Here is a 57,671-nt window from a genome sequence, read left to right as displayed (position 1 = left end):
AGGGTCGCGGCTGCCTGCTGCGGCTCCGTCGACAATGCGCTGTTGTCAGCTTCGAGATGGTAGCGGGTCCACTGTGTCCGGGGAAGCGGCCAGTTTTCCTCGGTGCGTTCGACGAATGTCTCCCCTGGGTGCCGAACCTGTAAGCGCACCTTCGGCTCCCGATCCCAGCCGTTGTTTTCACCCTTCAGGAAGTAATCAAAGAACCGCTTCTGGATGGCGATGCCGTAATCGGTGTAGTAATGCGTCCAGTGCTCGATACCGTGAACCTCGAGCCATTTCTGCTTCGAGGCGGCAAGCATGTACCCTTCGAAATTACCGCGCGGATGAAGCCCCTGCCCGCCCCAGTTAGCGGCCGACAGCACGGGCACTTCAATATCGTTCCAGTCGGGCGTGCGGCACGTGTGAAATTCGTCGATCAATGGATGCTTGATGATTTCATCCCACATGTCGATCCGGTTGCTACCGAGTTGCTCCTCGGACAGCGTCACCGGGCCCGACACCCATTCGCCATTCAGCCGGCTACGATAACCACGCTTGCCGACACCGTGTTGCACGGTCTTCACCTGCATGTCGTACCAGTTCTGCGCGAACGTGCAATAGATTCCACCATGGAAAAACATCTCCCGGTAGTAATCCTGGAAGCCTTCCCAAACACAGATTGCAGCCAGATGCTTCGGCTTTTCCGCCGCGACCTGCCACTGATTGTTTGCGTAGTACGAGATGCCGCTCAAGCCAACCTTTCCGTTACACCACGGTTGTACCCCCGCCCAATCGATGCAGCGCGCAAAGTCCTTGATCTCCTGAGCGGACCAGGTCTCGAGGTAACCTGGCGAGCGCCCCGCGCCGCGACTGTCGACGCGGATGCAGATGTAATCGTGAGGCACCCATTTCTCAGGGTCCGCGACTTCCCAACTTTGATACCTGTTGGAGGAGCCTGCTTCTACGTCAGGATGCTCGTGCACCATGCGGTCCCACGCCGTCTTGTAGCCGTCTTCGAAATGCAACAGCTTCCCATACGGTCCATGCGACATCAAAACCGGGAAACGCCCTTCTTTGGCCGGCCGGAATATGTCCGCCCTCAAGACAATGCCGTCGCTCATGCGGATCGGCACATCCCATTCGATGACCATATCCAGCCTGATCTCGGTCCTCAGCGCCCGTGATTCATCGTCGGACGTGTGGTCGGGCTCAAATCTCTGCGAAGTCATTTTTCCTCTTCCTCTTTCAGGTGATTCCCATGGCCGCAGTCGCAGCCATTGCTCTATCTCGACCCTGTTCAATGGGCAATGCGGTTGATTGCGGGTCCTCGCGGGTCCGATAACGTGTCGATACCGGTTTCGCCCTGTTCGGAAGCGTCAGCGGGCGCCAGCACGGCGAACAGAATCCCGATCAGAAGGCCGCAACCGGCAAGGAACAGAAATGCGGGAAGGACCGCATCTGTTGTTGCACGTGGGGTGATGACGTTGCCCGTTCCTGCAATGACAGCAAGGCATAACGGACCGAGAATCTTGCCGACGCCGTTCGCAGCCTGCCCCACCCCGATCGCGCGGGCTGCGAGCCGTGTCGGAAAAATTTCCACGGAATAGGGCCCCACCACGCACCAGCCACCGTCAAAAAATAGAGCGCCCACCGCAACCATGACCACAAAAACAGGGAATCCTGCGACGCTATGCTGGGCACCCAACCCCGCGGCACCCAGCGAGACCGCGATACCAAAACCGAAGATCGCGCAAACCTTCCTGCGCGTCATCCACCTGGGTAGCAAGGAAAAAAGCAGACGACCTGCAATGCCGGCGAGGGCTATGGCGATGAAATGTTTTGCGGCTTCGGCAGGCGATATCTTCAGCAGCAATGCAACGATCGTCGGCCCCCAGAGATAGACTCCATAGCCGGCCGTACTGAGTGCAGCCCACGTCACCACCACCAGCAGTGTCCGGCCGGGAAACAGCAATAGCTCGCCGATCCGCCCATTGGGCGCAGGCGCGGCTGTAACGCTCGTCGCTGTAGTCAATGCGGGTAGGTCGGATGCATCCATTCCGAGTAGGCGCGCGAATACGTTGCGCGCCTCGCCCAAGCGCCCTTTGCTGATTAGCCACTGTCCTGATTCGGGAACAAACAGCGCAGCAGACACTGTGACGAGTAGCGGTGCAAAACCCAGCGCCGCGACACCGCGCCAACCGAACGCATGCAAGAGGGTCGCGGCGGAAATAGAGGCAATCAGCGATCCGACCGAAGCGGCGACGATGGGAAAACCAGTCAGCCGTGTGCGATAACTCGCAGGTGTGTGCTCGACGAGCAGAACCGTCTGCGTCGTCGCCGCGCCGGCAAGCCCACAGCCGACCAGAAAGCGCAACGCGGCGAAACCCAGCCACGCTCCTTCTGGCAAAAAGGCAGCTGCGCCTGCGCTGAACCCACAGATCGTGGTGCTGATCAGCAACACGCGCTTACGACCAAACGCATCCGCCAGCGAGCCGCTGAATAGCGAGCCCACGATCGCACCGGCCCCAGCGCTAAGCAGAATCAGCGATGATTCTCCGTATGTCAGGTGCCATCCCGGACCGAGAACTGCGAGCAGGAATCCGACAAGATAGAAGTCGAAGAAATCGAGTGTAAAGCCGAGGCAAAACACGGAGAACGCGCCGAAGTAGCGCTTCTTGGGCCGTGAGCTCGCGTATAGATTCAGCAAGTCCCGCCGCTGCGTACCAGGTTGCATGAGCTGTCTCCGTCCATAATCTTGTCTGTGTAGCGATAGCGGCACTGCTAGCGATTCCGATGCATCTCAAGCGGTGCTCGAGATGCATTACTGAGCGGTCCATCCTCCGTCTATCCGCAGACTCGTTCCTGTCACCATGGCAGCGGCTGGCGACGCCAGGTAGCAAACGGCGGCCGCAACATCCTCCGCCGGCAACAGCCGCCCCATCGGCAATCGGTCCATGACCCAGCCATGAAATTTTTCGTCCGCGAAGAACGATTTCGTCATAGGGGTCTCGACGAAGGTTGGCGCGACCGTATTCACGCAGATACGATTCGCAGCGAGCTCCAGTGCCATAGCCTTGGTCAATCCTTCGATCGCATGCTTTGTCATGCAGTACACCGATCGACGGATAGCACCTACATGCCCCATCTGAGACGACATGTTGATAATCGAGCCTCTGGCTATACCGCTTTCGATCATTTTTCGCGCACATGCTTGCGCTACCGTGAACATCGATCGAACGTTGAGCAGCAGCATGGCATCGAGCTGCTCCAACGTAACGTCGACAAATTCGATCGGGAAATTCGTTCCTGCGTTGTTCACCAGGATATCCAGACGGTCCATTCGATCGATCGCCGCAGAAAACGCATCGACATCCGTCACATCGCACACGATGGCCGAGGCTTGACCGCCTTCGTTGTGTATCCGGGTTACGACGTCGTCGAGTTCGCTTGCGCTGCGACTTAGCGCGTAGACCGTGGCGCCGCGTTGTGCAAGCGCGCTAGCGATCTCCGCACCAAGCCCTCTTCCGGCTCCCGTCACGAGCGCCGCCGCACCATCAAGACCCGAAGACAATTTCTGCGACCCCATCACGATTCCCCTGGGATGATCGGCGGCATCACGTTGTTCCGACGTACCGGTCAAGCCGCTACTTGATGGCAAGCGGATTGAGAGGCGAGCCCACCGCCTTAGTAATTGGTAACGGCGGGGCGGTGAACATGAACTCGTACACGCCATCCTTCGCGCAGTCTTCGGCGAGTTCCTTCACGTAGAAGATCTCTCCCATGCTGATTCCGATCATCGGGATCACGACCCAGTGCCATGGTTGTGTGCAATCGTCGGTTTCGTTCGGGCGTACTTCACATCCCCACGTGTCGGTGCAAATGGCGGCAATCTGTTTGTCGTGTACCCAGTTTGCCGTCTCGAACGCGAGACCAGGGGCCGACCCACCGGCATATCCGCCCCAGTCTCCCTCATGGAGACAACGTTCCATGTGGCCCGTTCGAACGATCACAAAATCGCCACGGCGGACACTCACGCCCTGAGCGCGTTGTGTCGCCTCAAGATCGGCGATCGAAATCGCATCGCCGTCTCGCAGCGAATCGACACCCAGGTAGCGCGCAACGTCCAGCAATACGCCGCGCCCCACCATCTTCGCCTTCGTCTTCTCAATGCCGTTCTTCTGGGCGCCGTCGCTGTCCACCAGTCGAGCGTCGTAGCCGTTCCACATCTTGTCGTCGAAGAAGATATGACTCAGGGCGTCCCACTGGGTGCCACACTGCAACGGAAACGATACGGCGTCGTCCGCGTACCTGAGACCACCAGCGTCCTGATTTCCCGCAACCGCATCGGTCCCGGTGGCGAGCATCGTGTGGATCGGATTGAAGCGATTACCCCAATGCCCCTTCTGCGGACCGTCGCGGTCGAAGTTCAGGCCGAGGGAGAACACCTTGCCTTTGCGAACGAGCTGCGCTGCGTTCTGGATGTCCTCCTCCGATACGTAGTTGAGTGTCCCGATTTCGTCATCGGGACCCCACTTGCCCCAGTTCTTGCAACGTTCTGCGGTACCACGCACGTGGTCCAGGGTGAATTTGTTTGCGTCGTAACGATGTACCATTTTCGTCTCCTTGTTTATTGATTGATAACTTATAATTCGTCGAAGCGAATGTCAAGAGCCTCACGTGTCGCGAGCCAATCTCTTCGCTAAATTCAGGTTGATTCCTGGTACGCCGTTTCAGGTTTTGACGAGCTTGTCCGGTGTGATCGGTAGATCGCGCACACGCACTCCGATAGCATCGAATACGGCATTCGCTATCGCCGCTGCGACGCCTGTCGCGCCCAGTTCACCGATCCCCTTGGCACCGAGCGGACCGGAGTTCGCGTCAAATTCGTCGACAAACGCTACGTCTATGTCAGGCGGAATGTCGGCGTTTACCGGAATAGGTACCCCTGCAAGATCTTTTGCGAGCCATCGCCCAAGTGTCGGCTCGTAATGACTGCCCTCCATGGCGGCCATGCCCCATCCCCAGACAATGCCCCCTATCATTTGAGAGCGTGACGTCATGGAGTTGATGATTCGACCCACGCTATACACACCTGTTGCCCTGCGAAGTCGTAGCAACCCCAGCTCGGGATCGACACCGACCTCCACGAAGACGACACCGAAAGAGCGTGTGGGGAATCCTGGAGAGCCCATATCTACCGGCGCGTTACCGGGTAAATCAAACGCACCGTCCGACGCGAGTTCGGCCACACCAGCCTCACCCAGAACGTCCTGGATGGTACGGGAGGTCCCGGCGTAAGCGATACGTCCGCCCTTTAGCGAAACCTGATCCGCAGGCCAGCCGGCTAGCCTCGCCAGTTTGGATCGAACATCCTGTGCCGCCCTTTGCACCGCGGCACCCGTGCTTATCGTGGTGGCTGAGCCGTAGGTAGGCCCGGCATACGGCAGGTTCGTGTCGCCCGATAGCGCGGTCACCTGGGACGGATCCAGGCCGAGTACCTCGGCAGCGATCTGGGGGAACGCGGTGGCAGGCCCCGTCCCGATGTCGCAGAAGCTCGATTCAAGTTGAGCCGTACCGTCAGCCCGTAGCCTCACCTTCGCGGTCGAGTGAAACCGTGCCTGTCCCTGGCCGCAGTCCGCCACCCCGCAACCGATCCTCCAGTGACCATCGAGCGTTCCACCTTTCGGACGCTCGCGCCACCGGAAGCGTCGCGCACCTTCGTCGTATGCCTCTCGAAGTTTTTTCGACGACCACGGTTTGCCGCTCTCCGGGTCACTTTCCGTGTAGTTGGTCAATCGTAGATCGAGAGGATCGATGTTGAGCGACCTGGCCAGTTCATCCATGGCCGAGCCAAGTGCCCAGGATCCTGGACCATCCCAGGGGGAACGCATGAAAGTTGGCAGTACAACGTGACCACGGCGAATTCGATGGGTAGCAGAAATGTTCTCGCACGCGTAGAAAGATCTCGCGGGGACTGTGCCGAATTCCACATAGTCGTCGGTCATACCGGTCACGTTCACGACCTGGTGGCTGATACCGAGAAGCTTGCCCTGTGAATCCGAACCAAGCTGCACGTCCTGGGTCATCTGGGGCTGATAGCCGACCATGCCGTATTGCTGCTGGCGTGTCAGCGCCATCTTGACAGGTCGACCCACGACACGGGCGGCCATGCTGACCAGGATTTCATGAGGCCATACGAAAGCCTTGGTGCCGAATCCCCCACCCGTGTGTGGTGCAATCACCCTGACGTGTGCGTTATCGATTCCGAATGCGGCCGCCAGTGTGTTCTGCACTGCCGGAAGATGCTGTACGGCGTCGTACACGGTCAGCTTCTGCCCTTCCCAAACTGCGAGGATGGCGCACGGCTCCATCGGGTTGCCATGACGAGAGGGTTGCGTATATTCCCCGCCCACACGGAAAGCCGCAGCCGCAATCGCCCCGGCAGCGTCGCCCTTGTGGAACTCAAGTGCGTTCGCTTTCGAATAATGCCCCTTCTCTGGAGCAACGTCCGCGGCGGGCGCGTTGTCCGGTACGATGAACGGGCGTCTCTCATAGCGTACGCGGACGACAGCAGCGCCCGCCTCGGCCGCCTGCAGACTCTCGGCCAGCACCATCGCAACCGGCTGTCCTTCATAGGCAATCTCGTCCGATTGCATGGGAATGAATCGCGTTGCAAGCGGCGGCACACTGATTTCGTCGAGCTTCCGATGCACACGCGGCATATCGGAGGCCTTCAGCACCCTGACTACTCCGACTCGCGCGAGAGCCGCGGTCGCATCTATCGAAACAACACGGCCGGCCGGAATGGTCGCGCTGACGAACACCGCATAGAGTTGAGTCGGCAGGTTCCGGTCTCCCGCATAGAGTGCGGCACCGGTTACCTTGATAGGCCCGTCATGTCGGGGGATGGCTTCACCCAGATTGTTCATCATGCCCTCGCTGCCGTATCGATAGTGCGCAGTACCGCGTTGCGCGCAATAACGATCTTGTAGCCGTTACGCGAAAGTGGACGCGCGTCGACAAAACCTGCATCGACGGCTGCATTGACACCAGCAGAACCTAGACGCTGGCCGACCAGCCTGCGCTCTGTTTCGTCCAGCCTCCACGGTCGCATCGCCACCGATCCCAACGCGATCCGTGCGTTCGCGATGACATCCCCGTCGAGCTCTAACGCCACCGCTGCCGACACAGTCGCGTACTCGTAGCTTTCACGCTCGCGAATCTTCAGATAGGCGGACTTTGGCCAGGCCTTCGGTATTTCGACCGCCGTAATCAACTCCCCTCCTCCGAGCCTGTTATGCGCCGCCGGGTTTTCGCCCGGCAGCACATGAAAGTCACGGGCTGGAATTCGCCGGCCGCCGCCGGGACGTTCGGTGATAAACACGGCGTCGAGCGCCGCAAGCGAGACCGCTGGGTCGGATGGCTGCACCGCCACGCAGTCCTCAGTCCAGCCGAAAATGGCGTGCTTTTCATTCAGGCCGTGCAGCGCGGCACAGCCCGAACCCGCAACGCGTTTATTGCAGGGAGTTGGCTCATCCGCGCGAAAGTATGGGCAGCGCACACGTTGTAGCGGATTTCCGCCTATCGTCGCGAGATTGCGGATTTGCGCCGATGCAGCCTTCAGTATTGCCTGCGAGAGGACGGGGTAGTCACGCATGATCTGTGGATGCTGCGCGATATCGTTCAGCTTGCTCAAGGCACCAATGGTCACCGCACCAGACGGCGCCTGGTGGATTTCCGACAAGCCATCGATCCGGCCAATATCGACGATCTTCGTCGGTTTTTCGATCCCGATACGCATCCAGTTCAATAGCTCTGTGCCGCCCGCGAGGAATGCCGAGCCACTGGAACTGCCACGTGCGAGTGCTTCGCCTGTCGACGACACCCGCTCGTATTCAAACGGCTCCATGTGCGCCTCCGAGCATTTCGAGCGAGGCCGTCTCGACCGCCGCGGCGATCTGCGGATAGGCCGAACATCGGCAGAGATTTCCGCTCATCCACTCGCGGATCTCCACGTTGGACCCTGTGTGCCCTTCTTCAATGCAGCCGACCGCAGACATGATCTGCCCCGACGTGCAGAACCCGCACTGGAACGCGTCGCAGCTTATGAACGCACGCTGCACCGGATGCAGCGAATCGCCTGCAGCGAGTCCTTCGACCGTCGTCACACGGCGTCCCTCCAGGGTCGCAGCAAACACAAAACAGGAGTTGACCCGTCGCCCATCCAGCATAACGGTGCAGGCACCACACTCGCCGCGGTTGCAGCCTTTCTTCGCGCCGGTGAGATGCAGTTGCTCTCGCAGCAAGTCAAGCAACGTGACGTCCGAGCGCACCTCGAGACGATGTCCAACGCCGTTGATCGTCACCGATATCCGCACCAGATTGTTGGTGCGTGGCGTGTGCGACCGGTTCTCCGTCAACGCAGCAACGGGTGTTGCCTGTACGCCGTTCAGCGCAACTGACGTGGCAGCCGCCAGAGTCGAGCGGAACAGACCGCGACGAGTCATGACCACGCCGGTCGCCTGTTGAGGTTCATCGGCATCGGTTGAGTCCGGTTTCGATTCCGGGTCGTTTCCCATGTGTTTCCCCAAATAGTTGAATCACGCTATGCGCAAAAAATCGCTTCGTTCACGAGAGCGAAGACAACTCAAGAGCTCGTCAGTCAGGACACATCCGAGGCGGGCATACGGATTGATTATGCCCACGCAAGGCTCACGACTCGATATCGCGGATGTCATCTAACAAATGACAATTAGTCATGGTTACAGTCACGAATAGCCCGCTTGCTTCGTAGGGAGATCGCCTTCACCTCACCCCTTCACACCGGGAATGGATTCGGCGGTGCTGCGATTTCCATTTAAATTATTGAACGATAAATATGGGATTGCAAGCGAGGCAGACCCCAGGACTTCCACGAACCAGCCGTTCAATCCGGAAAGAACCAGCGACAGTCCCTACCAGGGCAGGATTTCCTTGCGATAGTTCGTGAACACCAGCCCGGACGTTCCCCGGTAGTGCTCCAATGCATCTACGACGCCGGGAATACTCGTTTCGATGTCAAGGAGCGCTTCCGGGCCACCCATGTCCGTACGGACCCATCCCGGCGCGACTACATAGAAAGTGCGCGTATCCGCTATACGACGTGCAACCAGGCTCTTCATCAGCGTATTGAGTGCGGCCTTGCTGCCGCGATAGACCTCCCAGCCTCCACTAGTGTTGCCAGCGATACTGCCCAGCTCGGATGACATCACGGCAATCATTCCCTTCGGGCAAACGCACTCGACCAGGCGCTCAACAACGCGCATGGGACTCAAGGAATTCGTCACCATGACTCGCACGAATTCCTCTGTCGAAACCTGGTCGACCGTCTCTTGCGGATCATTGGTCACGCCTGCGTTAACGAAAAGAAGTTCGAAACTTCTGTCCCGGCAACGTGCGAATAGCGCGTCCACTTCGTCAGGCTTCGTGATGTCGACGGTTTCAATTTCTAGTGCGTGGTAGGACTTCTGCAATTCGTGCAAGGCTGTTTGACCGCTCTCGCTGCGCACCGTGGCAACCACACTCCACCCGCGACGCAGATACTCACGTGCAAGACCCAGACCAAGCCCGCGGGACGCGCCGATGATTAAAGCAGTTGATTTTTCGGACATGGCATAACTCCCTTGAAGCAATTTGACTAGCTGCGCTCACACTGCGCACTGGATACCGGAAAAACGCACCGCATGTGAACGGAGGAAAAGCAGCGCCACCGGATGTCTGAGCCTCACACCGTTTCGAAAGTGTGATGAATCAGCCCGCGCACAACGACTTCTAGCGGAACACTACCCTTGACGGTATTTTTCGGGAATTCAAAGTCGATCCATCCTGCGTTGAGACCATCCAGCATCTGGATATGTAGCAACGAGTTCTTCATTCCCTGCGAGGCGAACACTTCCTCCCATGTGTCGCGAGCCACAGGTTGCATCCGAATATCACGGCCCAGCAGTCGGGAAAATACTTCTGCGACATCGTTAGGGGAGGTTCGATGTGGACCCTCGATCTCTACGATCTTCTTACCGATCCAATCCTGGCGAAGAAGACGCGCTGCCATTCGACCCACGTCGGCGATCGCCACCATAGGAACCGGCTTCCCGAGCGGAAAAAGGAAGCTTGGAATTGCGCCGGATACGAGTGCGGATGCAATGTCCGAAGCTGCGCTCTCCATGAACCATGCAGCGCGCAAAAAAGCGACTGGCATAGGCAGCGAACCGAATTCGCGCTCTATCGAGCTGTGTTGTAGCAGGGTACCTGGCTGCGTTGCGTGGGCACCAATCGTGGAGAGACAAACTACCCGCTTCGGCATTGCTGAAGTTAGCGCGTGCCTCAATGCGGCGATCGAGACGGTCGACTCTGGAGATCCAGGCACCGGATCAAAATTCGCTGACAACAGAACGAAGACCCCTTCGACACCGCGAAAAGCACGTAACAAAGCGTCTGCATCGTTCATCTCCGCTACAGCCACTTCGCAACACTGGTCGACCCATTCCACTCCTTTAGCTGCTTCGTCAACGATCGCGCGCACGTCCAACCCAGCCGCAAGCAGAACGCGTGCAACCACTCCTCCCACCGGATCGACGATTCCGGTAATCGCAAACATTGCGCCCTCCATGATTCGCAGTATTTGATGGATTTTGTGCGTAGGCACGTCGTTTAGCGATAACATCAGTGTCATTTGATACATGACAGGAGAGCATCGATGGCCGGCTTCGATGAACGCATCTTGAACGGTATGGGCGTGCTGTCCGCGATTGTCGATACCGGCAGTTTTGCGGCAGCGGGAGACATACTTGACATGTCGCAATCGGGAGTCAGCCGTTGCATAGCGCGGCTTGAGGGACGACTCGGCGTTCGCCTTCTTGACCGCACAACGCGCTCGGTCACGCTAACCGATGAAGGCCGCCGTCTCTACGAACAGGTCATGCCACTGCTTGCCGCACTCGAGGAAGCGGCGACGTCGGCGACTCAGGGCGTGACCGCCGTGCGTGGCCGGCTAAGGGTGAACGTCGATCCGTTTTTCTCCCGACTACTGCTCGCTCCGAGGCTGGGATCATTTATCGATCAATATCCGGAACTCCGGGTTGAACTGATCACGAAGGACCAGCTCGGGGACATGATCGCCGACGGGTTTGACGTTGCGGTCAGATTTGGCGAGCCTCGACCTTCCAGTCTTGTCGCACGAAAGCTCCTGGATACGCGCAACCTGACTGTTGCAGCACCCGCCTACCTCAAGCGCAAGGGTCGCCCCGAACAGCCCTCCGAACTTGAAAGCGACGCCCATCAATGTATAAGGTTCCGGGATCCCGAAACAGGGCGGCCTTTCGACTGGGAATTCCATCGCGGGCGCAAGAAAATTACCGTCGAGGTCGCGGGACGACTCACAGTCAACGACGTGGTCACAATGCATAGCGTCTGCCTGGCCGGCCACGCGATTGCTCAGGTCATGGAACTTGGTGTGGAACAAATGCTTGCGGATGGCAGACTTGTCGAACTGTTTTCCGACTGGCCCGACGACCGGTTTCCCCTTTACGCACTCTACCCGTCCCGGCATCATGTTCCGGCCAAGGTACGCGTGTTCCTCGATTTTATTAGTTCACTCAGCGCGCCCCCTAGCAGGCCGATTGAGAAACGCACCAAGCCTGGCCGCGCGTAGCCGCTAGCGTACCTCCGCCCGAACTCTGCATAAATATAGCCACCTGCGCGCGGCGCCTTCCCTAGCCGCGCCATAAACACCTCCCCAGTCGATCGCCAGAACCATCGTGGCAGACAAAGAGCCGCGGGCAATCGACATCCTCCGGGAAAGGCACATGCACCGCGACCTCGACGAAATCTCTACTGCGGAAGTTTCCCGCGATACGTCCCGGTAGCAGCGATCGGCACATCCTGCAGATTTTCTCGCTTGTCCATTAAATGACATTTACGCATCGATTTTATTACTTTGATGCTATTTCAGTTTGATCTCCTTTTGCCCAGAATTCATTTCAAGCGAAACGTTCGCTTACCAACCAACCGAAGGAGATTTGCCATGAACATCCGTCAACTGACCCTCGTAGCCGCTACCGTCCTTGCGTTCCCGATCGCCAGCCATGCCCAGGAAACCGGCTCAGGCCTCACCCGCGCACAGGTACGCGCCGATCTCGTTCAGATCGAGAAAGCTGGCTATCGCCCAGGCCAGAACGACCGCTACTACCCCACCGACATTCAGGCAGCCGAGGCGAAACTCGCTGCTACCAACGGTACCTCGGTCAACACCGACTCTGGTGTGGGTGGCGTCGCTTCCGGGACATCCGATTCCAGTGCCCGGGTTGCTTTCACTGACAACTCGCGCTCACTGTTCGCCCACCACTGAGACGACAGACAACCCTTCCAGCACGATCCGTGCTGGAAGGTCTCACTGACCGACACAGGACTCACGAAATGAAAACCGTCACGATCAACCTGATCGCAGCCGTCGTTATAGCGCTGCCAATCGCTAGCCACGCCCAGGGGCCGGAGACCGTTACTCGCGCCCAGGTGCGTGCCGAGCTGGTGCAACTCGAGAACGCCGGCTACCGTCCGCGCGCGAACGATCCGCACTATCCCGACGACATCCAGGCAGCCGAAGCGAAGATCGCTGCGAGCAATGCAAATGCTTCGGTCTCGACAAACAGCGTCAGTGGCTCGCCGGCCGGCTCGTCAGCGTCGGGCAATCGCGCCAATGCGGTGGAGATGTTCGGTTCTGTTTATGCACGTCATTGAAGGGCACGCACAGCGGTCTTCCCATACAGGATGAGCGCACCATCTTGATGATGTGCTGGGAATCGAACTAATGATTTTTCGTCATTATATTTCTGACTAACGGGCTCTTTAAGTCACGTGCCCTTCCGGCTTACCCTGAAAGCAGCTTCAATCGTTGACTACACGGCCGCCACGAATGCAAAACCAGGACACGCATCGGTCCGCGAGCAAGGCACGGAACGGCGACGGCCGCTTGATCTTCAATTCAAAGGAATATTTCAATGTTTGCGATTACAGGTATTACAGGCAAAGTCGGCGGTATCGTTGCGCGTTCGCTGCTAGCGAAAGGGTTGCCGGTTAGGGCAATCGTTCGAGATGCCGAGAAGGGTAAGCCGTGGGCAGATCTCGGCTGCGAAGTCGCGATAGCGGAAATCGAAGATTCCGACGCGCTAGCTAGCGCGTTCAAAGGTACCGACGGTGTATTTTTCATGACGCCGCCCAACTACAATCCGGAACCCGGTTTCCCGCAGACTCAACGAAATTGCGTGTCCGTCAAGCGCGCAATCGAGATCGCCCGACCCGGCAAGATCGTGTTCCTTTCCACGGTCGGTGCACACGTCTCCGAACCGAACCTGCTGAATAATTCCAGCATGACGGAAGAAATGCTGCGTTCGGTCGATATCCCGGTCTGCATGCTACGGGCAGCGTGGTTCATGGAGAACGCTGCGTGGGACGTCGAAGACGCACGTTCGGGTGTCCTTTCCTCGTTCCTTCAGCCGCTCGATCACCCGATTCCCATGGTGGCCGCAAAAGACATTGGACATACCGCAGCCGGGTTGCTCACCGAGTCCTGGAGCGGACATCGGATCGTCGAACTCGAAGGCCCAGGTCGCTATTCGGCAAACGACATTGCGGCAGGTTTCTCTGCAGCGCTCGGTTCTGCCGTGCGTGTACGAGCTGTTCCGCGCGACACGTGGGAAGCACTCTTCAAATCGCAAGGCATGAGTTATCCGATGCCGCGCATCCGCATGATCGATGGCTTCAACGAAGGGTGGATCGACTTCGAAGGCGGGAATGCTATCGAGCGTCGGTTCGGCACGATCGCTCTCGACACTGTCCTGCGAGAACTGATCTCGTAAGCCAGCGAGGCGTTCCTGCTTGCGGGAACGCCTCGTTTTACCGCTATGTATTTGCTATTCGAATACCCGTGAGACGCTCGCATGCATCGAGCAGCCGCTCCTGCACACCGTGATCGCGAGCTTGAGCTTTGGGCGTCTTCCGTCTCATGTGATAGAAGTATTCGCCGCTCACGCACGCGGCCGGGTCGTCACTGGTCGCAAGCCAGACTTGCGTCTTGGGCGCTGCCTCGAGATCGTCAGGCGCCCCTGCGCCACCCATTTTCGTCGCAACCCACCCCGGCTCCAGCGCGTTCGAGAATACGTTGTGCCAACGACGTGCCACCGCAAACGCGATCAATGCGTCATGAAGTTTCGAATCCGAATAGGCCGCGACACCAACCCACGGGCACGCTTTCCATTCAAGATCCATGAGACTTGTATCGCCCTGCTGGTGTAGACCAGAACTCAAATAGACCAGCCTCTGCGGCCTCTCGATCAACGCAGTCAGCACATACGGTGCAAGCGTATTGATAGCAAAGACATGAGGTAATCCGTCGACCGTCTCAATCCGTTTCGGTTCGCGATAACCGACCGCCGCATTGTGAATGACCGTGTCGAAATGCCCGAGCCGATTGACCTGGTCGGCCACGCTAGCTGTCTGCTCGATGCTGGACAAGTCGCCGAAGACCGCTGTTTCCGCGCCCGATACCATGCTCAACGCTTCTTCTGCACGCGCCTCGCTGCGAGCGTGCAGAACGACACGGTGACCGTCGGCGACCAGGAGGCGCGCTGCCATTCGGCCCAGCCCATCAGCCGAGCCCGTGATGAATATTCGCATTGTGTAATCCTTCTGTTTGCAGTGCGTTTGCAATTACGGTGTGCCCGTATCCGACGAACTACGATAGACGCCATTCTGCATGGTGGTCCATGCTTTCTCCATGGCATCAATGTCATTTGATCTATGTTGCTGGCGCATCTATCGAGAACACCATGAACGCGCGTCGACTTGCGCTTCCAGTGTCAAGCCGCCGCAAGCCACCTCTTTTTCAGTTCGCTAGCAGTCAGACCGGTATACCATTGCGACGCGCATCGTGCGCAACGGTGCCCCGCTTACAAGGATCTATCAGTGCAACCCACGCACATCATCAGAAAATCACACCCGACAGATCTTCCTTTTATCTACAGCGGAGAACTCGATTACATCCGCAACATCGAACCCGAGCAGGAAGCTGGATGGAAAAATGCCATCCCTTCACACCTGCGACAGTGGACATCGAATCTCGATCGAATGTTCGTCGTCGAGCATGAAGGGAAAGTGGTCGGATATTGTTTTTGGCAGACGGACGACCAGAAAGCAGTTCTCGCGTCGATCTACGTTGCGACCGAACAGCGTCGACACGGCCTGGGCAGGCGTCTCTTCGACAAGTTCGTAGAGGATGCGTCGGCGCATGGTCACACGCACCTCATCGTGAACGTACACATCAATAATCCTGCCCGTGCCCTGTACGAGGCTGCAGGTTTTCAGCGGGTCCGGGAACGAGCCGACTATCTGGATTACGAATATATCCGTGCTCAAGACCAGGCAGTCTGATTCGATGAGCAGCTAACGTACCCGTTCAGAACTGGTGGCGCATGCCCACCATCACACCGGTTTGATCGACGCCGGGCAATGGCGTCGAAGCGGGCGGGACCACGCCGCCGTCAATCGAGAACGCCGCGTTGCGCTCATTGAACACATGCCCCGCCGTGACGTACACGGCGGTACGTTTGGAGAGGAAATACATCGCGCGAGCGGCGATCACAGAGCCTCCCGAAGCGTTGCTGTCTACGCTGATATGACCGAACTGGGCGTCGAGCGCAACTTCCGGAACAGGCAACCAGCTTCCGCCAATCCACCAGTAGTTGCTCACCACGTCGAAAAGATTCGGTGTCTGCGCTCCGTGATCGATTCGATGGACAAGTCCCGCGCCGATAGTTGCGCTGGAAAATTTCACATAGCCGTCGATGACGGCGCGCGTATCGGTTTGCGAGCCAAGCGGCAAGGGCGAGCCGGTGCCATCCCCACCGTAGTTGCGATCGAATGCTGCTCCCACACCCCATTGTGCTGCGTCGTATTTCACCATCGCAGACATCGCTTTGCAGGCTCGCCAGTTACCTGGCGATTGACCGGCGCACCCTCCGGCTGCCGCACTATCCACCGCATCGCGTCCCAGCGAATAGGTCACACCGACGGTCAAACCCGACGACTTGAAGGTATAGGTAATCGCGTTATCGACTCGCGGTTGAGTCAGGTAAGGATCCAGATCGGCGGCGGCATAGATATTCGGTGCCAACGTATCTTCTGGCAACAATGCCCGGAAGATCTGCGAATATTGCCGACCCAGAGTCACGGTCCCCCATGATCCAGAAAGTCCGACATAAGCCTGCCTGCCAAATAGACGACCACCTTGATTCAGCGTGCCCTGTGACGGCGCAAACCCCGACTCCAGTACAAAAACAGCACTGAGGCCGCCACCCAGATCCTCTTTGCCGCGCAGGCCCCACAGCGACGGTAAGGAAGCCGTCAATGTGGGCACATGTACTCCGCTCGACTTCTTCGGACCGATGTTGGTCACATATTCAAAGCCCGTATCGATGATTCCATACAGAGTCACGGAACTCTGCGCATTCGATGCGCTCGACACACATGCGACCAACACCAGGAGCGCCCACCGCAATATCTGCTGCCGCGTATAAACGCCGCGGGCACGATTCATCTGTGCATTCATACACCTGTCTCCATGTCGTTGAATTCTCATACGTTGTGACGGATTCGATGAGTTCCGCTCTGAGTTGTTGTGCAAGCAAAGTCATCGCTATCGATGAAGACGCTTTAGCGCAGCGCGTCCTTAAGCACTCGACAGCGGATAGCGCGAGTAATGAACTTCAAGGTCAGACATCCGCCGAGGCAACGGCACGCCATGCAGTCGCACGTCGAATTTGCAACGCGCAGGCTGAGTAATTAGCAAATCGACCCGGTCAGTTGCTACTGGTCGAACACGCTGCGCGGTTCATGTTGTTATGCCCTGTCACTCGCCTGGCAAGGTCGGCGACGCCCTGTGGGAGTCGGTCGCCGCGCCACGCGACGTGCAGGTCGGGCCGCACAAGAATGAGATCGCGTTCATAGACGGCACGTAGTATGGGATTCGGTACCACGAGCACATCGAGCGGCGCGCCAAGCGCTTCGAACGCAGCGCAAAGCGAACTCGCGTCGTGCCCGCCCTTGACATCGATCAACGCAAAACGATCCGGGCGTAACCTGTCGTGAAGAGCGCTTCTGTCGGCGAGCCACATGTGCGGAAGCCGCGCGCCCGGCCACGTCGTGGGACGATAGGCACGCAGATCGTGCTGCGGCCCACCCGGTACGTTCTCGATGATCGGCGAATCCACATAGCGATAGCCCAGCTCCGCGCCGATCATCTCGTTCGACTTGCGCTGCTCCACATTCGCTACCTCGGCAAGATGCGCGCGGGCATCTACTCCGGCGGGCGTATCGTCCCCGATCTCCGGGCGCACCTCGGCCAGCCATGCACGATATCCAAGCGAGGCGTAGCGCGATGCGCCGACCACCCGTTCGCCAATCTGGCGCCGTTCGGTTTCGTACGAGGCCAGCAACTCAGGACCACCCCACCCTTGCAGCGTCGCAGCCAGTTTCCACGCAAGATCGGTGGCGTCGCCGACGCCGGTGTTCATGCCCAACCCGCCCGTAGGAATCACGAGATGTACCGCATCGCCAGCGAGCAACACTCTTCCCTTGCCATAGCGTTCGGCCAGCAGCAAGTTCTGTCGCCACTCCGCGCAATAAAGCATCTCGTAGCGCAGCGGAACGCCGACGATCCGCTCGAACACGCGCCGCATCTCAGCATCGCTCGCGACGGCGGAATGGACAGTCCAATGCCGCGTCGAGTCCTGCATGATCATGAAGGTAGGTGGCCCACCCGCGACCAGATAGTGGCGCCCGCGGCGTGGACCGTTGCCTATCGGCAGTCTCTCGTAGAGTTGCTCGCAGTAAAACAGACCCTGCCTCAACCGCGCGATATCGCCTTCGCCCTCGAGGCGAATACCCAGTTGCTTGCGCACGCGGCTAGCGCCTCCGTCGCAGCCCACCAGGTAGCTAGCCTCCAGTGTTCTTCTCACATCGTTTGCATCATTGACCGTGACCAGAACGCCACCATCCCGCTCAGTGAATTCCAGAAACGTCGTGCTGCGCATCACTGTGACCGTCGGCAATTGCTCCGCCACTTCGAGAAGAAGCGGTTCGAGTGTGTACTGCGAGATGAGCTGATACGGTTCGAGTGGCAGGCTGCCGTCCTCGGACTCGTACGCGAGCGCACGCGCCTGTGCTACCGATGGATAGGGCAAGTGCAGGACAGGCGGCTCCACCATGGAGCGGATGATCTGGACGTCCATCGGAATATCCTCGGGCATCCCGGCCGCGCGAATACGATCGGCTATACCGAGCCGCCGGAAGATCTCCATCGTCCGCGCGTTACAACGCTCCATTTTCGGCAGAAATTCAGGCTGCGCTTTCTGTTCGACGAGCACGCAGGCAATGCCGCGTCTGCCGAGATCGATCGCAAGCGTCAGTCCCACCGGCCCCGCTCCAACAATGACCACTTGAGCTTGCAAAAGGCGACCTCCGTTTTCTATCTCCTGTCTGCCGGGCATGGCAATCGGTCCATGCATCGTGTATTTTTTATTTGATTTGTCAAATACATAAAGACGATTGTAGTTGATTTATCAACTAGAAATACTCATGTAAACCCTCGACCGGACGCGGGAATTCCGCCGGATCGCCCTTGCCCGTAGTCTGAACAAAACGTGGAGTTAGCCGGCACGGGCCTCGTCGCGAGGCCGCGCCCGTGCTAGCGGGAAGTGTTTCCCAGCTTGCCCGGGCACAGCTTCAGCCGGTCGATAAGCCACCGCCCGGCCGGCCCGGGTGGCGCCGCGGTCGGGTAGATGGCGAACATCGGCAGCATGAGACCGCCGGGAGGGACATCCTCAATCTGCAGGACGACGAGCTTGCCGCTGGCAATATCCGCGGCAACGGCATGCAGCGGCATGCCACCCCAGCCCAGGCCGTTGAGAAGGAAAGCGTGTTTGGCGAAGAGGTCGGCAAGCCGCCAGGTGGACGGCGACATTACACCGACTTCGCGCCCGTCGGATTGATTCGTTCTATCGGTCAGTACAAGCTGGACATGCTTGGCAAGCTCAGCTTTCGGAATGATTCCATCCAGCGCTGCAAGTGGATGATCGGGAGCCGCGACCATCAGGAAACCAACGTCGAGCAGGCGTTCCGTCGACATGGACGGTGGCACAACGGGCAGCGGTCCGATAATGCCAAAGCTCGCACGCCCATCAAGAATGGGTTGAAGCACACCGCCGAGCGCTTCGACATAGAGTCGCAGCGGCGTGCCCGGAAACTCTTCCTTGAACTGCTTCGCCGCCGCGGTTATAGCCTCGATCGGCAAAAACACATCGATCACTGCCGACAGCTCCGGCTCAAGCCCCGACGACATGGCTTTGGCACGCGCCTTCATGAAGTCGACACCGGAGACGATGCCGCGCGCATCGGCAAGCAGAACAACACCGGCCGGCGTCAGCTTCGGATAACGACCTGAGCGGTCAAACAGCGGCACACCAATCTGTTCCTCGAGATTGCTGACGAGCTCGCTTACCGCAGATTGCGCTCGCCGCAGCTTACGCGCCGCGGCGGAGAAACTGCCCTCGTCGACCGAGGTAATGAAGGTTCGCAACTGATCGAGAGAGACACCATCTAGCATTACACACTCCATCCATCGGTCACAGCGATAGATAAGATCGGAATATAGCGGCTATTCGACACGGCATCAAACATGAGACAAATCACGGGTGCTTCGATACCTCAAACGCGTTATCCAATTCTTCCCGCGAGACTATTTCCATGAAACTTCTGCATATCGATTCCAGCATTCTCGGTCAACACTCGGTCAGCCGTGTTCTCACTTCAGAAATCGCGGCGCGACAGGTCGAACTACATCCGGGTATCGACGTCATCTACCGTGATCTCGCGAACGATGCCCTCCTGCATCTGTCCGGCGCACATCTCGCGGTCTTCCAGGGCGCGGCCGTGTCCGATGCTGCGTTAGGCACCGATCTCGCTACCGGTGGTGCATACCTCGACGAACTGTTTGCGGCCGATATCATCGTCATCGGTGCGCCGATGTACAACTTCTCGGTGTCCTCGCAGCTCAAGGCGTGGATCGATCGTGTCGTCGTCGCCGGCAAGTCCTTCAAGTACGGCGAGAAAGGTCCGGAAGGCCTGCTGCCGAAGAGCAAGAAAGTCTTCGTCGCGTCGTCGCGCGGTGGCGTCTATAGCGGCGGCAGCCCCGCAGCGATTTTCGATCATCACGAGACTTACCTGACAGGCGTGTTGTCCTTCATCGGGCTGACCGACATCACTATCGTCCGTGCTGAGGGTCTCAACCTGGGCCCTGATGCAAAGGATGCGTCGATTGCTACGGCGCTCGCCGACATCGCAGCACTGGCTGCCTGAGCACGATATTCGAAAAGATCGCAGCACCTGAACGCAAGCTCTTTACCCTTACCAAGGAATTTCTCTTCATGAAATCACGTTACCTTGCCGCAGGCATTGTGGCCGCAACGCTAGCCTTCTCTGCCGCGGTACCGCAGGCGATGGCGCAGCAAGTTTCCTCGAAAGATCCAGAGGCGGTCAAAGCCGGGAACTACAAGGTCGAGCCTTTCCACACGCAAGTCGGTTTCTCGATTTCGCATTTCGGCTTCTCGGATTTTTCCGGCTTCTTCTCTGGAGCCTCCGGCACGCTTCAGTATGATCCGTCCAAGGTGTCGCTCTCGAAGCTGGACGTTTCCATTCCCGTGCAGTCGATCCTAACCACCGTGCCTCCGCTCAATGAACAACTGAAAGGAGAGCAATGGTTCGACGCCGCTAAATTCCCCGCTGCGACTTTTACCTCGACCAAGGTCACGTCGACTGGCAAGGGTGCGGTCACTATCGTCGGCGATCTGACTCTGCATGGCGTCACCAGGTCGGTGACGCTTAAAGCTCACCTTGTCGGCTCGGGTATCAATCCGCTGAATAAGGTTTTCACGGTGGGCTTCGAAGCGACTGGTGTCATCAAACGCAGTGACTTCGAGATCAAGCAGTATTTGCCGCTGGTCGGCGACGAGGTTCAGCTAAAGATTGCTGGGGCTTTCGAGCTTCAGCAATAAGCGACTCCTATGGATAGGGCGCCGGCCCTATCAAATCATCATCGGGTTCTATCCTGCCCATCCACTGACGGGCAGGATGCCCCACTACGTGGTCTTCTTCGCGTCAAGATTTAAAAGACGAACCATCTCCTCCCGCATCGCAAACTTCTGCACCTTTCCCGTAACGGTCAGCGGCATTTCATCGACAAAGCGAACATACCGCGGCACCTTGTAATGCGCGATCTGTCCGCGGCAAAAATCGCGGATGTCTTCCTCGCTGGCATGTTCGCCTTGTCGAAGCACGATCCACGCGCATAGTTCCTCGCCGGTTTTGTCGTCGGGCACACCGAACACCTGAACATTCTGGATCTTGGGATGCGTGAAGAGATATTCCTCTATCTCGCGAGGATAGATGTTCTCGCCGCCGCGAATCACCATGTCCTTCAGCCGGCCGACGATGTTGCAATAGCCCTCGGCATCGATCGTTGCAAGGTCGCCCGTATGCATCCATCCATCGAGGATGCTCTCACGTGTCTTCACCTCGTCGTCCCAGTAGCCCAGCATGACGGAATATCCCTTCGTACAGAGTTCCCCTGTTACGCCGACGGGCACCGTATTGCCGAGGTAATCGACGATCTTCACCTCAAGGTGCGGTTGAATCCGCCCGACAGTGGTAGTGCGTTTATCGAGCGGATCCGTGGTTGCACTCTGAAACGACACGGGGCTCGTCTCCGTCATGCCATACGCGATGGTGACCTCCCGCATGTGCATTCTGGCCATCACCTGCTTCATGGTCTCGATCGGGCATGGCGAGCCCGCCATGATGCCCGTGCGGAGACTGCTCAGATCAAACGTGGCGAACCCCTCATGTTCCAGCTCGGCAATGAACATTGTCGGACGCCGTGTAGTGCCGTGCAGCGCTCCTGCTCGACCGACGCGAGCGTCGCGCCGGCATCGAATCCCTCGCCAGGAAAGACCATCTGCGCGCCAACCGATACGCATGCCATAACGCCGAGCACCATCCCGAAGCAGTGGTAAAGCGGAACCGGAATGCAAAGCGAGTCGGTCTCGGTCAGCTTCATGGCCATTGCCACAAAACGTCCGTTGTTGACGACGTTTCGATGCGTCAGCGTGGCACCTTTCGGGCTACCCGTGGTACCGCTCGTGAATTGAATGTTGATTGGGTCTTGCGCGGATAGATCGTTCGCGGCTTTCTGTCTTTCATGTAAATTCGCCGCGCCGCCCAGCATGACGGCGGCAAACGGCGTTACCCCCGGGATGTTCGGTTCGCCGACGGATATGACAGTCCGCAGTTCTGGCAAACGCGCACACTGCAAGTGACCGGCTCGCTGCGCCTTAAGCTCCGGAGCAATGTCGAGCAGCATCGAAATGTAGTGTGACTTCTTGAATTGCTCAGCCGTTACGAGCGCCTTGCACCCCACCTTGCGCAAGGCGTACTCGAGCTCGGAAACCCGATAGGCCGGATTGATGTTGACCAGTACCGCACCGATGCGTGCCGTGGCGAACTGCGTGAGCAACCATTCGAATCGGTTCGGCGACCAGATTCCGACGCGGTCGCCCTTCGTTATGTCCAGGGACAAAAGACCCGCAGCCAGTCGATCGACGCGTTCGTCGAACTCCTTCCACGTCCAGCGCACGCCCTGCTCGCGGAACACGACGGCTTGTCGATCAGGAAAGCGTAGCGCCGTATCTCTCAGCAACTGACCGATGGTCGCCTCGCTTAACGGAACGTCTGTCTCGCCACGCACGTACGCAACGCCATCGACAGGTGCGATAAACGCAGGAGAACCGGGTAAGGTTTGCATCACGCCTTTCTCTCCGACTACTTGCCGTAAAACACCAGATCGCCAGGCACCGCATCGCGATCGAACGCTTCGGCGGTGTTGGCAAAACCACGCGTAGCGTCTTCCGTGTGATACAGATCCAGCCAAAGGTCCGGCATTGCAATGTCGGCGCCCGCCACACCGCCGCTCGACCACGTTTTTAGCAGCGTCCGTGTCACCGCGTAGGAAAGCGTAGGACCGTCCGATAGTTGTGTGATCAACTCACCCGCAACACGTTCGAGCTCATCCGGTTCGGCCACATGTGTGGCAATGCCGATCTCCCCGGCGAGAGCGCCTGGAATTCCTTCGCCGAGCATGGCAAAGCGCGACGCGCGGCTACGTCCCACGCGTTCGGCCAGCCGCTGCAGTCCGCCGGCGACCGGCAACATCGCGGTAGTGACCTCCACGCATCTGAAAACCGCATTCGTTGCCGCCACGATGAAATCGCAACTCAAGGCAAGTTCAAAGCCGCCACCGAATGCGAGGCCCTGCACCACGGCCACCGTCGGAATACGCAGTGCCTCGATGGCACGATACGACGCGTTGACATCCGCGACGAACGTGCGAAACCAGTTCAGGTCTTTACCGGGCCACTCGCGAACCTCGCCGCCGTGACTGAAATCCGGCCCCTCCGCGCGAACGACGAGCACCCGGATATCGCTTTCGCTAGCGTCATGAATCGCATCGCGCAGACCTTGCGAAAAGCGCAGATCAAGCCGGTTGTAGGGCGGATTCGCCAATACGATCGTGCCCACCTTTCCATCACGATCGAAACGTATGCTCTTCATTGATAAACCTCAGATTGATGATCAAATTCAGCGGGTGCCAGTTGGCACCCTGCAGAAATCCGCGACTCAGGACGACTGCCCATTCAGCGCAATGATGGGAAGCAACAAATGCGACGGACGATCCGCGTCGCGGTAGATCTTGTGGGTAACCGTGTCGCTGCTGCATACGTGATACGGGATGTACTCGACATCGGTCATCGCACCGGTTCCGGTCGGCACGTCCAGACTGCAAATCTCCAGGCAGATCCGATGACCCGCCTTGAACTGGTTCGCCGTCGCCAGCACCTGAATCTCATACTTGACGATCTCGCCTGGCGTAACCGGTTCGATCGAATTCTTCGTCAACTTGTGGAACGGCTCTCCAGGCTTCGACCGATCGGGATCGGTTGCCCGATATGAGGCTTTCAACCAGCCACGCGTCAGTTCGCGTTCCGGCAACGTATCCGGAACGCTTCGTTCGCCGGCACGCGCCGTGACCACCGAGACGTCCGGCCCTACGTCCTTGAGCACGACGATCCAGTTCGTGTCTGCCTGATCGATTTCAGCGTAGAGCGTGAGTGAGATCGGGCCCGCTACCAGCACGTCGTGGGCGAGCGGTTCGGTCATATAGCGCAGGCGCTCGACCCTGGTGGTTTTCTTGAGCGGCATCTGCGTAAAAACATCGGGCTCGCGCTGCGCATTGCCGACCTCAGCCGACGGTCGGGGGGCATCGGTGGAAAGCCGCTCCCAACCGGCGAGGTGATACTTGACCCATTGTGTTTCGGGCAAGGGCCAATCGGTACCCGTGCGCCATTCGTTCGCGCCCATCACCCAGTAGCGAACCGGCGGCTCGTCCATGATGCCGGTGTCGACACCCTTGAGCCAGTAGTCGTACCAGCGAATGACTTCGTCGTGATACTGATGGAACGGTCTCTCCAGATGAGCCGGACCGGTAAAGACCAGCTTGCGCGGCTGCTTGACGTTGCCGAAATAGTGCTGGGCACCGAGCCAATGCAATTTGTACGTATACGCATAGGCGCCGGACCCCGTATAGAACGGCACCTTGATCGCCCTGAAGACCTCTTCGGCACGCTCAACGGTTCCGTCCGGCTCCCATGGGTTTGTCATGATGTGATACATCACCGCTGTACGCTGACCCTTCTGCGTCAGAATGTTGTAGAGGTTGATGTACATCTTGTAGTCGGGATTGCGCATGGCCGTTCGCCAGTGCGCCTCCTGATCGTCGGGCAGCGGTCCAGGTACGTCGCGCGATTCGTGAACCGTGCTAAAAACGTCGAGCAGGTAGGGGAACGTATGGATGACGCCGCCAGGATTGAAGTCCCGAAAGCCGAACATACCTCCGTAGGCACTACAGGCGTCGTAAGGGAAGATCGCCTTAAGCGCCGGATGCCCTTGCGCAGCCGCGCGCCATTGCTCTCCTGCGTAACCTGAAATACCGACCATCCCGACCTTGCCGTCAGACCATGGCTGCTGCGTGATCCATTCGATCATGTCGTAGTGATCGGTGTTCTCACCACCATAGTGACCTTCCGACTTCGCCGAGCCTCGCGGCTGCGCAATGACATGCACATAGCCGTTAGCGATAAAGCGTCGTGTATCGCCCGCTTCGATCGGTCCGAACCACAGTGGCGCATGCGCCGGTTGCGGCGGCAGGACGTCGGCAATCTCCGGGCCTTGAATATCCTTATTGTGCAAAGCCGAAGCATAGAGCACAGGATATTTCCCGCTCGCTTCGGGTCGATAGACGTCGACTGCAAGACGGGTACCGTCTCGCATCGTTACGATGACGTCGCGTTCTTCAATCATGTTTTTTCCCTATTCGTTGGTACGTTCTGTCTTCCCGAAACACGGCTCAGGAAAACAACCATGACGCACGATGCGAGCGCGGGCACCGCAGCGGCGATAAACAATGCAGTATTCGACCACTGCAGCCTGATGAGCTGTCCTGCCACGACGGGGCCGATAATCGAACCCGCCCGGCCGATTCCCAGACTCCAGCCAACCCCGGTGGCGCGCAACGAAGTGGGGTACAGCGTCGCCGTCAGTGCGTTGACCGCCGGCTGCCCACCCACAATGCAGATTCCACTGATCAACACGACGGCGTAGCGCAATCCCGTCGACAGATCGGGGAGACCGACCGACGACACCGAAAACGTCGCCAGCAGAAATCCGAGCGCGAGCACCCGATAGAAACCGAAGCGGTCCATCAACGGCCCCATCAGCAACGCACCGACCGTTCCGCCGATCTGCAGCAAGGTGCCGATGAGCACGGCCGTCGAGACCGCGTGGCCAACGCGCAAGGACAACATGGGCAGCCAGTTCGACAGGAAGAAGAGATCGAGCAGGTTCGCGAAGTTGATCCCCCACAGCAGTAGCGTCATCGCGCCGCGACCATCGCGAAACAGTTCGCCAACGGAAGCCTTCGTTTGCGACTGTGTGTGGACGACGAAGCGGGTTCCGGGTCCGATCCGAACATCCGGAGCAATTCGCTCAAGCCACCTGCCGATCGTTTCCGGGGTGCGCTGCTTGATCACCATCAGTTGAAGCGACTCCGGCAGATACCTCGCCATGACGACTGCAATGATCAACGGCAGCAGACCACCGACGAGGAACACCGGCCTCCATCCAAGTGACGGCAACAGCGTTGCGCAAAGCAGTCCGCCGGCAATTGCCCCACCTGTGAAACCGCACGACACCCATGTCATCAACGACGCGCGATATTTGCGCGGACTGTATTCGCTGACCAGCGCGATCGCGTTACCCATCACGCCACCGATACCGAAACCGGTCAGGAAACGAATCGCCAGAAATTCCGGCACGCTGTGAACCAGCGTCGTACCGAGCATGCACAACCCATAGAAGACCGTCGCACCGACCAGTACCGGCCGGCGCCCTATGCGATCGGCCATTGCGCCGAGAACGATGGAACCCGCAAGCATCCCTAACAGGCTCGCACCGAATACCGGACCGAGTTCGGCAGCGCCGATGCCCCACGCGCGGACGATTGCGGGGGCGACAAAACCCATCGTCTGCACATCGAACCTATCCATCACCACCGAGCAACCGATCAGCACCATGATCCATTTCTGGAAGGTGCTCAACGGCTGACTATCGATCAGTTCGCCGATATCGACGATCGAAGCGCGCTCTTGCTCCGCACGCTGCGCGGTATCCAGGATCAATTTCGCTCCTCGCTCCGTTCGGGCATGAAATCCGTACCTATAGACCACGTCCGACGACGTCGGTCCCTAGCCGCGGATTTCTAGAATGGATAGGCCGGCAGGTCGTCACGCGTCGTCACCCACTGCCACTCCGTGAACTGGTCGGCGTTGGTCAATGTGCTGTAGTTATGCCCGTTACCGGACAAACCCACACCACCCATCGGTCCAAACACTTCATGCAGGATTGTCTGGTCGTTGATATGAACGATGCCCGCATGCAACCGGTCGGCAATTCGCTGGGCCCGACGCAGGTTGGAAGACGCTACTGCCGCAACCAGGCCGTACCGGTTCTGATTGGCCAGTGAAACGGCTTCGTCATCGTCCTTGAACACGGTGACTGCCGCGACCGGGCCGAAGATCTCTTCGTCGAACACCGGCATGCCGGGCACAACGTCGACCATGACCGTCGGTTTGAAGAACAGCCCGTCGCGAGATCCGCCCGCCAGAATCTTTGCGCCCTTGCTTACCGAGTCCGCTACGATGCGATCGACGTTTTCTGCCTGCCGTTCATTGATGATCGGTCCAAGATGAAAGTCGCCTTTAAAAGGATCGCCAACCGTTAGTGCGCTGGTTCGCCGCACGAGGCTTTCGATGTATGCGTCCGCAATGCTTTCCTGAACGAGATGCCGACCCGCGGCCATGCAGACTTGCCCCTGGTGCAAAAACGACCCCCATGCACCCGCACTCGCCGCCGCTTCGACATCGACGTCGTCGAGCACGATGTAGGGATTCTTGCCACCGAGTTCGAGGTTCGCGCGCTTGAGCAGGCCGCCTGCTACGGAGCCGATCGCCTGGCCAACCCGCGTGGACCCCGTGAAGCTGATCATGTTGACCTGCGGGTCGCGCACTAGGGCGTCGCCCGTTTCTGCGCCACCGGGAAGGACGTGGAACAGTCCTTCGGGCAACCCTGCAATCTCAAGCAGACACGCATACAGGATGCCGCCGCTAACCGGTGTTTGCGGATCGGGCTTAAGCAGCACTGCGTTGCCGGTGGCGAGCGCCGGCGCAATCGCTCGCGCTGCAAGTATCAAGGGCGAATTCCATGGAGTAATGACGCCGACCACACCCATCGGCACCCTGCGCGCGACGCTATGCCGCTCCCTCACGTCACTGGTCGTGATCACCCCGGTTGACTGACTGGCCAACGCAGCACCTTCCAGGATCTCGCGTATCGCCAGCTTCACCTCGAGATAACCCTTCGGCCGTATCGATCCGGTCTCCCGGACAATCTGACGCGCGATCTCCTCTCGATGCTCCTGCAACAAGCGAGCGACCTCGCGCAACACATCGCCGCGCTGTGGCCCGGGTGTTGCGGCCCAGGCGCGTTGTGCCTCGGTTGCGATCGCAGCGGCAGCCGACACATCGGCGGCCGATGCAGCGCCAACCGAGCCGATTTCGATGCCGGTCGCCTTCTCCGTCACCGCGATCGTTCCCGCGCCTCCGGTTTTCCAACCGCCGCTATAGATCCTGTTGCGCCACACGTCTGCGGGTGCCAGCTCAGTCACGGACATCTGAATTCTCCTTTTCCTCGTATCACTCAAGACCAAACAGACGTCGCGCGTTTTCGCGCCCGATCTTCACGCGATCGGTTTCGCTGATCGAGCACGTGTCGAACCACTGGGACGCTTCGTCATGCGTTTCAAATGGGTAATCCACCGAGTACATGATGCGGTCGCTGCCCACTTCCAGCATCGTGGATAGAAGCGTCTGCGTTCTAAAATTGCCGCTGGTCGTGACGTAGACGTTTTCTCTTAGATATTCACCGACGCTGCGCTTGCACGGCAGTCCTCGCGGCGCTTTTTGCAGAATGTGATCGACACGCCAGACGTTGAACGGAATGCCCTCGCCGAGATGACCAAGAATCATCTGCAACGTCGGGTTGCGGTCGAAGAGACCTGACGTGATCAGCCGCAATGCGTGGATACTCGTTTCAACCGCGAACGCCCACGTTGCGGCGGTCAACCATGGGAAACCGTCGTAGATCGGTTCACGCGACGGCAGCGGGTCCCGCGGATGCATATAGAAAGGCTTGCCGAGCGCAGCCGTGCTGGTCCAGAAATCGGCGTACTGCGGAGCGTCGTAGTACACGACATTTTCGGCATCGCCCACCTGGGAAAAGCCATTCACCATGAAGCCGTGAAATCCGAGCTCCTTCACGCTGCGCTCCAGCTCGCGCGCCGCGGCTTCGGGGTCCTGCATCGGCAATGCGGCAAATCCACCGAGGCGTTTTGGATGACGCGCAACATGTTCCGCAAGGACATCGTTGGCCCGTCTCGCTACATCGATTGCCTGTTTGCTGTTCGGGATGCCCTGGATGCCAGGTGAGTTGAGCGACAGGATTGAATATTCGGTCCCGCCCTGCTCCATCCGTTCGAGCCGCTGCTGCTCGATGTCCAGCAGGTTCGATTTCAGCGTCTCCCAGAAGACGGGAGGCGCATAGATTTTCGACTGATCGATCGTGAGATCTATCGCGAAGTGTTCTTCAAGCGCAATCTTGTTTCTCATCGAGCTGCTCCAGTTCAACGCATCGCGACCTCAGTTTCGAGAAGGCGATCAGGGCATCACCCAGGGTCATTTCGGGTAACAATGTATTTGATTTATCAATTACATTGCAGCGGAGTATAATTGATTTATCAAATACATGTTCTCCGCGTAAACCCTTAAATCATCGATGACCGTGAACACTCCCCTGTCACTCAAAGATCTGGAAAAAGCGATCCCCTTTCTGATGGCACGTGCGACTACCCGGATGGGGAACGCATTCGCAAAATCGCTCAAACCCTTTGGCCTCAGTCTTAGCGAATGGCGCGTCTGCGCGTCGCTTCTGTACGATCCGCGCCAGACACTGTCTGAACTATCGCTCCATGCGTCATCGGACATTTCGGCGTTGTCCAGAATCATCGATCGTCTCGAGGACCAGGAACTGGTGAAACGCGAGCGCAGCACGACGGACGGACGATCGGTCAGGATTGTCCTGACCGAAAAGGGAGAGGAACTTGCGCTCACCATCGTTCCGGTCGCAAAACGCCATGAGTCGGTGATCCTTTCAGGCTTTGCCCCAGGCGATGTGCGCGCGCTTCGCTCGATGCTGCTCAAGCTGTACAAGAACGCCGGCGAGCTCGACGAGTCGGATTAGAGGCCGCTGCTCATGATCCGCGCGGAGCACGGCGTTAAGGCGACTGTCCTCGACACATGGGATCTACCCGGCGTCACCCGCATTGTCATGAGTCTGCGTTGGCAGACGGAGCCTGGCTGGATCGAACTGTCGTTCGAGCAGCCTGTGTTGTGCATGGCCGTCGAGGAAATCGGCGGTCGCTGCCAGGTGCGTATGTGCGCCGATCGGCCGGTACAGGGCGAATACTTCGGCACCGGACATCTAAGCCTGATTGCAACCGGACAGCCGGTCGCGATTCATGCCACGGAAATGCTCCGGGCGCGGCTAGTCTTCTATCTCTTCGATCCGGCCGGAGCGCACTGCCTCTCTCCCGCAGAGACACGCCCGATCGTCGAAATGCAAAGCCGGTACATGTTCCGGAACGAACCGGTGCAGGTCTGCGCGGAAATCCTTGGACGACATGACAAAAGCGAAGGAGATTCATACGGCTTCCATCTCGCGCGTGCACTAATAGCTGCATTGCATGGTGTAGCGTGTGCTCCGCTTGCCTCTGTCTCCCCGTTTGCCCGGAAACTCACGGGCAACACCATGGAAGCAATCTCTACCCACATCCTCGACCATCTCGATCAACCCGTGACCGTTGAAGCACTCGCCCACATCGCGAGCATTCCAATGGCTCAATTCGGCGCAGCCTTCCGCGACGCAACGAGTCTGTCGGTACAACGCTGGCAGATGGACGCCCGCGTGAGAAGAGCTCAACGTTTGATGATCGACACTCCCGCTGAATGCCTTGCGAAAGTCGCAGCCCTCGCCGGCTTCGCGGATCAAGGGCATCTTTCCCGGGTATTCGTGGAAATCGTCGGCACCACGCCGACTGCCTGGATTCATCAGAACAGGTAATGCTCAAGAACCAGCGCCTGTGAAAGATCGTCATCGGTTGCGGATACAACTTACCCGACTCTCAGCCTTTAGTTCATTTCAACCGGATGCGGCGCCACGCGCCTGGAGAGATCCCCGTCATCGCGCGAAACGCTCGGGTAAACGGGCTCTGTTCGGAAAAGCCTGTGTCGAGCGCAATGCCGACAAGACTGTTGTTACGATCCATGAGCAGGCGCTTGGCGTAGTCGATGCGCCCCTGGAGATGCCATCTGTGTGGCGTCACACCAGTCGAAACCTTGAACGCTCGCCCGAATTGAGAAGATGAAAGTCCTGCTAGCGCCGCCAGTTCAGCCAACCTGACAGGTTGTGCGAGACGTTCCGCCATGAACGCGGTGACGACCCTGAGCTGGTGTCCGGAAAGACCAAGACGCCGCGGAGGTTGCGTCCCCGACATATTAAGGCGCGCAAAACGAGCGATGATCGCAGCAGTCAAGCTGTCACCGAGCAAACCAGAACCGGAAGCCTCGCCCTCGATGGATGCCAGTAGCCGCGCCAATGCCTGGATATCTTCGTCGAAGAACATCAGGTGCGGTTCATCCAGCCTCGTAAGCGGAAACTTACCGCCCATGATTTCCAGCACCCGCTCAGGGTCGAGTACCAGTCGAAGCTCATCGACTCGCGAAATTTCGTCCGAGTATCCCCAGATACTCATACCGCCCGGTATCAGGCTTGTATGACCGACTTTCCGTCTGTCCCGGTTCGGTGCCTTAACGACCTGATCGACGGCAAGCCGAGCTTCGCATCGGCCTCCCGATTCGTTCACGACAATGGAGAGAACCGGACAATCGCTCTTCAACTGATGCCACGCGGGACCGCACAATACCTCTTGCTGCACCGAATGCACTTCGATGCCGCTCCAGCAATGAACTCGCCTTCTAGCCGCGCCGAGATTGTGCGGTTCGCTACCGACGATTTCCACGAATGCGATCCCTTCTTTCTGCGCCTCAATCTGTTTCATCGTAGCGAGGCGCGGATGACCCGTCAATTTGACGGTCTTGCCTGGCGGCGGCACGCGATTCGATATGCACCTCGCTAGCGCCGCTTCGAACTCTGCGCATTCTGATCCACGACACCAGCGGCAAGCAACTGCGACCGGATGAGATCATATGACGATTGTTGAAGTTGAAACGTATCGAACTTCACTGACATTCGGCGAATTTTTCCGTTGTAGAGATCTATTGCTGTTGAACCGTTAAGACCATTGCGATTGATACCGGTGTTGGCATACTGCCCGCCCGCCTTCCACTCAAAGCCGCCGCCGCTCTGGCCGCCGACGATGTGCACGAGCGACGAACCCAGACCGTCCGGAAGCTCTGCTCCCACAGCGAAAAACAGCTGTGAAATGAGGTCCAGTCCTTGAATCTGCGTCGTCTGGTCGAAGTTTCCGTAGAGCACAGGGCCTTGATGAATCAACGGATTGATGTAGATCGCGTCGTCGGTGAAGAACGACAGGATCGTGTTGACGTTCGCGCTGCACAGCGCGGCGTGAAACTGTTGTGCGAAGTCGATCATCTCGGCAGAGGCAGAGGGCTGGCCCGTAACGCTCGTCGTGAGAGCCAGTGGTCCGGGCGCCGCGGGCGTCGTCGACGAACGGGGGACGCCGCCCGGGTGGATAGGTGCGTTAGGAAATGCGACACCCTGAGTCACAGCGGGACCGACAATGTCGGACTCGCCCATCTCGCGGGAATCCCAGTAGTCGGTCATCCTGATGACCAGACCGCTATCGAAATCAAACACTCTCTGTGCCGTCAGCGCGTTCGTCGAAAAGAACGCGTTGCGAACACTAACCTCTTCAATGATGGCGCCATAGTTGATGTCGCCTGTCGCATGAAAGAGCGTGGCGACATTCGCGGTACCGAGCACCTGTACCTCGCTACTGATCAACTGCGATATCGCAGGAGTGAAGGTACTGATTCCCTGGAACAAAAGGTTAAGCGTGGCATCCGAAAACGTAAATGCGCTCGATTGCGCCATACGTGCGACCACACGGGCTGGATCTCCGCTGTCCCAGTCCTGATAGAAAGCGCGAAAGAAAGCCCACGTTTGTTCGCTCGTGATCTCCGCGGAGATAGCCGAACCAGCTCCCGCAGAGACACCGAGCGCGCGGTCCGCCATGACAGCGAACGGCACAGCTGCGGCCATGGAGCCAAGAAATTTGCGGCGGCTAAAAGCAGTCATGCGGATCATCTCCTGAAGAGGCACGGGGTAGATATGCGTATGCCGGGGTCGGTTTTTATGTAGTCGATTCAAAAGCGAATGGACACATCTCGCCCATGCACACGTTCTGTGACGAGTACTTTGAGGGCGCACCTACTTCGGGTATTGACGAATCCCGCTGCGATTTGGATGTCACGCTAACGCCACCTATCTGAGTGGATAGGTGAATCTTAAGTTTACCTGCGACTAGGATTGATGGAACCCTGTATGCACCCGAAGCCTGCCAACCAGGCAAGCGACCGGTGGGTGTAATGGAACATCAAGAGAGAAACCGTTTCTGCTCTAGCGGGACCTGACGCAGCGATCCTGTTCAAGGGTTCCCGGTTGCGCTCGATGTAATCGGCTACGTGGCCTGGTTGCACTAACGATTCTTGCCACGCCAGCGTTTAGCCGAAGCAATGCGCGTGGCATACGCCAGGCGTCTCACCAGCACACTGCTTAAGCAATTCGATCGACCGTACGTGCTTGTCGCCGACAAGCGGCGTTGTGCCGTGGTGCCGAACTGCAATAAAACCATTCGAGGAGATTAGATTGAAATCGACAATCTACCCGTGTCTTACGGCTTGTATGCTGGCGCTAGCCCTTGGTGGGTGCAACGGCGATGGCAATCCGGTCGCGCAGAGCACTGCGCATGCATCGGCCACAGCCACAGCCAAGGTGATGCAGGCTTCAGCCGGCAGTCCATTCGGAGGCACGCCCTGGCCGGTTCCCGGACAGGTTCAGGTGGAGAATTTCGATTCCGGTGGTTTAAACGTCGGCTATTACACCGCGGACAATACGAATCACGGTGGGCAATATCGAACTAGCGAAGGCGTCAGCATCGAAGCCACCACCGACACCGGCGGCGGTTACGACGTGGGTTGGGCTGCCGCAGGAGAATGGCTCAATTACACGGTGAACGTCACGTCGGCGGGCACCTACGCACTCCAGGTACGCGTGGCTAACAGCGGCCCCGGTGGGACATTCCATTTCAATGTCGATGGCGTGTCGGCCACCGGCGAGTATTCCGTGCCCGACACCGGCGGCTGGCAAAACTGGCAGACGCTCTCGTCAAACGTCACGCTGACAGCAGGTGTCCATACGATTCAATTGCAGATGGACAGCGTGGGTAGCGCGGGAACGGTTGGCAACTTCAACTGGTTCTCGGTAATCAATGCGTCGAACTCGACGGTGCCGGACTTCGGACCCAATGTATTGATCTTCGATCCGACCATGTCCGCATCGAGCATTCAGAGTCAGCTCGACAACGTATTCAGTCAGCAGGAAACGAATCAGTTCGGCACGAACCGTTACGCATTGCTTTTCAAACCGGGCTCGTACAACGTCGACGTGAATGTGGGCTTCTATACCCAGGTACTCGGCCTCGGACAATCGCCCGACGATGTGACGATAAACGGCGCAGTGCATGCCGAAGCGGACTGGTTCCAGGGTAACGCGACGCAGAATTTCTGGCGCGGCGCCGAGAATATGGCGGTCGTTCCTTCAGGTACGGGAGGTACCGACCGCTGGGCCGTGTCGCAAGCGTCGCCGTGGCGTCGCATGCATATCAAAGGCAATGTCGTGCTGGACGATAACGGCGGCTGGTCCAGCGGCGGTTTCCTTGCGGACTCCGTCATCGATAGCCAGATCAACTCCGGATCGCAACAGCAGTGGTTGTCGCGCAACTCGCAATGGGGAAGCTGGATCGGTTCGAACTGGAACATGGTGTTTGTCGGTGTCAATAACGCACCGTCGGGAACGTGGCCGAATCCGCCTTACGTCGTAGTGAACCAGACGCCCGTATCGAGAGAGAAGCCGTTCCTGACGATCGACACCGCGGGTCACTACAACGTCTTCGTTCCGAGTGTTAAGTCCAATAGCCAGGGGGCGGGCTGGGTCAATGCGGCAGAAGCAGGTCAGTTGCTGCCGATCAGTCAGTTCTATGTTGCCAGGCAGAATGTCGACACTGCCGCAACCCTCAACGCGGCGCTCGCCCAAGGGCTCAACCTTTTGTTCACGCCCGGCGTTTATCACCTGAACGGCAACCTGCATGTAACGCGCGCCAACACCGTCATCCTTGGCCTTGGCATCGCTACGCTCGAAGCCGACAACGGCGTGACTGCGATGTCGGTGGATGATGTCGATGGCGTGGTAATAGCCGGGCTGCTCTTCGATGCGGGCACAACCAATTCGCCTGTACTACTGCAGGTGGGACCGCAGGGAAGTTCGCAAAATCACTCGGCCAATCCCACGTCGTTGCACGATCTCTTTTTCCGGGTGGGCGGTGCTGCGGCGGGAGCGGCGACGGTGAGCTTGCAGATCAACAGCAACAACGTCATCGGCGACGATTTCTGGCTGTGGCGTGCCGATCACGGGACCGGCGTGGGCTGGACTGTCAACCCGGCAACGAACGGTCTGGTCGTAACAGGTGCGAATGCAACGATCTACGGGCTCGCGGTTGAACACTACGAGCAGTACCAGACCTTGTGGAGCGGCAATGGCGGCAGGGTGTACTTCTATCAAAGCGAAGCCCCTTACGACGTACCGAACCAGGCGGGCTGGATGAATGGCGGTGAGAACGGCTATGCATCGTACAAGGTGGCCAGTTCCGTCACGAGTCACCAGGCCTGGGGAGTGGGCATCTACTGTTACTTCAGCACCAACTCGAGCGTCAAACTGGCCAATGCGATCGAAACACCCAATGGCTCAGGGATCGCGTTTAAGGATATGACGACGGTTTCGCTAGGCGGTGTCGGAGAGATCACGCACGTGATCAACAATACGGGCGGTACGGCCAACTCGTCGGCATCTGTTGTGCGGCTTGCGCAGTATCCTTAACGTGTCGTTGAAAAGCGCCCTGCCTGACTGACGATTGGACAGGTGTTCATAAAGAGGTCCGCGCATGCGTTTTTGCCGCCGCTGAGTTGCTGGTTCGTCCAGTGGTTCTTGCAGGCAATACGCATGCGCATTGTTATGATCAAGGGTCGTTATGCAACCTCGTTACCCGTAGCCGCCTCCAGGATCGCAAACCACTCCTGCCTGTCCAGTTGCAATTCGGTGGCAGTAACCGCATCACGCACAGCGTCGCGACGTTGTGAGCCCGTTATGACGATCGGATCGGACGGAAGTCGCAGCAACCACGCGTAGATCACCGTCAACATCGAAACGTCGTGCCTGTCTGCAATCTCACTCGCTACAGTACGTACCCGCGCCGCAGCATCGTTACCCTCGGCAAAGAGTCGCCCTCCACCTAGCGCGGACCAGATCATCGGTGGTACGCCGATGCCCTGCAATTGATCGAGTGTGCCGTCTGTGATGGTGTCTGTCCTGAACGGCGAAAGCTCGATCTGGTTGGTCGCAAGAGGCGTGAAGGTATTCATCGCCTGAAATTGCGCTGGCGTGAAATTGGACACACCGAATGCCCTGATTTTTCCAGCGCGTTTAAGCTGCTCGACCTCTCTTGCGATCTCGTCAAAGCGCATCAGCGGATCTGGCCGATGAATCAACAGCAGGTCGAGATGATCCGTATTGAAGTTGCGCAACGAACGCTCGACGGCATCGCGAATGTGCGTTGGGTCCGTGTTGTAGTGCTTCAGACGATGTTCAGGCCGGTTTGGCGAGACGAGCGCGATGCCGGTTTTCGTCACCAGTTCGATCTGCTCGCGCAGAGACGGGTGCGTCTTCAACGTTTTACCAAACGCTTCTTCAACGGCGTAACCGCCGTAGATGTCGGCGTGATCAAAGGTCGTGACGCCGAGCGCAAGACAATCGTCGATATATCCGCGAAGCGCCTGCTCCGACATCTTCCAGTCCATCAGTCGCCACATGCCGGCGGCAATGCGCGATAGCGTCAGCCCGTCGCGAGGTGAAGTGCGTGGACAGGTCATGTCGTGATCCCTGTGCGCGGGAACGCCACGGCTTCACCGTGGGCCACATTTTGTGTGCAATACATCGAGTCACCTTTTCGTACTATAGTGCGAATTGCAATGTGCTGCGCCGAGCCTCTAAACGCAGCGCTCAATCATAGGGACGCCGGAATGAAATCGCAACACGTTACTGACGATTCGTACAATAGTACGAATTCCCTGCCCTTGTTGCCCGCCGACGCAACGTTTGCCGATCGGCTGAGAGCCTTGATCGGCGATTCGTCGGTCAGCGCGTTTGCACGCAAGGCCGGCCTCGGCGAAGGATTGATCCGTCGTTATCTGCAGGGATCGGAGCCTGGTCTCGGCAAGGCGGAACAGATCTCGCGAGCCGCCAACTGTTCGCTGGAGTGGCTCGCGACCGGTGCGGACTTTCGCCATCAAAACGCTGAAGGCGTCGACATGGCCGCGCTTGAATCGGCGATCCGTCTGGCTTCGATCGTGCTCGGTACGCCGATGATCGTGCAGGAAGGCAAGGCGATGAAGCTTGTCGTTGCGACGTATCAATACCTTCGTGCAACGCGTCGACCCGATGGTAGTCTCGAAGAACAATCGAGTCAGGCGTTCGCGGAATATGTGGCGGAGATGTGCGGTTTGCGTCCTGCGGGTAGTGAGTCTGGGGGACGGGTGAACATCGTTTGACGAGGTACAACTCGTCGATCTCGTTTCGTCCCGATGGTTGGCAAGAGCACAGAGCGGCAAGCGGAATCCTGCAAAGATGCGAGCCTCAACAACGCGTCGTACCGATACGCGTTGTCGCGCGATCGCATCCCGACGGGAGAATCGATGCCCCACGAGAAACGCTACCAACAGCTCGACGCGCTGCGTGGCCTCGCTGCGCTCACTGTCGTCTTCTCGCATTTCACGTTGCTCGCGCCTTTGATCGGTTTGCGCCACACGCCGCTCCGGGTGTTGTTCGGCGGCCATGAAGCGGTCATCCTGTTTTTTACACTCAGCGGTTTCGTGCTTGCCTTGCAGATCGGCGGAACACCTAAACCAGGCTACGGCGAATATGTCATGCGGCGCATTTGCCGGATTTATCTTCCCTATGCGGTGGCCGTGATCGTCGCGTATGCATGTTATGCGCTGTGCTACGCGGGGCCAGTTGCATGGGCCGGCTGGTGGTTCAACGACGGATGGCCTGCGACCTTCCCCAACATCGAACTGTTGTGGCATCTGCTGTTCGTCTTCCCGTTCGAGACGAGCCGGTTAGACCCTGTTCTCTGGTCGCTTGTGTACGAGATGCGTATTTCGCTGATCTTCGTGCCGGTCGTGTTGCTGATTTCGCGTGTGCCGACCTGGCAGGTGCTTGGGGCTGCCGTGCTGTTGTCGCTGGCGGTCTGCTGGCGTGCAATACACACCGGTCATCCGGTGATTCAGGCAAGCATCTCCGCCGAGTGGTTGCCCACGCTTCACTATCTACTGATGTTCGTTGCGGGTGCCGCGCTTGCCAAACATCGAGAGAGCCTGTCGAACTGGCTGCGGCGCGTGCCCCACGGAACGGCTGTGATCATCCCCGCTGCCTCGCTAGCGCTGTATGTCCTGTCGCGGCCGATTTCGCTGCGGGTGTCAGGCATTCTCAGCGACTACCTGTTCGACTGGATCGTGCTGGCAGCAGTGTGCGGCATCATCGCGAGTGCGGTCGCGCTCGCGTCGTTTGCGCGGCTGCTACAGATCCGGCCACTGCCATTTCTCGGTGCAATCTCGTACAGCCTGTATCTGTATCACGCCGTCGTGCTGTTCGCGGTCGTGCATCTGCTCGGCGAACGGCTCGGCGTCACACTGTCGCTGCTCATCGCGGCTGCGCTGGTGATCCCGGTGAGTTATGCGGGCTACGTCTGCGTCGAACGACCGGCAATGCGTCTCGGTAGCCGCCTTGCGCGCAGGTTCACGATGCAGCGTGCGCTCGCTCAAATGCCGGTGCGCAATTGAATCTGCGGCGCTCATTGTGAAGACACGCGGTCTGCGCGGTGGTGTTGCAGCGTGCTGTTCGGTGCTGGCCACATTGCTCACGCCGGCATACGGGGCATCGTGCCCGCCGATATCGCAAGGCCAACCCATCGATGCCTGGGGTGACTCGCTCACGACAGGTACGCCCGGCATCGGCGGCTTGCCTGGTACGTGGCCGTATCAATTGTCGGTGTTGCTCGGTGGCCGCACTGTGCGCAATTTCGGCGTGTCCGGACAGGTCTCGGAATCGATTGCTGCACGCGAGGGTGCACTGGTAGCACGTGTGAGCGTCGAAGGCGGTGAAGTGCCGGTCGATGGCCCGATACCGGTCACCGTGACGAACCATTTGTCGATTCCCGGTGCGGGTGCCGGCGACGTACACGGTACGCTAGACGGTATCCCCGGAAAACTCGCGTACACCGCGAACTATCACCACATCTTCGTTCGCGATACCCCGGGCGCGTCGCCGTCGAGCGTCCCTGCGGACAGTCCGTTCATCGTCGACGACCATCGCTGCGACGTCAGCGTTATCTGGGCCGGACGCAACGACGTTAGCGCAGGCCAAACGACACATACGGTGGACAACATTGCACGGATCGCGGCACGCATCGACGCGGGCCGCTTCATCGTGCTGTCCATCACGAACAGCGTGGGCGAAGAACGAGGCACGCCAGGCTACGCAACGGTGACCGCGCTCAATCGCGCGCTGGCAGCGCGCTTCCCGCACAACTTCATCGACATACGCTCCGCTCTGATTGCCCACGCGAATATGAGCGACGCCAATCAACGAAACCGCGAGGCCGATGTCGTCCCGGTTTCGCTGCGGATTGACAACCTGCATCTGAACGCGAGCGGTTACCGGGTCGTCGCAGAGCAGGTTGCCGGATTCGTGAACCGGCGCGGCTGGTAGCTTAACGGCGCACGCATGTGTATATGCATCCGCTCCGTCAGATCACTTCACAAGACTCGCAAAATTCCCACTCGGATACGCCGTATTCATCCAGTTCGCAAAGCGATTCAACTGCGAACCATCGACGCCTTCACCCCGCATCAACGGAATGCGCGTAAAGGCCCACGAAGGAAAGTTCGCGACGGTCGGTGTCGGCCCCTGCAAGGTCCCTGGCACATAGTTGCTCCAGCACAGCGAACGGATGCTCCAGCCGCAACCAACCTCGCCCGAAGCCGGATTCGCGCCTAGACGCTGCCACGTCGAAACATCGAAGCTCGTCGTGCGATCGAGCCACGTCGTCAGGAACGCATTGACTACGGCTTGCTCGGTGGCAGGCGCAACGCCCTTCCAGATACCCGACTGGCCGAAGTCCCACACGTCCATCGGGCTCGTATCGCGTGTCGTCCAGCCGCGGTTCACATCGGTCACGCCGACACCGTTATCCATCTCCTGCGCGCCCTTCACGACGAATACGAGTTTGCGTGCCGGCTCGGTGCGCCCGCTCGCCGCCGACAGATCGTCGAACAACCCATACGCGTACTGCCAGTCGAGCGGCAGATGCACCAGATGCGCACCGTTACCGGGATTCAGCAGCAACTGCATTTCGTACCACTGGTTAGCCTTCGTGAGATCGGCCACCGGACTGCCGAACATGCTGTTGTTCACCGGGAAGCCGAGAATATGCGGCGACACATTGAACGCAAAGCGCCAGTAGCCGCACCACCCGCGTGTTTCGATCTTCGGTGCGTTGTGCGCAGCCCACGCCTGCGGGCACTGCGCCTCGAGGTTGAAGTCCTGCGCAAGCTCCCATGACTTGATCAGTTGCCATTGCGCGGTCGCGTACAGGTTCTGCTGCTGCGGGACGGTGTAGGCCCCTGTGGTGCCTTCATTCGGCGGCGTGAAGTCGGAGCCGAGTTCGTTGCCCCAGTAATACAGATCGTTGAAGATGTCGCCGGTGTGGCCCGTTGCATATGACGCGCCACCGGCAGTCAGTTGCGCGCGCATGTTGTACGTGGCGTTACCCGTCCCTTCGCCCGCGTACTGCTTGTTCAGATTCGAGTTCGTGAAGTAGTCGCCCCACGCGTCCTTCGGATGAACATGCGGCACCCAGTGGTTCCAGTCCGGCAACTGCAGGCTGATCGGGATCTCGCGTGCGTTCAGATGACTGCCCGTCGCGATCGCATCCTTGCTGATGCCGTTCGGGAACACCGTGTTAAGCGTATCGATGTCGTTGTCGGACACGCTCTCGAGCCCCGCGCCGCAGGTCCAGTTGCGCACGTCACCGGCATCGAGCCCGGGGCCCGGTTGATACGGCGGATTCCACGGTCGGCAATGCGGCCCCGGCACACCGAGCGTGCTGTTCAGACTGCGGATATAGCTCGCGATCTGCGCGCCCTGCCCGCTCGTCAGCCCGTGAAACTGCGCGCGCACGGCAATCGCGTAGTTCGAGTAGTTGAAACGCTGCAGGTCCGAACCGTCGGCTGCATGGCAGTCCATGCAGTGCGCCTTGAGCACGTGGCCCACATTGATCGGCGACTCGATGAGCTGCGCGCTCTGCCAGAGCTGCTTGCCTGTGGCGATATCGGCGGCTGAAGAAAGCGGCGGTGTCCAGCGGGTGGGATCGTCTTCGGTGAAGCTGGCGCTGCTCACCAGTTGGTTGCCCGATGCGTCGAGCAGATTGAACGCCAGCACACGGTAACCCGACGTGATCCCATCGGTCTTGTTGAAGCGGAAGCTGACGAGATTCGCTCCATTGACGGCGCCACTCACCGGCACGCTCATCTTGAGCGTATCGAAGCCGCCGCCGATGCCGCCGTAATAGCGGCCCCCGCCTTCGATCGTAACGTTTGCGTTGGTCAGGTCGACCCACGGCCCGTTGTTCACCTTCACCGAGCCTTTGGCGTCGTACGAGAGGTTGTTCGCCTGCAGCCACAGGCGCGCTGTTGCGCTGCCGTTCGGCGCGTTCACACTCACCGTGACAACCGAGCCGTCCACACCCAGCACTTCCAGCGGCAATGCGGTCGCGCCGGCCTGTGTCTGCGGGGAGGTCGGATTGGTTGGCCCTGTCGTGAGGCCCGTCGGGTTGCTCGTGGGTGCCGGACTCGCAGTCGATGCCGCCGCGGACGGTGTGCTCCCGCCTCCACCGTTACCGCATCCGGCAAGATCTAATGCTGATATCGCAATTGCGGTCACCGCGAAAATACGCAAAATGCTGATTATCTTATTAGCCATCTCGAACGGAACCCAGGTTATATACGAGGGCGCATCTTATACTCTAAATTATTATCCCGGTTCGTTATCAAGATCACACTTTCATTCAGTTACATTTTCATTGATCGCATACTTATTTTCATCGAAGAGAGTGCGGATGTCTCGCCTGTATTGCCCTTACGCAAAGACTATCAACGGATATTTCGACCGCTTTTTGAGAAGAAACAGAAGTAGAAAATTCGCAATCTGCGAAATTTAATTAAAATCAACAATATGCGAATTTCTTGCCCGCTCATCCATATATCAGCACCTTGTTATCTCCAAGGTACGAACAATATCTTCATATCTTTCTTCACATAATTCAAACACCACTCGAAGAAGTCAAACTGTCGGCCACAGTCGATGCGCCACCAGACGCGCTATGCTGATCGGCCTGTCGAACCTGTCCACCTGGAACTCACATGCCAACGTACGACGACGATCTCACGACCTTCGCGGCACAAGGTGCCGCACCGCTACCTTCCGCCAACGAACAGGGCTACGTGGAACACGACGGCGCACGCATCTGGTATGCGACCTACGGGTCCGGGCCAGCGGTCGTTCTGCTGCACGGAGGGCTGGGTCACGGCGGCAACTGGGGTTACCAGGTTCCGGCGCTCGTTGACGCCGGTTACCGCGCCGTACTCATCGATAGCCGCGGCCACGGTCGCAGCACACGCGATGCGCGGCCGTACAAATACGAGTTGATGGCCTCCGACGTGCTGGCCGTGATGGACACGCTGCAACTGCAGCGCGCCGCCGTGGTGGGCTGGAGCGACGGTGCCTGCGTCGCGATGATCCTAGCGATGCGGGCCCCTGCGCGAGTAGCCGGTGTATTCTTCTTCGGCTGCAACATGGACCCGAGCGGCACGAAGGAAATCCTCGAGCCCGGGCCAGTGCTTGAGCGTTGTTTCGCGCGCCACGCCAAAGACTATGCGCAACTGTCGGCTACACCCGATCAGTTCAACGCCTTTGTGGCGGCAGTCACGCAGATGATGCAGACCGAGCCCAATTACTCGGTGCACGATCTCGCTACCATCGCCGTGCCCGTTGCGATCGTGCAGAGCGAGCACGACGAATTCATCAAGCGCGAACATGCCGAGTATCTGGCGCGAAGTATCCCTGGTGCGGAACTGATCGTGCTGCCGGGTGTGAGCCATTTCGCGCCGTTACAACGGCCGGATGAGTTCAACGGCGTCGTGCTTGCGTTCGTAGATAAGGTGCTTGCCTGATCGCGGTGAAGCGTCGCGATTACTTTGCAGCGTTCCGTGCGAGGAACTCATCGATCTGCGCAACGAACGGCGCCGTAGCCGGACCACGACGCGTAACAGCGATCGCAGCCGCTGCATTCGCGCGACGCGCGGCACTCTCTGCATCCTGTCCCGACGCAAGCGTTGCCAGAAATACGCCAGCGTGCGCGTCGCCGGCACCGTTGCTATCGATCGATTCGACGGCAAAGCCAGGCACCTGCACGCTGCGGCCCGCTGACGCCACGTGGCATCCCTGTGCGCCATCGCGCACGACGGCAAGTGCATCGACAGCTCGCAATCGCGATGCAAGCACCTGTTGCGCCTGCGCAATCGATTCACTGCCCGTGTATCGCAACGCCTCACGACGATTGCTGGTCCAGATCGATACCTTCGCGATTAAAGCACTCAGCACAGCCTCGTCGATCGAACCGACGAGTGGACCCGGATCGAACGCAATGCGGACATCGGCGTGCAAGGTATCGAGCCACTCGATCAACACCGCGCGCTTGTCCGCGTTGAACAGGCTATATCCGCTGACGTAGACGATATCGTGCGCAGTGACATGCAAACCATCGAGCACGTGTCGTTCGAGATGCACCTCGGCGCCGAGGTGTGAGACGAAGGTTCGTTCGGCAGAAGCGTCGACAATCGCGACGCAGATGCCGGTGTCTTTGTCCTCGACCGGTGCGCCTGCTATCTCCACATCTTCATGCGCCAACGCCGCGCGCGCCATGTCGCCAAAACGGCCTCGTCCGTGGCCGCCCGGGTAGACCACCTGCATGCCGCTGCGCCGCGCGGCAGCCATCACGTTAAAGCCACCACCTACCTCGAAGCTTGCCGACGAAGCCAGCACGTCCCCACCGGCTTCCGGCAAGCCGTCTACCTGCATCACGAGATCGACGATCACCTGGCCTGTATGAATCAGTCGCGATGGACGAGACACCTGCTGCGTCATGCCGGTTTCTCCATCAACGTGCGAGCGTGGCGCGATCCACCGAGCAGCGCGTAGCCGCCGGCCGCAACAACAAACGTCACGATCCAGCCGAGGCCATTGCGTCCAAGCCATGAATCCGCGAACGGACCGTGAAAGCCGCCCGATCCCACCGACAGGAAGCAGAACCCAAGCACGATCGCCACAGCCCATGCGCCCACTGCGCGCCATTCGACACCACCGCGATACCAGTACGCACTGGTCGGGCCCACATCCAGCAACGCATGCGGCAGATAAACATCGCGATGAATCAGATCCACGATGAAAATGCCGACCCATGCGGTGATCGGTACCGCCAGTAGCGAAATAAAACCGATGAAGGGTCCGTAGAAACTACCTGCGATCAACATGAAATAGATCGATCCCGAGAAAATCACGACCACATCGACGACCACCGCTTGCACGCGCTTGACCTTAAGCCCGAGTGTGAGCGTCGTGAGGCCCGCCGAGTAGACCGACAGATAGTTCGACAACAACAAGCCACCGAACGCCGTGATCAGATACGGAATCGCCATCCAGTTCGGCAGCATCTCGCGGATCGCCGCGATCGGGTCGGTCGCGGAAGCGAAATGATCGTTGCCGACAGCGAGCAGCGCGCCGAGCGTGACGAGCAGGATTAGCGGAATGCCCGCACCGAATGCGGCCGATGCCACAAGCGGTGGTCCCTTCACATCGCGCGCCTGGTAGCGCGACATGTCCGCGCCCGCATTCGCCCAGCCGATCCCCGTGCCCGCGGCAATCGTGCCGATACCGATGATGACCGCGCTAGCCGGTGCCGGCCGTACTGCGAAGACCGCGGTCCAGTCGACCGTCACCACGAGGAAACCGGCTACCAGCAGATTGAGCGCGCCGAACACATACGTCGACCACTTCTGGATCACGAGCAGCGTCGCGTGGCCGAGCCCCGAGACGATCAAGGTCAGCACGACGAACACGGCGATAAAGAGCAGCGTCAGAACCGGCGCGTCCTTCGCGGCGGCTGGCGTGCCGAACGCAATGGTCGACAGCGACAGCAGCACGAACGCTGCGGTGGTCGTGTTGACCGTCTCCCAACCGAGACGCGACAGCAGCGAGACGATGGTCGGCCCGACATTGCCGCGCACGCCGAAGATCGCCCGCGACAGCGTCAGGCTAGGTGCATGCCCGCGACGACCCGCAATCGAAATCACGCCGACAATTGCGAACGAGCCCGCCGCACCGACCGTCGCCACCAGCAACGCCTGCCAGATCGCGAGATGCTGGAACGCGACCAGCGTCGCACCGAGCGGCAACCCAAGGATGCTGATGTTGGCCGCGAACCAGACCCAGAACAGTTGCAGCGGATGGCCGTTGCAATCGCTTTCCGGGACCGGTTCGATGCCGCGTGCTTCGATCTTGCCGGCACCGGTTGACGTGACTGACGAAGCCATCTGGGCCTCCAGAGGTTGAGGAAAAGTGCGTGGCTTATGCGGACCGCGCGCGCAACGCGAGTAGTTGCCCGACGAGCGGATCGAGGTCGAGCCGGTTGACACGGCGCACCGTGTCGATCAAATCCTGCGGCAACGCGCGATAGCCGGCGCACGCACCGAGGATCGCGCCGAGCATCGCGGCAATCGTGTCGGTATCGCCGCCGAGGCTCGCCGCGACACCAAGCGATGCACCGATGTCGATGCCACGCTGCGCCGCATCGCTTGCAAGCGCGAACGCGGCGACAACCGACTCTTGCGACGCCACCGATGTTCCGATCACGTCGTACAGTTTTTGCGGAATCGCATCGGCGGGGCCTTGTGCGACGAACTCGCGTGCCCAGCGGATGCGTTCGCCGATGCGACCGCCTGCTACCCAGTAGCCATGCGCTTCGCCGGCATCGGCTAACGCGGCGCCCGCGTCGAGCGCTTCGGCAAGCGATGCACCTTCGATCCCCGCCGACACCGCCGCCGCAACGGCCGCCGCGCTCGCGATGCCTAACGTCGTGTTGTGCGTAACGCGGCACGACTGCACGACTGCATCGATGAACGCTGCGCGATCGTGCAGGTCCGTGGCGATACCGACTGGCGTCACGCGCATCGCGGCGCCGTTGGTCGTACCGAAGCGGCCCGATTGATCGGGTGCCTCGCCGTCGATGATCATCTGGATCGCTCGCTTGGTCGACGGGCCTAATAGATCGAGCGAGCCGCGCGCCTTCATCGACGCTTCCCATTCGATCAGGCGCTGCGCGAACATGCGTGGTTCGATCGTCCCCTGCCCGGCCACCAGCAATTCGCCGACCAGCACCGCCTGTTCGGTGTCGTCGGTGACCGAACCGGCTGGCATGCCGGGCGCGATCGGTTGATCGGTGCGCGCATCTTCGAGCGTCGTGATACGGCCGAATTGCGCTGCGATCTGTGCGCGACTCAGCGATTGCGTCGGCATGCCGAACGCGTCGCCAAGTGCGAGCCCGTAGAAGGCGCCGCGCGCCCGTTCGACGCGCTCCTGCGCGGATGAAGTTGAGGTAAGCGTAGACATCGACATCAGAATTCCAGGTGTAAGGCAAAGTGAGCCGGATCGAGCAAGCTCACCACGTACTCGATGATGCGATCGTCGCGATCGCGCGTGAGGCGCCGCGACCGCAGGAACGACGTGCCGGTACGGCGTTTTAGCAGCCGCGCGTCCGGCGCCTCCAGCGCAACGACTTCGGCCCACTGCTCGCCGTGATGCGGCACCATCCCGTGTTCGATCAGCGTGCGATTCAGCGATCCGCCAACCAGTCCTTCGAGCGGTAACGCCGCGAGTTCGTCGTTAAACGGCAGACGGCTGCGTTCGAGCGAAATACACAACGCGTCCTTGTCGATGAGCCGCATCCGGTCGATGGCGACGAATGCGGATGTATCGAGCTTCAGTTCGCGGGCCAGCGCCTTGTCCTCGACGATCGCGATCTGCAGCAGCCGCGTATGCACGTTGCCGCCCGCGCGTTCGAGCGCCGTATTCCAGCCGAGCGAACCGTCGATCGCGCGGCCGTTGAACGTGACGAACGAACCGATACCTCCCTTGCGCGTAATCAGACCACCGTTCGTCAGCAGATCGAGTCCCTTGCGCACGGTGTTTCTGCTAACCGCGAAACGCTCCACCAGCTCGCTTTCGCTCTCGAGCTGCTGACCGAACGGCAGGCGTCCGGTCAGGATCTCGTGCTCGATCGTCGCGGCCACCATGTGTGCTTTCGACCGGCCGACTTCAGCCGCCTTTGCTGCCTTTCGTACCATCTCGCGACTCCCATGAAAAAACGCTGCGCATACTGCGAACCAGCCATCGGTCCGCGCGATATCGCGCCTTCTGAAAGGCACAAGTATGCACATGTTTTCTGGGCTACGGCGCGACGCATGTACCTCGATCGAGTTCATCGGCGGGATGACATCAGAAACGGTGGACTACGCCGAGCTGGAAGCCGCGCGCATCGGCACCAGGATAGGCGAGCGGCAGTCCGGCATTGGCCGAACCGGCAAGCCGGTACGCCGCCTGACCGCGATTCTGCAGGAAGGACAGCGCACTGTAAATGTTGGTGCGTTTCGATACGGTGTACGTATAGAGCGCACCGAACTGGGCGGCGTTATTGCCCGCGCCTGTTTCATCATGCAGGTACGTGTAGCCGAGCGCGAAGCCGCTGGCGGGCGTGATCTGATAAAGCGCCGACACGCCATACACGTTCACGTCGAGACCGATGTCGAGCCACTTCGAGCCGCTCCAACCGGCGAACAGCGTGGTCTTGCCGATCTGGTACGAAGCACCGACTTCCGCGGTGCGATCGGTGGCGCTGTCGTCCGCGTTTTTTACGGCCTGGGCTGCGGCAATCGCGGAAAACGGACCGTTCGTGTAAGTCACGTCAGCCTGATAGCTCGAACCGGCCGAACGCAATCCGCCCGCATCGCCGAAGCCCGCGTAAATGCTGAACTGCAGCCCGGCCAACGTCGGCGATGTGTACGACAGCGTGTTACTGGTGCGGACCGTGAAGGTCATCATGTTGCTGAAGCCCGACGCCTGGGTCGCCGCACCGAACGCATCGAGCCCACCCTGGTCGTTGAAAAGCGGCGAGTTTTGCCGCCCTGCCCGAACTTCGCCCCATGTTCCGGACATGCCCACCCACGCCTGACGGTTGAACATCGAACCCGGCGACGCAAACGTGCCGTCGTTCGGATTGAAACCGTTCTGCAGATCGAAGTTGATGCGATTACCACCGCCGATATCCTCGCTGCCGCGCAGCCCGATACGGCTCGCCCATTGCCCCGATGAACCGATTGCCGGTGTGTAGCCGTTGCCGGTATTCACGTACTGGAAGAACTCGTCGACGATTCCGTACAGCGTCACGCTCGATTCGGCGTGTGCGGCCAACGGCATCGAACACACACTGAGTGCGAGCAGCACGGCCGGCAAGCGACGGTTCATCGGATTTCTCTGCGAGGTCGATTGAAAGAACGGGTTTTACCTAGACTTCCCTGCACCTTATAAAAAGTACAAGTAGGAACATGTTCCGTAGATTACGAGGATGACCTTCGTGCGGTCAAGCACGAATCGCCCAGGGGAAACCAGCACGAGCCATTGCAGTCGCGCTTATTTTTCTCACGCATATCGATGCGCAAAATGCTTGGTGGCGGCGCACGCAGCAGCGGCCGAGAATATTCATCACCCGGGCGAATGATCCGCCCTGCTCTCTCCAGCGAGTTCCGTCTTGAACGCCCGTGCCCCACGTCATCTGCATCTGAACGTCAACATCCTGCATTCGGGTTTCGTCCCGTCCGCCTGGCGTCTGCCCGGCGCCGATCCGCGTGCGTTCATCGACGTTGCCCACTACGTGCGCGTCGCGCAGATTGCCGAAGCCGCGAAATTCGACGCGGTGTTTCTCGCGGACAACGCATCGATCGCCGATCAGATCGACTTTCGTCCGATCACCGCGCTCGAGCCGACCGTGCTGCTCGCCAGCATCGCAGCAGCAACCACGCACATCGGCCTGATCGGCACAGCGTCGACGAGTTACAACGAGCCGTACAACATCGCGCGCCGCTTCTCGACACTCGATCACGTCAGCGGCGGACGCGCCGGCTGGAATATCGTCACGACCGCCGACGCCGGCTCCGCGCGAAACTTCGGCCTCGACGCGGCACCGGATCATGCGCAGCGCTATGCACGCGCCGCGGAATTCACCGATGTGGTCAAAGCGCTATGGCAGAGCTGGGAGGACGACGCGTTCGTCGGCGACAAGACAGGCGGCCGCTTCATCGATACGGACAAGGTGCACCCGGTCGCGCATCGCGGCGAATACTTCAACGTGCAGGGACCGTTGAACCTGCCGCGCACGCCGCAGGGGTATCCGGTGCTGGTTCAGGCAGGTGGATCGGCAGATGGTCGCGATCTTGCCGCGCGTCATGCGGAAGCGGTTTTCTCCGCGTCGCAATCGTTTGAGGAATCTGCCGCTTATCGCGGCGATCTGCTGGCGCGTGCCGCTGCGCATGGCCGGGGACCCGAGGCGATCCGGGTGCTGCCCGGTCTGACGACGATCGTCGGCGCAACCGAGGCCGACGCGCTGCGGCGCCGCGACGAACTGGTGGAGCTGATCCCGTGGCGCTACAGCTTGACGCGTCTTGCCGGCACGCTGGGGATCGCGCCCGAGCGTCTGCAACTCGACGAACGTTTGCCTGACGATCTGCCGCTACCGGCTGCGGGCAACGGCAATCACACGTTCTTTCACGCGACGCTCGCACAGGCTCGACAGCATGGCTACACCGCGCGACAGTTGATCCGCGCGCTGGCGGGCGGCGGCGGACACCGCGTCGTGGTAGGTACGCCGGAGCAGATCGCCGACGACATCGAACGCTGGTTCAGAGGCGGTGCCGCTGATGGCTTCAATCTGATGCCCGATGCACTGCCTGGCGGCTTGCAGGACTTCGTCGACGGCGTGGTGCCGATCCTGCAGCGGCGCGGTCTGTTCCGCACGGAATATGAAGGGAGCACGCTGCGCGAACACCTGAGGCTCGCGCAGCCGCCCGACCGTCGCACTTCACAGCAACGGCGGGCGGCTATCGCAACATGACGATGACGCCTTACCGGCGCATCCGGTCGCTACGTTGCGGTTAGTGCGCCGGTACGCAGTCGGGACCCAGCTTCACCATCTGCTTGTCGAGGCGCAGACGATTGCCGCTTAGCTTCACCGGCCCCGCGAACGAAGCGCTTTTCCACAGGACGTCGCAACTCGTCGCATCGATCGCATAGACGACACGGTTGCTGCCGGAATAGGTGGTCACGAACACGTGTTGACCATCCGTATAGATCGGCCGCTCGATGATGCTCACATCCGGATCGACCGAGCACGATTTGCCCGACGGACCCGTGAGATTCATCGGTCCAATCCATGCCGTCGGTTTTTCGCTCGGGTCGCCTGAGCCGAGATCGATGGTCACGTGCCGCGCGCTGACCTTGCCGGCACCGGGGTCGACCTCGGAGTAATGACACGTTTGCGCAATGGCAACGTTACCGGTTACCAGTAAACCAGCGATAAACAGGACTTGCCTGAAAGCTTTCGTAGTCATGGGCGGATTGCGTAATATTGAACGCTAGCAAGATCCTTATGCGACCACGAATAATTCAGCGCGGTGTTTTTACGCCCGCTACCGCCATATCGTCCCCAATAAGCGAGCGGGTAGGGTTTCGACACGCCCGGCATGATAATCGCGACATGCCCGTGGGGAGTCGCTTTCAAACCCGCCACCACCAGATATCCGAGTCCGGCATAAGCCACTGCCTTGTCTTTATCCGTGCCGAGTTGCGACCAGGGTGCCCCGCTCATGGTACCGACGAGAGCGTTTGCATCGCCTGTCAGTGTCAAGCCCAGATCGGCGGCGACCGCCTTGAGGAACCCGCTGCAATCGCCCTTCCAGTCATCCCAGTGGTTCTCGCACAGGGTTTTGATGTCTTTCTTGTCGGCCATTATCCTGGTCCATTATGCGTGGGACGAGCAGCTATTCTCGCCCGGGATGGAATTGAACTGCTCCTTGTTACACATCCTGTACTTCGCTTCATGTCGCGTCGCGCTGGTTTTTATCAATACGACGATAAACCAGAAAATCTGCCCCGACAGAGACATCCGGATTATAGCGACGTCTGCTCGACTGTGAATGCCGAGATGGTTAAAGAAAATCAATAATTGCAGTTTTTTGCGGCTAGACATCCTGTTATCGGGCTATCGCGCCCTACCGGGGCGATCGGCAACGGCCTCGTCGGCCGCCCCTAGTCGGGCACCTCTACATGCTGGATCACCGTCTGGACAAATCGATCCGATGGTGTACCATCGAACAATTACATCGTTCAATGTAACATTTAAAGATGAGACGGAGACAGCCATGGCCGATGAGAGCGCTCATCACACAATCAAGGCACGCCACGTCAAGTTCGACTGGAGCAACACGCCGGTTCAGTGGATTCCTGGCGATCCGTCGAGCACGCACATTATCAACGTGCTGAACCTGCTGTTTCCGGCCGGCGAGCTGTGGTTCTGCCGCGTCTACAACAAGACGCTGCCGCTCATCACCGACCCGCGGCTGCGCGAAGATGCAGAAGGTTTCCTGCGCCAGGAGGCCGTACATTCGCGCTCGCACGCCGGCGTGCTCACGCACTACTACAAGGTTCACGGCATCGACACGCAGCCGTTCACCAAAGAACTCGACTGGATGTTCGGGAAAGTGCTCGGTGAAGCACCGCTCGGACTGAAGATCGGTCACACGCGGTTCTGGCTGCGTCAGCAGCTCGGCATCATCGCGGCGCTGGAACACTTCTTCGGCTATCTCGGCAACTGGGTGCTCAACGCCAGGGGGCTAGACGATGCGCACGCCGACCCGACGATGCTCGATCTGCTGCGCTGGCACGGCGCGGAAGAAGTCGAGCACCGCACGGTCGCATTCGATATTTTCCGGCACATGGGCGGCAGCTATCTGGAGCGCTGCTTCCATATGTTTACGACCATCGTATTGTTGTTGCGCTTTCTGATGCGTGGTGCGCGCTTCATGCACCGGCGCGATCCCGATGCCGGCAAGTACCGCGGTTTTGCCCTTGCATGGCGCGACGGCGCGCGCCGCAACTGTCTGCCGTCGTTCTGGAAAATGCTTGGCGCTGCGCTGCGCTATTTCAAACCGGGTTATACGCCGCATCGCGAGGGCTCGACCGAACAGGCACTCGCCTATCTCGCCACCTCGCCGGCGGCACAGGTCGCGGCGCACGGTGGTGCATGGGTGCGCGACGCTACGTGAGAGGCTACGCGCCGGGCGGATCCTCGCTTTGCTCCGGCGCCGGTGCGGACGGACCCTCGCTTTGCTCCGGCGCAGGCGCCGGTGAACGGCGCGCCCACGGAAAACGCCACTCGCCTACCGCGAGCCGCTTCAAGCGCTTGTGAGCGCCTTCCATCACGTACATCGGCGCAGTGGAGAACTGGCGATCGTAGATCGTAACGAGTCTACCCAGCGCCACGCCGTCGGGCTCGTCGACCTGCCACGGCTCGTCGGTCGAACAACGCTCGACGCAGCGCTCAAGTGCGCCCTGCACCTCGCCGTACAACGTGTCGGGGCCGAACGCGAACCCCGCCTCGCGCAGGAAGTAACTCAGGCAGGCAATCGCAAACAATTCACGGAGCAACGCCCGGTTTCCGTTGCCGCTCCGGCACGCTGCCACCGCAAGGTGATTGCGCAGCGAAAGCTCGCGCGCCGATGCGGCGGTGGGCGGTAGCAACTGGGCTTTGGTCAGCGGTGCGCCCCCGATGCGATACGCGTCCAGCTTCTTTGGTCCATTCATTGCCGGTCGCCCCGAGGTGGGCGGCGACCTTCGCGTGGCGCGCTCATCGTTTGGTTCATTTGTTCATCGACGCGAGTTGATTCACGCATCGTCTCCGTCGGTTACCTTCCGGTCCCTGACATCAATATTAAAAACATCCGGATAATCAACAGCCTGCGGGACATGCCCTCGATAGACAAGTAACGCTGTCAGAAACGAATATCTGTCCGCGCGTTTCAACGAGTCTGTGCGAAATAGTTTCACGAAGTCTTTCCGCGCGTCTTCTGTCCGGCACTCACGTTTTACCTACCGAAGAAGTGGCGCAATCCCGTTAGCTGACGCGGCTTGCCGCCCAGCCCCCCGATACCGCCAGTATCTGCTTGATCCACCAGGATTCCCCATCAATTGGCGCCATTCCATAGCGTATGGCCGACCTCGATATATCGCTCCGGATTCGGCATGCTCGCCTGCTTACATTTAACATTTTGCAGTTTGAAAGCAGCTGATCCACAGGCCGCCGCCAGTATATAACGCGAGTACATAAATCCTGGCAGTCGGGCCGTGGTTTTTTAAATCCACGAACCCTCTCCATATCTACCCGCCTCCACAACAGGCGTTATCCCCACCGATAAACGATGAGGATGAATAGATTATTAAAGACAGATAACGATTTCACTAAGACATCGCGCGTCGATCTGCATTTATTACTCGACTGTCGATTTACCGGGTCACAATTACCGGATTAAATCAGACGCAGGTTCGTGCAGCGTATGCACCAGAAAATCGACAAACGCTTTCACGCGCGCGGTCATCTGCAGATGCTGCGGGTACACCGCATAGATATCGGCACCCGGCGTCCGGTAGTCGGGCAGCACATGCACGAGGCGCCCGTCGCGCAGATAGTCTGCGATATCCCACTCCGCCCGCATCAGGATGCCGTGGCCATCGAGCGCCCACTTCACCGCGATTTCGCCATCGTTGGTCGTGAGGTTGCCGCGCACCCGCACGGTCTCGGTCTTTTCCGTGGCACCGCGGCCGCTCGTCAGACGCCAGAGGCCATAGCCGTCGTCGCCCTGGCGAATGCCGATGCAGTTGTGCCGCGTTAGCTCATGCGGATTTTTCGGCGGCGTGCGGCCGACGAAATACGCAGGCGCCGCACACAGCAACCGCCGGTTCGGCGCCACGCGCCGCGCGACCACACGCGCATCGGGCGGCTCGCCGAAACGGATGCACACGTCGAACGCATCCTCGCTCAACGCAGGGGGATCGACGGATAGCTGCAACTGCACGTCGACCTCCGGATAGCGCCGCACGAACTGCGAGATTGCCGGCGCGATATGACTGCGCCCGAAGCCGAGCGTCGCGTTGACTCGCAACAGCCCGCTCGGCGCCGCGCGCGATCCGCTGAGCAGTTGCCCCAGCTCGTCCATGTCGGCAAGGATCCGCCGTGCGCGCGTCACGTACAGCTCGCCTTCGGGCGTGAGGCTCATCCGGCGGGTGGTCCGGTTCACGAGCGCGACGCCCGCGCGCGACTCCATCTGCGACAGATGCTTGCTGACCGCCGCGGTGCTCAGGCCAAGTTCGCGCGCAGCGGCCGTCAGGCTGCCGCTTGCGGCCAGCACCGAGAAAAAACGCAGATCGTCAGGCTGGATCGAAGAGGTCATTGCAGAGCCCTGATTGCAACGTTGATTGTCAACCTGAGGTTAAGGATGGTTTAAGTCTAGCAGCGTTCGTCGCGACGTCGCGCGCTCTAGCATGGCCGGACACTCATAAGGAGACGCTCCGCTCATGAAGACCTATCGCATCGCAACCATCCCCGGCGACGGCATCGGCAAGGAAGTCGTGCCGGCCGGACAGCAGGTGCTCGAAGCACTCACCGCGCAAGGCGCGGCGTTTCGCTTCGAATTCGAGCATTTCGACTGGGGCGGCGACTATTACCGTCAACACGGCGTCATGATGCCGGCCGATGGGCTCGACGCGCTGCGCGGCAAGGACGCGATCCTGTTCGGCTCCGCGGGCGACCCGCAGATTCCCGATCACATCACGTTGTGGGGCCTGCGTCTGAAGATCTGCCAGGGCTTCGATCAATACGCGAACGTGCGTCCGACGCGGATTCTGCCCGGCATCGATGCGCCGCTCAAACGGTGCGGACCGAACGATCTGGACTGGGTGATCGTGCGGGAAAACTCGGAGGGCGAATATGCCGGTGTCGGCGGACGTGCGCACCAGGGGCATCCGCTCGAAGTGGCCACCGACGTTTCGATGATGACGCGCGTGGGTGTCGAGCGCATTCTGCGGTTCGCATTCCGGCTCGCCCAGTCGCGTCCGCGCAAGCTGCTCACCGTGGTAACCAAGAGCAACGCGCAGCGTCACGCGATGGTGATGTGGGATGAGATCGCCGTGCAGGTATCGAAGGAATTTCCGGACGTTACGTGGGACAAGGAACTCGTCGATGCCGCGACCGCGCGCATGGTCAATCGCCCGGCGAGCCTCGACACGCTGGTCGCGACGAACCTGCACGCGGACATCCTCAGCGATCTGGCCGCCGCGCTCGCCGGCAGTCTCGGCATCGCGCCCACTGCGAACCTCGACCCCGAGCGCCGCTATCCGTCGATGTTCGAACCGATCCACGGCTCGGCCTTCGACATCATGGGCCAGGGCCTCGCGAATCCGGTCGGCACGTTCTGGTCGGTCGTGATGATGCTTGAGCATCTCGGCGAGAACGCAGCTGCGCGCGCAGTGATGTCTGCAATCGAACAGGTCACTGCGAACCCTGCGCTGCACACCCGCGACCTCGGCGGCACGGCAACCACCGCGCAGGTTACGCAGGCGGTCTGCTCGCTGCTTGCCGCTCATCCGGCGCTCGCGTCGCAGGCGGCCTGAGTCGCGTGCAAGCGAAACCGCGCGTACATCGTGCGGCGCGTGCGGATAACACACCTATAAACGCCCGGACGAATCCGTCACGGGCGCATCGATGGAGACGAGCATGACCAACGATCTGCAGGCGCAGGTCATTCGCAAGCTGACGTGGCGCATCCTGCCGTTCGTGATGCTGCTTTACTTCGTCAGCTTTCTCGACCGCGTGAACGTCGGCTTCGCGGCCATTACGATGAACCGCGAGCTCGGCCTGACACCGGCGATGTTCGGCCTCGGCGGCGGCATTTTCTTTCTCGGCTATTTTTTGTTCGAGGTGCCGTCGAACCTGATTCTCAACCGCGTCGGCGCGCGCCTGTGGATAGCGCGTGTGATGGTGACCTGGGGGCTGCTCTCGGCCGCTTCGGCGTTTGTGGTCGGGCCGCATTCGTTCTACGCGCTGCGCTTCCTGCTCGGTGTGGCCGAAGCAGGTTTCTTTCCGGGCATCATCCTGTATCTGAGCCAGTGGTTTCCGGCCCGGCAGCGCGCGATGGCCGCCGCGGCATTCATGGCGGCGGCACCGCTGTCTACCGCGATCGGTTCGCCGATCTCCGGCGCGCTGATGCAGATGTCTGCGTTCGGCGGCCTGCACAACTGGCAGTGGCTTTTCATCATCGAGGCGATTCCGGCGGTCATCCTCGGCATCGCGGTACTGCGCCTGCTGACCGATTCGCCGGACAAGGCAAGGTGGCTCACGCGTGACGAGAAAGCGTGGCTCATCGCTGTGCTGCGTGAGGAAAGCCTGCAGCGGCATGCGCAGCCCGGTCATACCGGCCACGCGCTCGGTGCGCTGCGCGATCCGCGCGTGTGGGTGATGTCGTTGATCTACTTCGGCACGTCGGCGGGGCTCTATACGCTGGGACTGTGGGCGCCGCTCATCATCCGTCAGTTTGGTTTCAGCGCGTTCGGCACGGGCGCACTGAACGCGATTCCGAGCGTGCTGGCCGTCGTCGCGATGGTGTTGTGGGCGCGCAATTCGGATCGGACCGGCGAGCGTACGTGGCATATCGTCGTGCCTTGCGTGCTCGCTGCCGTCGGTCTGGTCTGGGCCGGCTTTGCGCAGTCGGCCACCGGTGTCGTGCTGGCGCTCGTTGCGGTCAACGTCGGTATCAGCGCGGCGAAAGCACCACTGTGGGCGATGTCGAGCACGTTCATGTCGGGTGCGGGCGCTGCGGCGGGCATTGCGATGATCAACTCGATCGGTAACCTGGGCGGCTTTGCCGGTCCCTTTGCGATCGGCTGGTTGAAGTCTGCTACCGGTGGTTATGCAGCCGGACTCTTTGCGGTGGCCGGGAGTCTCGCTGTCTCCGCGATGCTGACGCTGATGATCGGGCGGCGTGGGTATCGGGTGGCGTCGGCTGTGCATTGAGGGAAGCAGCGCCGCGAACTCTGCCGCGCTGGTCCTCGTGCTCTCGCTCTGCAACGCTACGTGACATGCTCATCGCCACACCGCTGCGTCATGCGACGTGGGCGACACGGCG

General features: G+C 59.6%; 49 protein-coding genes and 1 pseudogene (1 of these 50 cut by a window edge). 18 read left to right on the top strand and 32 right to left on the bottom strand.

Going from position 1 to position 57,671, the window contains the following annotated elements:
- The 9 genes from FNZ07_RS08955 to FNZ07_RS08915 form a co-directional block, all read right to left on the bottom strand.
- A protein-coding gene (locus FNZ07_RS08955) for a CocE/NonD family hydrolase (protein ID WP_322788657.1) crosses the window boundary here: on the bottom strand, positions 1-1,208 show its 5' portion. The gene continues 586 nt to the left of window position 1, outside the view; only the first 1,208 of its 1,794 coding nucleotides appear in the window; it begins with the start codon at positions 1,206-1,208; its stop codon lies beyond the left edge, outside the window.
- Positions 1,209-1,276: 68 nt separating this feature from the next.
- The gene (locus FNZ07_RS08950; RefSeq protein ID WP_091015677.1) at positions 1,277-2,713 is read right to left on the bottom strand and encodes an MFS transporter; all 1,437 of its coding nucleotides are present in this window, start codon (positions 2,711-2,713) and stop codon (positions 1,277-1,279) included.
- 87 nt (positions 2,714-2,800) lie between these two features.
- Positions 2,801-3,619, bottom strand: a complete 819-nt coding sequence (locus tag FNZ07_RS08945) for an SDR family NAD(P)-dependent oxidoreductase (RefSeq protein WP_322788656.1) — start codon at positions 3,617-3,619, stop codon at positions 2,801-2,803.
- Positions 3,620-3,623: 4 nt separating this feature from the next.
- Entirely contained in the window at positions 3,624-4,592 is a 969-nt protein-coding gene (locus tag FNZ07_RS08940; protein ID WP_091015673.1) for a cyclase family protein, read from the bottom strand.
- Between the two features lie 117 nt (positions 4,593-4,709).
- Positions 4,710-6,911, bottom strand: coding sequence for a xanthine dehydrogenase family protein molybdopterin-binding subunit (locus FNZ07_RS08935; protein ID WP_245811599.1), 2,202 nt, complete (start codon positions 6,909-6,911; stop codon positions 4,710-4,712).
- Positions 6,908-7,888: an FAD binding domain-containing protein gene (locus FNZ07_RS08930; protein WP_091015671.1), complete on the bottom strand. Its 981-nt coding sequence runs from the start codon at positions 7,886-7,888 to the stop codon at positions 6,908-6,910. The genes FNZ07_RS08935 and FNZ07_RS08930 overlap by 4 nt, the downstream gene beginning before the upstream one ends.
- Positions 7,875-8,558: a (2Fe-2S)-binding protein gene (locus FNZ07_RS08925; protein WP_245811597.1), complete on the bottom strand. Its 684-nt coding sequence runs from the start codon at positions 8,556-8,558 to the stop codon at positions 7,875-7,877. The genes FNZ07_RS08930 and FNZ07_RS08925 overlap by 14 nt, the downstream gene beginning before the upstream one ends.
- A gap of 375 nt (positions 8,559-8,933) precedes the next feature.
- A complete protein-coding gene (locus tag FNZ07_RS08920) occupies positions 8,934-9,629 on the bottom strand; it encodes an SDR family NAD(P)-dependent oxidoreductase (RefSeq protein WP_091015668.1) in 696 nt (231 codons plus the stop codon).
- 113 nt (positions 9,630-9,742) lie between these two features.
- The gene (locus FNZ07_RS08915) at positions 9,743-10,615 is read right to left on the bottom strand and encodes an NmrA family NAD(P)-binding protein (protein ID WP_091015932.1); all 873 of its coding nucleotides are present in this window, start codon (positions 10,613-10,615) and stop codon (positions 9,743-9,745) included.
- Between the two features lie 99 nt (positions 10,616-10,714).
- Here FNZ07_RS08915 and FNZ07_RS08910 point away from each other — a divergent pair, with 99 nt between their 5' ends.
- From FNZ07_RS08910 to FNZ07_RS08895, 4 genes are all read left to right on the top strand, one after another.
- Complete coding sequence (locus FNZ07_RS08910) at positions 10,715-11,668, top strand: LysR family transcriptional regulator (RefSeq protein ID WP_091015666.1); 954 nt, start codon at positions 10,715-10,717, stop codon at positions 11,666-11,668.
- Between the two features lie 372 nt (positions 11,669-12,040).
- Positions 12,041-12,364, top strand: coding sequence for a DUF4148 domain-containing protein (locus tag FNZ07_RS08905; protein WP_091015663.1), 324 nt, complete (start codon positions 12,041-12,043; stop codon positions 12,362-12,364).
- 68 nt (positions 12,365-12,432) lie between these two features.
- On the top strand, positions 12,433-12,753 hold the full coding sequence (locus FNZ07_RS08900; RefSeq protein WP_091015660.1) for a DUF4148 domain-containing protein: 321 nt from the start codon (positions 12,433-12,435) through the stop codon (positions 12,751-12,753).
- 260 nt (positions 12,754-13,013) lie between these two features.
- On the top strand, positions 13,014-13,871 hold the full coding sequence (locus FNZ07_RS08895; protein WP_091015658.1) for an NmrA family NAD(P)-binding protein: 858 nt from the start codon (positions 13,014-13,016) through the stop codon (positions 13,869-13,871).
- 43 nt (positions 13,872-13,914) lie between these two features.
- Here FNZ07_RS08895 and FNZ07_RS08890 read toward each other — a convergent pair whose 3' ends face one another.
- Entirely contained in the window at positions 13,915-14,688 is a 774-nt protein-coding gene (locus FNZ07_RS08890; RefSeq protein ID WP_091015655.1) for an SDR family NAD(P)-dependent oxidoreductase, read from the bottom strand.
- A gap of 288 nt (positions 14,689-14,976) precedes the next feature.
- Between FNZ07_RS08890 and FNZ07_RS08885 the strand changes: the two genes are divergently transcribed.
- On the top strand, positions 14,977-15,441 hold the full coding sequence (locus FNZ07_RS08885) for a GNAT family N-acetyltransferase (protein ID WP_170275700.1): 465 nt from the start codon (positions 14,977-14,979) through the stop codon (positions 15,439-15,441).
- A gap of 25 nt (positions 15,442-15,466) precedes the next feature.
- Here the strand turns inward: FNZ07_RS08885 and FNZ07_RS08880 are convergent, their stop codons facing one another.
- The 3 genes from FNZ07_RS08880 to FNZ07_RS08870 form a co-directional block, all read right to left on the bottom strand.
- Positions 15,467-16,618: a porin gene (locus FNZ07_RS08880; RefSeq protein ID WP_091015649.1), complete on the bottom strand. Its 1,152-nt coding sequence runs from the start codon at positions 16,616-16,618 to the stop codon at positions 15,467-15,469.
- Positions 16,619-16,868: 250 nt separating this feature from the next.
- A complete protein-coding gene (locus FNZ07_RS08875) occupies positions 16,869-18,518 on the bottom strand; it encodes an FAD-dependent monooxygenase (RefSeq protein ID WP_091015647.1) in 1,650 nt (549 codons plus the stop codon).
- A gap of 236 nt (positions 18,519-18,754) precedes the next feature.
- Positions 18,755-19,672 carry a LysR family transcriptional regulator gene (locus tag FNZ07_RS08870; protein ID WP_091015645.1) on the bottom strand — a complete coding sequence of 306 codons (918 nt, stop codon included), beginning with the start codon at positions 19,670-19,672 and terminating at the stop codon, positions 18,755-18,757.
- 140 nt (positions 19,673-19,812) lie between these two features.
- On the opposite strand from FNZ07_RS08870, the gene FNZ07_RS08865 reads away from it, so the two are divergent.
- Both FNZ07_RS08865 and FNZ07_RS08860 read left to right on the top strand, forming a co-directional pair.
- Complete coding sequence (locus tag FNZ07_RS08865; RefSeq protein WP_091015643.1) at positions 19,813-20,424, top strand: FMN-dependent NADH-azoreductase; 612 nt, start codon at positions 19,813-19,815, stop codon at positions 20,422-20,424.
- Positions 20,425-20,492: 68 nt separating this feature from the next.
- Complete coding sequence (locus FNZ07_RS08860; RefSeq protein ID WP_091015640.1) at positions 20,493-21,119, top strand: YceI family protein; 627 nt, start codon at positions 20,493-20,495, stop codon at positions 21,117-21,119.
- Between the two features lie 84 nt (positions 21,120-21,203).
- Here the strand turns inward: FNZ07_RS08860 and FNZ07_RS08855 are convergent.
- From FNZ07_RS08855 to FNZ07_RS08830, 6 genes and pseudogenes are all read right to left on the bottom strand, one after another.
- Positions 21,204-22,924: pseudogene (locus FNZ07_RS08855) on the bottom strand (AMP-binding protein).
- 17 nt (positions 22,925-22,941) lie between these two features.
- On the bottom strand, positions 22,942-23,730 hold the full coding sequence (locus tag FNZ07_RS08850) for an enoyl-CoA hydratase/isomerase family protein (protein ID WP_091015638.1): 789 nt from the start codon (positions 23,728-23,730) through the stop codon (positions 22,942-22,944).
- A 66-nt stretch (positions 23,731-23,796) separates the two neighbouring features.
- Positions 23,797-25,536: a CocE/NonD family hydrolase gene (locus FNZ07_RS08845; protein ID WP_091015635.1), complete on the bottom strand. Its 1,740-nt coding sequence runs from the start codon at positions 25,534-25,536 to the stop codon at positions 23,797-23,799.
- Positions 25,533-26,912: an MFS transporter gene (locus FNZ07_RS08840; RefSeq protein WP_091015633.1), complete on the bottom strand. Its 1,380-nt coding sequence runs from the start codon at positions 26,910-26,912 to the stop codon at positions 25,533-25,535. Before FNZ07_RS08840 ends, FNZ07_RS08845 begins: the two co-directional genes overlap by 4 nt.
- An 80-nt stretch (positions 26,913-26,992) precedes the next feature.
- The gene (locus FNZ07_RS08835) at positions 26,993-28,462 is read right to left on the bottom strand and encodes an aldehyde dehydrogenase family protein (protein ID WP_091015631.1); all 1,470 of its coding nucleotides are present in this window, start codon (positions 28,460-28,462) and stop codon (positions 26,993-26,995) included.
- Positions 28,463-28,484: 22 nt separating this feature from the next.
- Complete coding sequence (locus FNZ07_RS08830) at positions 28,485-29,456, bottom strand: amidohydrolase family protein (protein WP_091015627.1); 972 nt, start codon at positions 29,454-29,456, stop codon at positions 28,485-28,487.
- A 172-nt stretch (positions 29,457-29,628) separates the two neighbouring features.
- On the opposite strand from FNZ07_RS08830, the gene FNZ07_RS08825 reads away from it, so the two are divergent.
- Together FNZ07_RS08825 and FNZ07_RS08820 are read left to right on the top strand one after the other, a co-directional pair.
- The gene (locus FNZ07_RS08825; RefSeq protein ID WP_308076674.1) at positions 29,629-30,087 is read left to right on the top strand and encodes a MarR family winged helix-turn-helix transcriptional regulator; all 459 of its coding nucleotides are present in this window, start codon (positions 29,629-29,631) and stop codon (positions 30,085-30,087) included.
- 12 nt (positions 30,088-30,099) lie between these two features.
- Positions 30,100-30,966 carry a helix-turn-helix domain-containing protein gene (locus tag FNZ07_RS08820; protein WP_091015625.1) on the top strand — a complete coding sequence of 289 codons (867 nt, stop codon included), beginning with the start codon at positions 30,100-30,102 and terminating at the stop codon, positions 30,964-30,966.
- A gap of 73 nt (positions 30,967-31,039) precedes the next feature.
- Here the strand turns inward: FNZ07_RS08820 and FNZ07_RS08815 are convergent, their stop codons facing one another.
- Together FNZ07_RS08815 and FNZ07_RS08810 are read right to left on the bottom strand one after the other, a co-directional pair.
- Positions 31,040-31,963, bottom strand: a complete 924-nt coding sequence (locus tag FNZ07_RS08815) for a helix-turn-helix domain-containing protein (RefSeq protein WP_143098122.1) — start codon at positions 31,961-31,963, stop codon at positions 31,040-31,042.
- Between the two features lie 74 nt (positions 31,964-32,037).
- Positions 32,038-33,183, bottom strand: coding sequence for a nuclear transport factor 2-like protein (locus FNZ07_RS08810; protein ID WP_143098121.1), 1,146 nt, complete (start codon positions 33,181-33,183; stop codon positions 32,038-32,040).
- A 570-nt stretch (positions 33,184-33,753) separates the two neighbouring features.
- Between FNZ07_RS08810 and FNZ07_RS08805 the strand changes: the two genes are divergently transcribed.
- Complete coding sequence (locus FNZ07_RS08805) at positions 33,754-36,039, top strand: carbohydrate-binding protein (RefSeq protein ID WP_143098120.1); 2,286 nt, start codon at positions 33,754-33,756, stop codon at positions 36,037-36,039.
- A gap of 149 nt (positions 36,040-36,188) precedes the next feature.
- Here FNZ07_RS08805 and FNZ07_RS08800 read toward each other — a convergent pair whose 3' ends face one another.
- Positions 36,189-37,088 (bottom strand): aldo/keto reductase, encoded by a 900-nt coding sequence (locus tag FNZ07_RS08800; protein ID WP_091015615.1) that lies wholly within the window; start codon positions 37,086-37,088, stop codon positions 36,189-36,191.
- 150 nt (positions 37,089-37,238) lie between these two features.
- On the opposite strand from FNZ07_RS08800, the gene FNZ07_RS08795 reads away from it, so the two are divergent.
- The 3 genes from FNZ07_RS08795 to FNZ07_RS08785 all read left to right on the top strand — a co-directional run bounded on the left by FNZ07_RS08795 (position 37,239) and on the right by FNZ07_RS08785 (position 39,984).
- The gene (locus tag FNZ07_RS08795) at positions 37,239-37,766 is read left to right on the top strand and encodes a helix-turn-helix transcriptional regulator (protein WP_211367816.1); all 528 of its coding nucleotides are present in this window, start codon (positions 37,239-37,241) and stop codon (positions 37,764-37,766) included.
- A 144-nt stretch (positions 37,767-37,910) separates the two neighbouring features.
- Positions 37,911-39,056: an acyltransferase family protein gene (locus tag FNZ07_RS08790; protein WP_170275698.1), complete on the top strand. Its 1,146-nt coding sequence runs from the start codon at positions 37,911-37,913 to the stop codon at positions 39,054-39,056.
- 16 nt (positions 39,057-39,072) lie between these two features.
- Positions 39,073-39,984, top strand: a complete 912-nt coding sequence (locus FNZ07_RS08785) for a hypothetical protein (protein WP_143098119.1) — start codon at positions 39,073-39,075, stop codon at positions 39,982-39,984.
- Between the two features lie 42 nt (positions 39,985-40,026).
- On the opposite strand, the gene FNZ07_RS08780 is transcribed toward FNZ07_RS08785, so the two are convergent.
- Positions 40,027-42,039 (bottom strand): hypothetical protein, encoded by a 2,013-nt coding sequence (locus tag FNZ07_RS08780; RefSeq protein WP_091015606.1) that lies wholly within the window; start codon positions 42,037-42,039, stop codon positions 40,027-40,029.
- Between the two features lie 656 nt (positions 42,040-42,695).
- Between FNZ07_RS08780 and FNZ07_RS08775 the strand changes: the two genes are divergently transcribed.
- Entirely contained in the window at positions 42,696-43,505 is an 810-nt protein-coding gene (locus FNZ07_RS08775; RefSeq protein ID WP_091015604.1) for an alpha/beta fold hydrolase, read from the top strand.
- A gap of 19 nt (positions 43,506-43,524) precedes the next feature.
- Here FNZ07_RS08775 and FNZ07_RS08770 read toward each other — a convergent pair whose 3' ends face one another.
- From FNZ07_RS08770 to FNZ07_RS08750, 5 genes are all read right to left on the bottom strand, one after another.
- Entirely contained in the window at positions 43,525-44,478 is a 954-nt protein-coding gene (locus FNZ07_RS08770) for a PfkB family carbohydrate kinase (protein WP_091015602.1), read from the bottom strand.
- On the bottom strand, positions 44,475-45,923 hold the full coding sequence (locus FNZ07_RS08765; protein WP_091015599.1) for a purine-cytosine permease family protein: 1,449 nt from the start codon (positions 45,921-45,923) through the stop codon (positions 44,475-44,477). Before FNZ07_RS08765 ends, FNZ07_RS08770 begins: the two co-directional genes overlap by 4 nt.
- A 34-nt stretch (positions 45,924-45,957) precedes the next feature.
- Complete coding sequence (locus FNZ07_RS08760; RefSeq protein ID WP_091015925.1) at positions 45,958-46,998, bottom strand: ADP-ribosylglycohydrolase family protein; 1,041 nt, start codon at positions 46,996-46,998, stop codon at positions 45,958-45,960.
- Positions 46,999-47,003: 5 nt separating this feature from the next.
- Entirely contained in the window at positions 47,004-47,732 is a 729-nt protein-coding gene (locus FNZ07_RS08755) for a GntR family transcriptional regulator (RefSeq protein WP_091015597.1), read from the bottom strand.
- Positions 47,733-47,883: 151 nt separating this feature from the next.
- Complete coding sequence (locus FNZ07_RS08750; protein WP_407670689.1) at positions 47,884-48,861, bottom strand: porin; 978 nt, start codon at positions 48,859-48,861, stop codon at positions 47,884-47,886.
- Positions 48,862-49,192: 331 nt separating this feature from the next.
- On the opposite strand from FNZ07_RS08750, the gene FNZ07_RS08745 reads away from it, so the two are divergent.
- Positions 49,193-50,551, top strand: coding sequence for an LLM class flavin-dependent oxidoreductase (locus FNZ07_RS08745; RefSeq protein ID WP_091015593.1), 1,359 nt, complete (start codon positions 49,193-49,195; stop codon positions 50,549-50,551).
- A gap of 40 nt (positions 50,552-50,591) precedes the next feature.
- Here FNZ07_RS08745 and FNZ07_RS08740 read toward each other — a convergent pair whose 3' ends face one another.
- Both FNZ07_RS08740 and FNZ07_RS08735 read right to left on the bottom strand, forming a co-directional pair.
- Positions 50,592-51,047 (bottom strand): hypothetical protein, encoded by a 456-nt coding sequence (locus FNZ07_RS08740; protein ID WP_091015591.1) that lies wholly within the window; start codon positions 51,045-51,047, stop codon positions 50,592-50,594.
- Complete coding sequence (locus FNZ07_RS08735; protein WP_211367813.1) at positions 51,044-51,445, bottom strand: hypothetical protein; 402 nt, start codon at positions 51,443-51,445, stop codon at positions 51,044-51,046. Before FNZ07_RS08735 ends, FNZ07_RS08740 begins: the two co-directional genes overlap by 4 nt.
- A 412-nt stretch (positions 51,446-51,857) precedes the next feature.
- Between FNZ07_RS08735 and FNZ07_RS08730 the strand changes: the two genes are divergently transcribed.
- Positions 51,858-52,760 carry a metal-dependent hydrolase gene (locus FNZ07_RS08730; protein WP_091015587.1) on the top strand — a complete coding sequence of 301 codons (903 nt, stop codon included), beginning with the start codon at positions 51,858-51,860 and terminating at the stop codon, positions 52,758-52,760.
- Positions 52,761-52,764: 4 nt separating this feature from the next.
- On the opposite strand, the gene FNZ07_RS08725 is transcribed toward FNZ07_RS08730, so the two are convergent.
- Entirely contained in the window at positions 52,765-53,298 is a 534-nt protein-coding gene (locus FNZ07_RS08725) for a hypothetical protein (RefSeq protein ID WP_091015583.1), read from the bottom strand.
- Positions 53,299-54,011: 713 nt separating this feature from the next.
- The gene (locus FNZ07_RS08720) at positions 54,012-54,941 is read right to left on the bottom strand and encodes a LysR family transcriptional regulator (protein WP_091015580.1); all 930 of its coding nucleotides are present in this window, start codon (positions 54,939-54,941) and stop codon (positions 54,012-54,014) included.
- A gap of 124 nt (positions 54,942-55,065) precedes the next feature.
- Here FNZ07_RS08720 and FNZ07_RS08715 point away from each other — a divergent pair, with 124 nt between their 5' ends.
- Together FNZ07_RS08715 and FNZ07_RS08710 are read left to right on the top strand one after the other, a co-directional pair.
- The gene (locus FNZ07_RS08715) at positions 55,066-56,160 is read left to right on the top strand and encodes a tartrate dehydrogenase (protein WP_091015578.1); all 1,095 of its coding nucleotides are present in this window, start codon (positions 55,066-55,068) and stop codon (positions 56,158-56,160) included.
- 103 nt (positions 56,161-56,263) lie between these two features.
- Positions 56,264-57,559, top strand: coding sequence for an MFS transporter (locus tag FNZ07_RS08710; RefSeq protein WP_091015576.1), 1,296 nt, complete (start codon positions 56,264-56,266; stop codon positions 57,557-57,559).
- Positions 57,560-57,671 lie beyond the last annotated feature (112 nt).

The organism is Paraburkholderia megapolitana (genome assembly GCF_007556815.1).
GTDB classification, from domain to species: domain Bacteria; phylum Pseudomonadota; class Gammaproteobacteria; order Burkholderiales; family Burkholderiaceae; genus Paraburkholderia; species Paraburkholderia megapolitana.
This window is presented reverse-complemented; position numbering and strand designations above follow the sequence as displayed.

What these genes read in the sequence shown, in the direction of transcription:
- FNZ07_RS08795 (WP_211367816.1), top strand. Translation starts at nt 37,239, where the DNA reads ATGAAATCGCAACACGTTACTGACGATTCGTACAATAGTACGAATTCC.
- FNZ07_RS08715 (WP_091015578.1), top strand. Translation starts at nt 55,066, where the DNA reads ATGAAGACCTATCGCATCGCAACCATCCCCGGCGACGGCATCGGCAAG.
- FNZ07_RS08890 (WP_091015655.1), bottom strand. Translation starts at nt 14,688, where the DNA reads ATGCGAATATTCATCACGGGCTCGGCTGATGGGCTGGGCCGAATGGCA.
- FNZ07_RS08865 (WP_091015643.1), top strand. Translation starts at nt 19,813, where the DNA reads ATGAAACTTCTGCATATCGATTCCAGCATTCTCGGTCAACACTCGGTC.
- FNZ07_RS08835 (WP_091015631.1), bottom strand. Translation starts at nt 28,462, where the DNA reads ATGTCCGTGACTGAGCTGGCACCCGCAGACGTGTGGCGCAACAGGATC.
- FNZ07_RS08950 (WP_091015677.1), bottom strand. Translation starts at nt 2,713, where the DNA reads ATGCAACCTGGTACGCAGCGGCGGGACTTGCTGAATCTATACGCGAGC.
- FNZ07_RS08900 (WP_091015660.1), top strand. Translation starts at nt 12,433, where the DNA reads ATGAAAACCGTCACGATCAACCTGATCGCAGCCGTCGTTATAGCGCTG.
- FNZ07_RS08815 (WP_143098122.1), bottom strand. Translation starts at nt 31,963, where the DNA reads ATGAAACAGATTGAGGCGCAGAAAGAAGGGATCGCATTCGTGGAAATC.
- FNZ07_RS08775 (WP_091015604.1), top strand. Translation starts at nt 42,696, where the DNA reads ATGCCAACGTACGACGACGATCTCACGACCTTCGCGGCACAAGGTGCC.
- FNZ07_RS08770 (WP_091015602.1), bottom strand. Translation starts at nt 44,478, where the DNA reads ATGACGCAGCAGGTGTCTCGTCCATCGCGACTGATTCATACAGGCCAG.
- FNZ07_RS08915 (WP_091015932.1), bottom strand. Translation starts at nt 10,615, where the DNA reads ATGTTTGCGATTACCGGAATCGTCGATCCGGTGGGAGGAGTGGTTGCA.
- FNZ07_RS08925 (WP_245811597.1), bottom strand. Translation starts at nt 8,558, where the DNA reads ATGGGAAACGACCCGGAATCGAAACCGGACTCAACCGATGCCGATGAA.
- FNZ07_RS08830 (WP_091015627.1), bottom strand. Translation starts at nt 29,456, where the DNA reads ATGAGAAACAAGATTGCGCTTGAAGAACACTTCGCGATAGATCTCACG.
- FNZ07_RS08725 (WP_091015583.1), bottom strand. Translation starts at nt 53,298, where the DNA reads ATGAATGGACCAAAGAAGCTGGACGCGTATCGCATCGGGGGCGCACCG.
- FNZ07_RS08870 (WP_091015645.1), bottom strand. Translation starts at nt 19,672, where the DNA reads ATGCTAGATGGTGTCTCTCTCGATCAGTTGCGAACCTTCATTACCTCG.
- FNZ07_RS08755 (WP_091015597.1), bottom strand. Translation starts at nt 47,732, where the DNA reads ATGGTACGAAAGGCAGCAAAGGCGGCTGAAGTCGGCCGGTCGAAAGCA.
- FNZ07_RS08735 (WP_211367813.1), bottom strand. Translation starts at nt 51,445, where the DNA reads ATGGCCGACAAGAAAGACATCAAAACCCTGTGCGAGAACCACTGGGAT.
- FNZ07_RS08800 (WP_091015615.1), bottom strand. Translation starts at nt 37,088, where the DNA reads ATGACCTGTCCACGCACTTCACCTCGCGACGGGCTGACGCTATCGCGC.
- FNZ07_RS08845 (WP_091015635.1), bottom strand. Translation starts at nt 25,536, where the DNA reads ATGATTGAAGAACGCGACGTCATCGTAACGATGCGAGACGGTACCCGT.
- FNZ07_RS08765 (WP_091015599.1), bottom strand. Translation starts at nt 45,923, where the DNA reads ATGGCTTCGTCAGTCACGTCAACCGGTGCCGGCAAGATCGAAGCACGC.
- FNZ07_RS08860 (WP_091015640.1), top strand. Translation starts at nt 20,493, where the DNA reads ATGAAATCACGTTACCTTGCCGCAGGCATTGTGGCCGCAACGCTAGCC.
- FNZ07_RS08730 (WP_091015587.1), top strand. Translation starts at nt 51,858, where the DNA reads ATGGCCGATGAGAGCGCTCATCACACAATCAAGGCACGCCACGTCAAG.
- FNZ07_RS08905 (WP_091015663.1), top strand. Translation starts at nt 12,041, where the DNA reads ATGAACATCCGTCAACTGACCCTCGTAGCCGCTACCGTCCTTGCGTTC.
- FNZ07_RS08895 (WP_091015658.1), top strand. Translation starts at nt 13,014, where the DNA reads ATGTTTGCGATTACAGGTATTACAGGCAAAGTCGGCGGTATCGTTGCG.
- FNZ07_RS08935 (WP_245811599.1), bottom strand. Translation starts at nt 6,911, where the DNA reads ATGATGAACAATCTGGGTGAAGCCATCCCCCGACATGACGGGCCTATC.
- FNZ07_RS08880 (WP_091015649.1), bottom strand. Translation starts at nt 16,618, where the DNA reads ATGAATGCACAGATGAATCGTGCCCGCGGCGTTTATACGCGGCAGCAG.
- FNZ07_RS08930 (WP_091015671.1), bottom strand. Translation starts at nt 7,888, where the DNA reads ATGGAGCCGTTTGAATACGAGCGGGTGTCGTCGACAGGCGAAGCACTC.
- FNZ07_RS08850 (WP_091015638.1), bottom strand. Translation starts at nt 23,730, where the DNA reads ATGAAGAGCATACGTTTCGATCGTGATGGAAAGGTGGGCACGATCGTA.
- FNZ07_RS08910 (WP_091015666.1), top strand. Translation starts at nt 10,715, where the DNA reads ATGGCCGGCTTCGATGAACGCATCTTGAACGGTATGGGCGTGCTGTCC.
- FNZ07_RS08750 (WP_407670689.1), bottom strand. Translation starts at nt 48,861, where the DNA reads ATGCCGTTGGCCGCACACGCCGAATCGAGCGTGACGCTGTACGGAATC.
- FNZ07_RS08740 (WP_091015591.1), bottom strand. Translation starts at nt 51,047, where the DNA reads ATGACTACGAAAGCTTTCAGGCAAGTCCTGTTTATCGCTGGTTTACTG.
- FNZ07_RS08810 (WP_143098121.1), bottom strand. Translation starts at nt 33,183, where the DNA reads ATGACTGCTTTTAGCCGCCGCAAATTTCTTGGCTCCATGGCCGCAGCT.
- FNZ07_RS08820 (WP_091015625.1), top strand. Translation starts at nt 30,100, where the DNA reads ATGATCCGCGCGGAGCACGGCGTTAAGGCGACTGTCCTCGACACATGG.
- FNZ07_RS08920 (WP_091015668.1), bottom strand. Translation starts at nt 9,629, where the DNA reads ATGTCCGAAAAATCAACTGCTTTAATCATCGGCGCGTCCCGCGGGCTT.
- FNZ07_RS08760 (WP_091015925.1), bottom strand. Translation starts at nt 46,998, where the DNA reads ATGTCTACGCTTACCTCAACTTCATCCGCGCAGGAGCGCGTCGAACGG.
- FNZ07_RS08710 (WP_091015576.1), top strand. Translation starts at nt 56,264, where the DNA reads ATGACCAACGATCTGCAGGCGCAGGTCATTCGCAAGCTGACGTGGCGC.
- FNZ07_RS08940 (WP_091015673.1), bottom strand. Translation starts at nt 4,592, where the DNA reads ATGGTACATCGTTACGACGCAAACAAATTCACCCTGGACCACGTGCGT.
- FNZ07_RS08720 (WP_091015580.1), bottom strand. Translation starts at nt 54,941, where the DNA reads ATGACCTCTTCGATCCAGCCTGACGATCTGCGTTTTTTCTCGGTGCTG.
- FNZ07_RS08790 (WP_170275698.1), top strand. Translation starts at nt 37,911, where the DNA reads ATGCCCCACGAGAAACGCTACCAACAGCTCGACGCGCTGCGTGGCCTC.